The sequence below is a fragment of the Alkalihalobacterium sp. TH-98 genome (assembly GCF_057473385.1).
Window position 1 is genome coordinate 1 of record NZ_JBYCKM010000054.1, and the last position, 57,671, is coordinate 57,671.

A 57,671-nucleotide genomic window follows, 5' to 3' on the forward strand; every position below is an offset into this window, starting at 1 on the left:
AGTGAAGATTTTTGTAACTGTTCTTGAACAAATTCAATTGGTAATAGCGCTGCAACATGAAGAACAATAAATAGAATTAAATACGCTTCTAAGAAACATAGAATTCCGCCAAGCCAACCATTAATCGTTCTTAAAATCGGTAAATGTGCAACAAAATCTAACATTGAACCGATAATATGCAAAGCGATTTTCGTACCGAAAAATAGTATGGCAAAAGCTATACCTGAATAGTATACACTTTCAAAATTAAATGCTTCTATAAACATGGAAAATGCACTATCACTCGAAAATTGTGGATACGGGATCCATAAGCGAATATATGAAGCTAGTTCCCCGTAATAGAGATAAGCAACGATTAATGCCACAAAAAAACTTACGAGATGAATCAGTTGAAGGATGAAGCCCCTCTTTAAGCCAATGAAAAAACTACTAATTAAGATAAAAAATATTAGTAAACTAAACATCTTTTTTGTCCTCTTCCTTTAATTTCGCTTCTAGTTGTTCTAGCCTTTTAGTCATTTTCACATAATCATCAGCGACATTAAGTGCAGTTAAAACTGCTAGTCTAGTTGTATCTAACAATGTATTACGTTTGCGAATTTCTTTCATTTTTTGATCGACATGTTGAGCCACCTGCTTAACATGTGCAGCTCCTTCTTCACTAACAATCGTATATTGCTGGCCGTATATTGATACAGTCGTGCGAGTTCGTTCAGTTTCTCTCTCCTCTGACACCCAAAAAGCCTCCTATCACGATCTATGGCTTCTTACTACTTCCATAATTAGCAATTTGAAAAATCCTAAGTTCTATCATAACACGAAGCGCCGATGTTGAAAATATAAAGCCAAACTATTCATTATTTAAACGATCATTTCTTCTCATTATTTTAAAATAAATGTTAAACAATAAAAAAGCAGATGGAATCAGATACTGATTCCATCTACTTTTTTTGGGGAGCTTATGCTCTTAGCTCTGCTCCGATTTCTGTTTTTAATTGATCTAGAACCTTTTGATGAACTTGGCTAACTTCTTCATCCGTTAACGTGCGCTCTGGATCAAAATATGTTAGTGAAAATGCTAACGATTTTTTACCGGCTTCCATATGCTCGCCTTGATATAGGTCAAATAATTGTACATTTTTTAATAATTGACCACCAGCAGTGACGATTACTTGTTGAACTTTTCCTGCATGAACCGCTTCATCCACAACGAGAGCAATATCACGAGAAATCGAAGGGTACCTTGGAATTGGCTGGTAAGCTACATCGTCTTGCTTGTAGTTGAGCAGTTGCTCTAAATCCATTTGGAACACATAGGTCTCATTCAAGTCTAAATCTTTTTGTAACGTTGGATGAATTTGACCGATAAAGCCAACCTCACTTCCGTCTAGTACGATCGAAGCTGTACGTCCAGGGTGGAGTCCAGGCTTTTTCGTTTGTTCGAAAGCGACCAAGTGACTTAGACCAAGCTCAGAAATTAGTGCTTCAACTACACCTTTCGCTACGAAAAAGTCTACTGCTTTCTTTTCACCTTGCCATAAATGACTATGTGCAATACCCGTAAAGGCTCCAGCGACCATTTCTTTTTCAGTCGGTTGCTTTGTGACTTCTTTTTCTTCTGATAAGAAGATGGAACCTACTTCATAGATCGCCACATTGTTAACTTTTCGGTTTAAATTGTAACTAATAACATCTAATAAATGAGGGATCAGGCTCGTTCTTAACGTACTTCGATCCTCACTCATTGGCATCGAAAGTTTCACCGGTGTTAAATGTTCATTTTCATTACTTAAGCCAGTTGCTTTCTTAGGCGTTGTTAAAGAATACGTAATTGCTTGGTAAAGGCCTGCTGCTTCTAAAGACTGACGGACTTTTCTTCGACCAGCTTGATAATCTGTTAATCCCCCAGGTGTTGTTAATCCGATTGGCAATGTCGTTGGAATATGATCGTAACCGAACAACCTCGCGACTTCCTCAACTAAATCCTCTGTGATCGAAATATCATTTCGTCGTGTAGGTGCCGTTACATCGAACACTTCTCCATTTTGTACATAAGAAAATTGGAGTCGGTCAAAGATTTTTGCAATGTCTTCAGTTGTTAAACTCGTTCCAAGAAGTCGATTTACTTGTTCAGTTGAAATCGTTACTTCTCGCTCCGCTATATTTAATGTATCCACTTCAACAATGCCGTCTGCAACTTCTCCACCTGCTAACTCTGCAATGAGTTGCGCTGCACGTTCAGCTGCTTCACGCACTCGTTTAGGGTCAACACCTTTTTCATAGCGCATGCTTGATTCACTGCGAAGACCTAAATCTCTTGAAGCCCTGCGAACCGTTTGACTATTGAAATATGCTGCCTCTAAAAGAATAGTTGTTGTGTCATCTTGTACTTCTGAAAATGCTCCACCCATTACACCAGCTACTGCCGTTGCTTCTGTGCCGTTTGTAATGACTAGGTGGTCAGCGCTTAGCTTTCGTGTTTCGTCATCCAGCGTCACAATTTCTTCTCCATCACGCGCACGGCGAACAACTATGTCTTTTGATCCAAAACGATCATAGTCAAAAGCATGAAGTGGTTGACCGTATTCAATCAGGACATAGTTTGTTACATCGACTACATTACTGATCGGACGAATTCCAGCAGCTGTTAAACGGTTTTGTAACCATAAAGGGGATGGTCCGATTTTTACATTTTTAATAATTTTAGCTCCGTAATACGGGTTGTCTTCGGATGCTTCCACTTGTACCGTTATATAGTCAGATGCTTTTTCGCTGCTTGAACTTTCAGTGATTGTTGGGTGTTTTACCTCGCGACCTAACAATGCAGCCATCTCATAGGCAACACCTAACATACTTAAACAGTCTGAACGATTTGGCGTTAAATCTAATTCTAAAACCTCATCTGTTAAATTAAGAACTTCAAGTGCATCTTGACCAGGTTCAACATTTGCCGGAAAATTATAAATCCCTTCAGCAAATTCCTTTGGAATTAACTTTCCTTCAATTCCTAACTCTTGAAGTGAACAAATCATCCCTTGTGATAATTCACCACGAAGTTTCGCTTTTTTAATTTTAAAGTTCCCTGGTAATACAGCACCAACTGTTGCTACAGCTACTTTCTGGTCGGCACCGACATTGGCTGCACCACAAACAATTTGTAAATGTTCTTCTGCACCTACATCTACTTTACACACTCGTAATTTATCTGCATTTGGGTGTTGAGTACATTCCACTACATGTCCAACCACCACTCCGCTCATTCCTTTTTTCAGGGAATGAATGATGTCTACTTCAATACCGCCTTTAGTCAACTTATCCGCTATTTCTTTCGGCGTTAAATCAGCCACATCGATATATTCTTGAAGCCACTTATAAGAAACTAACATATTCTCTCCTCCTCTTATACCTGTTTAAACTGTTCTAAGAAACGTAAGTCATTTGTATAGAAATGACGAATATCATCAATACCGTACTTTAACATTGCTAGGCGTTCCACACCCATACCGAATGCAAATCCGCTATACTTTTTCGGATCAAATCCACCCATTTCAAGTACACGGGGGTGAACCATCCCAGCTCCAAGTACTTCAATCCAACCTGTTTGCTTACATACTCGACAGCCTTTTCCACCGCAAATCCCACAAGAGACATCAACTTCAACTGAAGGCTCTGTAAACGGGAAGAAACTCGGTCGAAGACGAATCGTGCGATCTTCACCGAAATATTGTTTTGCAAATGTATCTAGCATCCCCTTTAAATCACTCATACGGACGTTTTCATCGATGTAAAGTCCTTCAATTTGCATGAATTGGTGGGAGTGCGTCGCATCATCGTCATCACGTCTGAATACTTTTCCTGGACAAATGATTTTAACTGGCCCTTGTCCTTTGTACTTTTCCATCGTACGAGCTTGTACAGGAGAAGTATGCGTACGTAGTAAAAGTTCATTTGTAATGTAAAAAGAATCTTGCATATCACGTGCTGGATGGTCTTTCGGTAAGTTCAGCGCTTCAAAGTTATAGTAATCCGTTTCTACTTCAGGACCTTCAGCGACTTCAAACCCCATTCCAATAAACACATCTTCAACATGTTCAACAACGGAAGTTAACGGATGACGAGCTCCTTTTACTACTGGTCGGCCTGGAAGTGTAACATCAATACTTTCCTCTGCTAATTTTCTTTCTACTTCTTGTGCCTCTAATTGCGTTTCTTTTTCTTCTAGCTTTTCAGTAATCGCTGCTCGAACATCATTAGCCATTTGTCCGATGAGAGGGCGTTCTTCAGCTGATAGCTGTCCCATTCCTCGTAATACTTCAGTAATCGGACCTTTCTTTCCTAAGTATGCAACACGAATGTCTTGTAAAGCTTTTAAAGAGTCAGCTTGTACTACTTTTTCAAGCGCTTCATTTTTGAGACCTTCTAAACGATCTTTCATGTATATTTCCTCCCTCTTTTAATTACAAATTGGAATGTTCCCTAAAAATAAATAGAGCCATCGCCCCAAACTAAGGGACGATGGCTCGTGGTACCACCCTTATTAGCAATAGAATATCTACTGCTCACTTCATTAGATAACGGTTTAAACCGATAACACCTTAATAAGACAAGTTAACCATCCTATGTTCCGGTGCTAGCTCAAGAGTGAATTCACCTGTTTCATCCATAGAAATGCTTTCAGTCTAAGACATTTCCTCCCTAGATGGTGATTGACAGCCTACTACTCTCCTTCAACGCTTTTGGCAATATTAAAATATGTAATATCAAACTTATTAAAGTATAGAAAAAAATAACACACAGTGCAAGTCCATTTATTTTTTTCGTAATCCATAAAGTAAAATGGCCGTAGCAATCGCGACATTTAACGACTCCGCCTTGCCATAGATCGGTACATATAAATTAGCATTCGTTTCTTTTAAAAGGTCTTTTGAAACCCCTTCTCCTTCATTCCCAACCATTAAAGCAAATGAAGATGGTGACTCTATTTCATTGTAGTCTTGTCCATTTTCAAGAGCTGTTCCATAAACAGGGATATCCAATGATTTTAGTTTTTCAATCCACTCCAATAAATTACCTTTTACAATCGGCAAATGAAACAAGGAACCTTGGGTGGAACGAATGACTTTTCCATTATAAAGATCGACTGATCCATCTCCTAAAACAATTCCATCAACTCCAGCAGCATCTGCTGTGCGGATGATCGTTCCAACATTTCCTGGGTCTTGAACGGCATCTATTAATAAATATCGCCCTTGACTTGGAACAAAATGATGTTCAAATTGCTGACAGATTGCGATAACTCCTTGTGGAGATTTTGTTTCACTTAACTCCACCATGACACGATCCGTAACGTAAGTAATTGGCACTTGCCAATCCGACCAGTTTTTTGGAACATCGTACTCTTCAGAAATGATCAATTCTATAGGATCAAAACCAGATTTCCGAGCTTCTTCTATTAAATGCCTTCCTTCAATCAAAAATTGATGATCGGTATCGCGCCCTTTTTTTGTATGTAACTTTTTCCACTGTTTTACTTTTGGGTTTTTAGCTGATTCAATACGATTCATTACAAACTCCTCATCTATATCAAAATGCAAACTGCTATATCGTTCAAAAAGGAGGACAAAAAGAACCAAGAAGTTCAAGGCGGTGTAGCTTTGAGGAGCACAGCGTATGCTTTTAATACGTGAGCACAAGCTTGTATCTTCGTAAGCATAATCCGCACGACGGAAAAGTGATCTTATTTTCCAAGGACCGCAGAAGCAAACCAACGAGCTTCCACAGGATGTGGTGACTTCGACGTTCCCACAGGACGTGGGGCCCTTAGTCGAAGATCAACTTTCTCAGTTATTTTTCCCGGACTTTTTGAACTTCCTCTCTTTTTTATAATTATACCCTCCAAATTATACATAATCCCTAAAAAATTTCACAAACTAGGAAAGATTTAATATCTACTTAGTGAAGGAGTGCTTAGCGATGAGCTTTAATTTAAGAGGTGCTATTTTAGCAAATGTTCAAGGGAGCAGTGAAGACCAAGTCGAGGCAACAATTACAGACGCCATGGCTAGCGGCGAGGAAAAAATGCTGCCTGGTTTAGGTGTGTTGTTTGAAGTTTATTGGAGAAATGCAGATGAAAATCAAAAGCAGCAAATGGTTACACAAATTACAAACGGTTTACAAAGATAATCCGGCGAACTTCGCCGGATTTTTTTCTTTGGTTGATGTGTAGCAAAAGCGCCCAGTGAGACGTCGCTGGGCGCTTGCGCTTTTCTTGTCTAGCTGCAGGTGTCATCGGCTGAGGTCGCTTCGGTCTAGCAAATGTGTCCAATAGCGGGACACATCTTGTTAGCCCTCCAGCGCTTGTCGCCGATAAGCAGACACCTTCCGCTTTTCTTGTCTAGCTGCAGGTGTCATCGGCTCGAGGTCGCTTCGGTCTAGCAAATGGGTCCAATAGCGGGACACATCTTGTTAGCCCTCCAGCGCTTGTCGCCGATAAGCAGACACCTTCCGCTTTTCTTGTCTAGCTGCAGCGTCCAGCGTCTAGTGGACTTCGCTCCCCTCCTTACGATAAGTCAACATCTGCTCGTTAGCACTCGCCGTGTATCCTTTATCTCATAAGGGGCGCTCCAGTCCATACGCCGCTTAACGGACGCTTTCACTTTTCTTGTGATCAATCAAATGTAATTTGTTTTACTGTATCTGTATCTAATTTTTTGATGACTTCAACAATTAGTTTTACCGCATTTTCAAAGTCATCACGATGCAAGATGGCTGCGTGTGTGTGGATATAACGAGTTGCAATCGTAATTGACAGTGACGGAACTCCGTTAGCTGTTAAGTGTATAGCACCAGAGTCTGTTCCTCCACCTGCCACATAATCAAATTGGTAAGGGATGTTGTTTTCTTCAGCTGTTGAAGTAACAAAGTCTCTTAATCCTTTATGAGATACCATTGATGCATCATACATGATGATTTGCGGGCCATCACCCATCTTAGCCAATGCATCTTTTTCGCTTACTCCTGGTGTGTCACCAGCGATACCTACATCGACCCCGAAGCCGATATCTGGTTGGATAAGGTGAGCTGACGTTCTAGCCCCGCGCAGACCAACTTCTTCTTGAACCGTTCCTACACCGTAAACAGTGTTAGGGTGATCTACATCTTTTAATTGTCTAAGTACTTCAATTGCAATCGCACAACCGATACGATTATCCCACGCTTTCGCCATTAAATACTTTTCGTTTTTCATTACTGTAAAGTCACAAACTGGGACGACTGCATCTCCAGGACGAACTCCAAACTCCATTGCTTCCTCTTTACTTGACGCACCAATGTCAATAAACATATCTTTTTTATCAACAGGCTTTTTACGTACTTCAGGAGAAAGAATATGCGGCGGCTTCGAACCGATAACACCTGGGACATAACCATTTTTCGTCATAATCGTCACACGTTGTGCGAGCATTACTTGCTCCCACCAACCGCCAACGGTTTGGAAACGCAGATAGCCTTTATCATCAATGCTCGTTATCATGAAACCGATTTCATCAAGATGTCCAGCTACCATAATTTTTGGTCCTTCTTGAGAACCCGTTTTCTTAGCAATTAAGCTTCCTAAGTTATCAGTATAAACTTCAGTCGCATAAGGCTCAATAAAGCGTCTCATCACGTCACGCGGCTCTTTTTCATTACCAGGAATTCCGTTAGCATCTGTTAATTCTTTTAACATTTGTAAAGTTGGATCTAAGTTTGCCATATGTAAATGTCCTCCCTTATATGTATTCTACTCTAGTATAAACGAGAGTGTTTCGATACTCAAACAATCACCTTTTAACGATTAATACCCTTCATCCTGACGACGATGATTTACTTCATTCTTATCATAATAAGCTTGCTCCATTTCGTCAGTCGAAAACCCTAATTTTTCACCGAGAATTAAATAGTCATCAAATAATTCCTTGTAACTCTCAAAGGTTTGCTGCTCATGCAATTTCGTAATTAAATCGTATACTCGCTGGAAAGCTTGAACTAATGTTGTCGTCTTTTCTTCACGTTGCGTATGTAACTGAATACCTTCAAATTTCAGGACAATTCCTAACGATAGGATAAAATGTAGACCATCTACATATTCTTCTAATATGATATGACGTTCAGCCGGCGGTTTATTGCTCCAATATTTAAAGCACCTTGTCTCATTGGCTAGTTCTCCTAGTTCGACTTCAAGAGCTAAAATTTGTTCAGCTAACAAATTCTGTTCCTCAAGTCTATGCTCTTTTATGATACGTTCATTTAATTGACGCTGCATATCAAATAATTTTTTCAAATTCACAATCGTTTCTCTCCTTCTAAATACTTTCATTCTTTTACTTTGTAGTATAAGATAAAATAAAATTGATATAAAAATAATTAGTAATATTATAGCAAATGTGCAACCTTTTTTCGTTTGAATCGTATATAGGAAAAAGAAGGCCTAGAATAGGAGGAGTTATCAATGGTCTTATTATTTCGTTTATTAATCATTATTGCGTTTATTGTCATTATATATAGTGCAATTAAGTACATTACAAACCCTAAACGAAAATTTGAACTCGCTCATGAAAAGAAGCAATTCCACTTTCATGATGAAAAGCAAAACGTACGGAAGAACTTTTTAGTCACCTACAAAGGCGTTTTATTTGAAGGGGAAAAATATCTAGGAACGACGGACAAAGCATTTGAGGTCATTTCGGTTCAAGTATGGGTGAAAAATCCTGAAATACTGCAAGGGTTAGACCGAGAAGATTTTGAAGTGATTGAAAAGGAAATTCTTATTCATTATCCAAATGCAGAAATTGAATGGAAAAGCCCGGTAAAAGAATTCCTAAAGAAAAAGGGAGAATAGTTGCTCTAAGCACTGTTCTCCCTTTTATGATTTTGCTGTAAAAAAATCATTCCATTTGTACGTTACTTCTTTTCTACCGAGAATTGTAAATACTACGAATAAGGCCCCAACTAACGTTAAACTTATTGCGAGCGGCATTTCATGGATCATATGTCCAAAAGCGGTGAAAACAAATGCTGGCGGTATACATGCATAAAAGGAGTATTTCGTATATTCCTTCATGTTTTTAGACATCTCTAACAAATATAAAGAAATTAAATGAAAATGAATAAAGGGCATTAAACGAACAATTAACATTTGCACTAAACTCATCCTATGATACGACCCAAAATATTTCTTTTTTAAGTAGAATAACTTTGTCGTGACTTTAGGAAACCTTTTAGCAATTACATAAAACGCTAGACTAGTAAATGTTAAACCAATTAAGGAATAGATCGTTCCATAAAATACACCAAATAAATATCCGCCTAATAAACAAACAAGAATAACAGGTATAAAGAAAACTTGCCTTAGAACGTGCAGTAAAATAAAGAATAGAGGGGCTAACCATCCACTTTCCTCAATGACAAACTGAATGGAATCTAATGACTGCTCCACTACGTTCCCCCTTTCAGTGAACCCACCTTATTTTATTCTATGAAAACATGGTTCAAGGTAGGATTCAATTTACACACTTATTAATAAAGAAAAAGTAATAGGATGACTTGACCAACGATGATCACAGGTATACCCAAATTAAATTTAGGCTTTTTCGTCTTGTGCCGAAATTGCTTCATTCCAAAATAAATTCCAATAGATCCGCCGATGAAGGCAAACAGTAAAAGTGTCCGTTCCGAAATTCGCTGATTTCCATTCACCGCTCGACGTTTGTCCAAACCCATTAACCAAAATCCTATAATACTTACACCAATAAAATATGAAGCAACATATAACATTGTTCTCACCTTTGATCAAATTATGAAGAATGAGTGCTTTGAGTCCTTTAAAAAAAGGGCAAATAGAAACAAAAAAGGGCCTAGTAAATATACCAGTACCCTTATTGTTTATTTTATATGATCCGTTCACTAATTAGCAAGTCGAAAAGACTGCTAATTCTGTTTAACTTTAACTTATGCGTTTAAGCTTGCTTTTGCTTTTGCAGCTAATTCTGCAAATGCTTGCTCATCGTTTACCGCTAAGTCAGCTAGCATCTTACGGTTAACGTTGATATCAGCAACTTTTAAACCGTGCATTAAACGGCTGTATGATAATCCGTTCATACGAGCAGCCGCGTTAATACGAGTGATCCATAATTTACGGAAGTCACGCTTCTTTTGACGACGGTCACGGTAAGCGTATAAGAATGATTTCATTACTTGTACTTGTGCTGATTTAAATAAACGGTGTTTGGAACCGTGGTAACCTTTTGCTAACTTTAATACCTTTTTACGACGACGACGAGCTACATATCCGCCTTTTACTCTTGGCATAGTAGTTCCCTCCTTGTTTCTTTAGCTTTTGCGATTATTTTTTGTATGTTAACATTTCTCTAATACGTTTGAAGTCACCAGAATGAACCATTCCTGCTTTACGAAGCTTACGCTTTTGTTTTTGTGACTTGTTACCGAATAAGTGGCTTGTAAATGCGTGCGAACGCTTTAACTTACCAGAACCAGTTTTCTTAAAACGCTTAGCAGCGCCTCTATGAGTTTTCATTTTAGGCATTTGTTTATTCCTCCCTTAATCGTTCTTCGTTGACGTACTATTACTTATCACTTTTAGGAGCAAGTACTAAGAACATGCTTCGGCCTTCCATTTTAGGCTTTGCCTCAACAATCGCAATGTCCTCACACTCTGTCGCTAATCGCTCTAATACTTTACGGCCGATTTCAGAGTGAGTAATTGCACGACCACGGAAACGGATAGCAGCTTTAACTTTGTCACCTTTTTCAAGGAACTTTCTCGCATTACGAAGTTTTGTATTAAAGTCATGATCTTCAATCGTCGGACTGAGACGTACTTCTTTAATATTAATAACTTTTTGGTTTTTACGAGCTTCTTTGTCTTTCTTTTGCTGCTCATACTTAAACTTACCAAAATCCATGATACGGCACACTGGTGGTTTTGCATTAGCAGCAACCATAACCAAATCAAGGTTTGCCTTTTGTGCCATTTCTAAAGCTTCTTGTTTCGACTTAACTCCAATTTGATCGCCATTTGGACCGATGAGACGTACTTCACGGGCGCGAATGGCCTCATTGATCAACATGTCCTTACTAATAATGAGCCACCTCCAAGTGAGTTTAACACGGACAAAGCATTCATGCGCTAGTTCTCAAAAGACTTCATTTAAAAAGGTATGTGTCTATGTTGGTATACCGATTTTACATTGAAGTCTTGCTGATATTCAGCGTTCTTTTCAATAAAAAAAGTGCGAACGCATACTACGCCCACACTGATCCTTTAAAAACTAATCAAAACCTGTTAACAGCACATGCGTCAATCAGGTGAGAAGCGGGCGCTCCTGCTTGTAAATGTCCTTAATTAAATTACTTACCTAATTTATCACAGCTTAGACACGATGTCAAACATTTAATAAAAGATCTTCTGTTTTCGACCTTGTCGTTCTTTCCTTTACGCTATTTACTTATAGCTAGCTAATAAATTCAACGAATTGATCAGCGGGTAATGGTTTACTATAAAAATACCCTTGCATGACATCACATTGTTCACTTTTTAAAAACGTCAGTGCCTCTTCTGTTTCTACTCCTTCCGCAACCACTTCGAGCTTTAAATTTTTAGCTAAATTAATTATCGTAGTCACAATCGCTCGGTCCTCGCCGTTATTCATAATATCTCTAATAAATGATTGATCTATTTTTAAAGTCGTAATCGGAAACGATTTTAAATACCCTAGTGATGAATACCCTGTTCCGAAATCATCAATCGAGATGCCGACATTATGTTCTCTTAATTTTTGTAATGTAAGAGCCGTATCCTCAGTATTTTCCATCAAACTGCTTTCATTAATTTCTAATTCAATTTTATTTCCATCTACATTTGCGGTATTTAATATCTGTAAAACATTCTCAGAGAAGTCACGTCGTTTAAAGTGGCTTGTCGCTATATTAACCGACATTTTAATATGATTAATTCCTGCAGCTTTCCACTCATTTAAGTAGTCGCAAGCCTTTTTTAACACCCAATCACCAATTGGTATAATAAGCCCTGTTTCCTCTGCAACCGGGATAAACTCAGCTGGTGAAACTAACCCTTTTATCGGATGAATCCAACGAATCAGTGCCTCCACACCAATCATTTGATTGGATTCTAAGTTTAATTGAGGTTGAAAAAATAACACAAACTCATCCCGCTCTAACGCTTTACGAATATCGCTTTCAATTTCAATTTTTCTCATAAGCTCTTCATTCATTTGCGGTGTATAAATTCTGCATGAGTTACGTCCCCCATCTTTAGCTTTTAAGAGTGCTAAGTCTGCTTGCTTAAGTAACTCCTCTTCATCATCTGTTTCCTTAGTTAAAGGATATAATCCGACACCTGCACTTAATGTTAAATAAAAATCAATATTCTTATAAGCAAAAGGTTGCTCTAATGTTTGATATAAGCGTGAAATCATCTTACTTACATTTTCTTTATCGAAACCTTTTATTAGAAAAACAAATTCGTCTCCACCTAAATGATACAGTTTTACTTCCTCTACTAAGTCCAAAAAGTATAGATCGAAAAACCTTTTTCCAACTTCAACGATAACGGAGTCGCCAACAAAATGACCAGCGGTATCATTAATGTGTTTAAATCGGTCAAGGTCCACTAATATTACACCTAAGTTACCGTGTTTTCCTTTTCTCGCTTTCTCTAATTCACTTTTTAAGTCTTCAATCAGTTTCATACGATTCGGAAGGTCAGTAATATGGTTATGGTAGGCCATATGCTTTATCTTTAACTCTGATTGCTTCAGCTCTGTCAATTCACTGACAGACCCGACAATAGCAGTTACCTCGCCATCTTTAAGTATAGGTGATAACGTAACATGATAATATCTGTTATTGTCAAAGAATTCGAACGAAGTGTTTTCACCTGTCTCAAAAGTTGTAACGAAGTACCCTTCTGCCAACTCACGTATATGCTCTGAAAAAACTTCAATTATCGATTTATTGATAATATCTTTACTTTGTATTCCTAAAATACTTACTAATTGACCATCAAATAATGTAAAAACAAACTCTCCGTTTACCTTTACAACTTTAAATACTAAATTATGAAGGTTTTTGACTACATGCTTAAAGTCATTTTTTAGTCGTTCCCGTAGATGCTGTTCATATTTTTTTCCCATCGTAATATCTGTTCTTGCTGATATAAATTTATAAGGTTTTCCCTGATCATCTAAGAAGGGATAGATCGCGGTCTTTACCCAATAAAAAGTTCCATCTTTTCTGCGGTTTTTGATTTCCCCTTCCCAGACTGAACCGCTCTTTATCGTGTCCCATAAGTCTTTATAAAACGCTTTGCTATGATAGCCGGATTTTAAGACATTATGGTTTTTTCCAATTAATTCAGACCGAGTATATTGCGAGATTTTACAGAATGTATCGTTAACATCAATAATGGTCCCATCTCCATCTGTCACCGCTAAAATAGAAGAATCATTCAAGACCATTGCATAGTCTTCCAACTGCTGTAAATACCTCAAAGTTTCACAGTTAAGCTCTAATTTCTCTATGTTTTGTTTTACTTTTTCAAAAATTGTGAGTAAACCTTGTTCACACCCGATATTATTACTCACAGATCCTCCCCCTCAAAGCCGCATGGGATGCTTAGCTTACACCTAATTCTAAATACCTATAAAAGTAAAATGTTAACATTGGTGAAAGCTACATTTACCCTATAGGCTATCATCATTAAACCCAGGCTACTATTCTATTGTAATTGACTTCTCTTGATAATAACAGCGATTTTTTGTCATTGATACTCAACAAGTATTAAAATTGTTAGTAGTTGTTCGCTATTAACCTTTATCGTACTATAGTACCATTTCATTTTTAAATAAAAAACATTTTCCCTTTTCTTTAAAGGATTAAACCTAAATATTAAAAATAATAAAAAAGGCTGACTCCATCTTGAGCCAGCCTTCACTTTAACTTATTTCCCACGTTGTTCAACGATTTGTTTTAGTTCACTTACAAAATCAACTAGTGGAACGGAAGTAGACTTCTGTTCACCGTATTTACGTACATTTACAGCTTCATTCTCAATTTCTTGATCACCTAGAACGAGCATGTAAGGAATTTTTTGAATTTGAGCTTCACGGATTTTATATCCGATTTTTTCATCACGTTCATCGATTTCTACACGGATACCTTCTGCCTGCAAGGCTTCAGTTACACGCTTTGCATACTCTAAGTGAACGTCAGGAGATACTGGGATCACTTGAACTTGAACTGGAGCAAGCCAAGTCGGGAACGCTCCTTTATACTCTTCAATTAAAAAGGCAACAAAACGTTCCATCGTTGAAACGACGCCACGGTGAATAACGACAGGGCGATGAGGTTTACCATCTTCACCGACATATGTTAGATCAAAACGCTCCGGAAGCAAGAAATCCAGTTGAACCGTAGATAACGTCTCATCTTTCCCTAATGCTGTTCTCACTTGAACATCTAACTTCGGTCCGTAAAACGCTGCTTCTCCTTCAGCCTCAAAGTACTCCACATCTAATTCATCCATCGCATCTTTTAACATTCCTTGAGCTTTGTTCCACATTTCATCATCGTCAAAGTATTTTTCTTTATCTTCAGGATCTCTGTACGATAATCGGAATGAATAATTGTTCAGTCCGAAATCTTTATAAACCTCTTGGATTAGGCGAACAACTCGAATGAATTCGTCTTTTATTTGATCTGGACGACAGAAAATATGCGCATCGTTTAACGTCATTCCACGAACTCGTTGCAGCCCTGTAACCGCACCGCTCATCTCATAACGATGCATCGTTCCAAGCTCAGCAATTCGAATAGGCAATTTGCGATAACTATGAATATCGTGCTTATACACCATCATATGGTGAGGACAGTTCATTGGACGAAGCACAAGCTCTTCATTATCCATTTCCATCACAGGGAACATACTGTCGCGATAATGATCCCAGTGACCTGAAGTTTTATATAGTTCTGAACTACCGAGTACTGGTGTATAAACGTGGTCATAACCTAAGCGAACTTCCTTGTCGACGATATATCTTTCAATCAGACGACGAATTGTCGCGCCTTTCGGAAGCCATAACGGCAAGCCTTGTCCTACTTTTTGTGAGTTCGTAAATAAACTTAGCTCTTTACCTAATTTACGATGATCACGTTCTTTTGCTTCTTCTAGCAAGCGTAAGTGTTCGTCTAGATCTGCTTTTTTGAAGAACGCTGTACCGTAAATACGTTGAAGCATTTTGTTTTTACTATCACCGCGCCAGTATGCACCGGCAATGCTTAACAATTTAAACTCTTTTATTTTCCCAGTCGATGGAACGTGAACCCCACGACAAAGGTCAAAGAATTCACCTTGCTCATAAATCGTTACTTTTTCTTCCGCAGGAATTGCTTCGATCAGTTCAAGTTTCAGCTGGTCGTCAATTTCTTTATAACGAGCTACAGCTTCATCTCGGCTCACTTCTACACGATTAATGTCTAGGTTCTCATTGACGATTTTCTTCATTTCTTTCTCGATTTTCGGCAAGTCTTCAGCCGTAATCGGTGTTTCGCTGTCAATATCATAATAAAATCCGTTTTCAATAACAGGACCTACACCAAGCTTCACGTTACCGAAGAGCCGCTTAACAGCTTGAGCTAATAAGTGAGCAGTACTATGGCGCATGACTTCTAATGCGTCGACCGAGTCTTGAGTCACGATTTCTATTTTTCCATCTGTATGAAGAGTTGTACGTAAATCGACTAACTCACCATTAAATTTACCTGCAATTGATTTTTTCTTTAGTCCTGGACTAATGGAAGCTGCAATATCTTCTGTTGATGTTCCCGCAGGAAACTCCTTTACAGCACCATCAGGAAATGTAATTTGCAATACATCAGACATCTTACTCACTCCTATTTTTTCTTTTTGAAAACATAAAAAAACACCCATCCCAAAAAGGGACGAGTGTTAGTCTCGTGGTTCCACCCTTGTTTCTATAATTGCAAAAATCAAATTCACTAAACACTTATGGCCAACATAAGGTGCAATTATAGCTCAATTCTACAGAATAACGGTCTGGAGCCGTTAGCAGATACTTCAATTTCCCTGCTAATGTTCAAAGGTGGTAAGTCGACATTCCGTGTTAGGTAGTTCTCAGCAATTCTACCTTCTCTGGAAACCGTAAACGAAGACTCATGTCCTTATCATTACATCACACATCATTAAATTTGATATGTAAGTAATTATATGAATTGCTTAAAAGAAAATCAAGCTTTCGTTTAAAATACTATGAACTTTTTTACGTTACTCGATGAAATACACCTAAAGGATAAATGACAGCTCTTTCTTCAAAGATGGTTTGTAGTGTATAAATAATTCCCTGGTCTACGTCATCAGTGTAAATATGGAGTGATTCCGGATTAATACTAACGAGTGGCGATATTACCATCTCGTCGATGTCTAAGTCTCCCTCAAAAACTAAGGTCTCTTCAAGGAACAGCTCTTTTTCCTCTCTGCTAATCTCTTTAAATGCACCATCGTAAAAAGAAAATTCTCCATCATGTACAAGATGAATCTCTTTCATTTTCTTTGGAGCAGTCTTTAGGAAATAGCGAAGGCTTTCCACAATGTTTTGATACTCTTGTTCTAGTAAGTACTCATCTATGGCAATTTCAACACAATCAATTAAAATTTCACCATAATCTTTCAAACGAAATGTTAAAAATGGTTCATAGTAGAATGTAGTATGTTTGTCAATGCCTTTTGCAAAGGCTTCATATAAATAATTTTCGCGCTCATAGAAACAATGAATAGCTGGTATATCTTCTCGATCTCCGTTTATGATTTCACAAGCTATACTTAGTATTTGTTCTTGCTCTTCGGGATCATTAAAATAAAACATTTGATCAATAATTTCTAGTAACCAATCTTCTTCTTTCGTTTCAATCACATGCTGAGCAAGAACAGATGCTAATAAAGGATGAAACGAATCATAGAAGTTGATTTCATCGTCTTCATATTGGATGTATATCGTCGTACCTTCTTCACCCTCTTCTATGTCTAACGTTACTTGTAAACCTAACTGAGTATATTTAGACATATACCGGGTAAGTTGATTATAGACTTGTTGGCAATCTTGCTGAGATTCAAATTGAATAGCAATCAATGGTAAATCCCCCTTAACCGATGAATTAACAATTTATTGTACCGTCTCCCGGTTGTAAGCCTTCGTGCATGACAAATCATTCTAATTCATTCCTATGACAAGCTATAAAAAAAAGAACTAAAAAATACGCTTATTTGTTATAAAAACAAATAAGCGTACGATATATGTTCTTTATCTGTCATAACTGCTGACAATCATTTGTGCTAAAGATTTATAAAACTCTTTGGATTCCTCATCAACTGAATCGTCATCATGTTCAGTAAGTTCAATTAAACAATGGTCACATTCAAAGGTTGCATACGTTCGATGCCCATCCATCTCCAATGGAACATTCTCCTCCTTTCAATTTTATTATTAATATAATTCTCTTATTAGTCTATTTTTATTTTGTTACTGCATACGCCTCGGGCATTTTAGATACAGTAAGGTTAAGACGCCGTAGATGTTTTCGGATTCCACTACGTTCCCACGTTTTAAAAATAGGTACTTTTAGTACTTCCTTCGGATAAAATATCCCAATGTTTGTTAATTCTTCAAAGCTTAATCCTTGCCGAGCATAATAATCGATCATTTCATCGCGCTTATCAATCACTTCTAAAAATCGCTGCATTTCAACTTGGAATTCTTGTTTCGTAAATAAGCCTTTTTGGTGCCCGGTTATAAAGGTATCTACATCAAGAGTCAACAGGCGTTTTCCAGACTCAATAAAGTCCTCAATACTTCCATCGGTACCGTTATACCATGGCCCAAATGTTGTCATATCATAATCGCCAACATAGACTACCCCCAAGTCTGGGAAATAAGGCGAAGATAAACCAGCTGTGTGTCCTGGTGTGTGTAAGAGGACCGTTTTCACTCCCCCAAAGGAATATTCGACTTCATATTGATACGTTCCCGAAATTTGCTGTAAATTGTTTACCCATTCCTGAGGCAGTTGTTTTTTCCACTGCTCAATTCCAGCCTCTCCCCATTCTTCATATATCCCATTAGCTTTTGCAATCCCTTCAATTGATCTTGCTGTGTTAAACTCAAGTGGATTTATCCACTTTTGGGCTTTTGGGAAAAGATGATTATATTGAGTATGATCTGGATGATAATGAGTATTTACTATTAATTCAATACCAAACTGGTCGTTAATCTCTAAAAGAGTTTTAGGATCTGCTCCACAATCGATTAACACTTTTTCAGGACAATCAATAAATATATTTCTAGAATAAGGTACTTTGCTGTTATTTTTACCTTCTAAGATCATCAGTGGCCCAATACGCTTCATTTCTTTCACCTCTTAGAGTGTTATGTTATTAGTTCCAGTACAAGTAAGCATTTTTAAAGGCTTTTCTTGTAAACTATGAGAAAACGTGTCATTTCGAGTGAATGTTCATTCATTATATCACATTATTTTGAAATTTTTAACTAATCTGCAATCATTATAAGAAAAGTGCAAGTGCCTGATGTTGACTTATCATAAGGAGGTGAGCGAAGTCTCGCTAGTCGCTGAATTTAGACATCTTCGAAATGTTTGAATCTGCTTAAAAAAAAGGAGCTGGCCTCTTAAGCCACCCCCTCTCTTATCATCGTTTTCAATTAGTTTTGCATTACAAAATCTTTTTCTGTTTTTTCATCGTTATCAAATACGCGTAAAATATTATATTTAGTATTACGTTGCGCTGGGATTTTACCCGCTTCTCGTATTAATTCTAAAATCTGATTTGTATTGACTTTATGGGTTGTCCCTGCAGCAGATACAACATTTTCTTCCATCATCGTACTGCCGAAGTCATTACAACCGTAAGATAACGACTGTTTTCCTACTTCCGGCCCCATCGTTACCCATGACGATTGGAAGTTCGCAATATTATCTAAGAAGATACGCGAGATTGCGACATTTTTTAAATATCCACGCGGTGAAATTTTTTCACCTTTTAAATTGGTGTTATCGGGTTGGAATGTCCAGGAAATAAACGCTAGGAAACAATCTGCTTCATCTTGTGCATCACGGACCCGTTGAAGGTGAAGTGCACGTTCTTCAATCGTTTCCCCTAAACCGATAACCATTGTTGCGGTACCGTGCATGCCAACTTTCTTAACGGTTTTCATACATTCGATCCACTCTTGCCACGTATCTTTAATTCTGCTTACACGTCTGCGAGTCTCCTCAGTTAAAATCTCAGCACCGCCACCCGGTACGGAATCTAAGCCAGCTTCTTTTAATTGAATAAGAACTTCTTCTAAAGAAAGGCCCGAAACTTCAGCCATTTTGTAAATTTCAGCAGGTGAAAAAGAGTGCATTGTAATATCAAAACGCTCTTTTATCTTCTTTAATAGATCTGTGTAATATGAAAAAGGTAGATCCGGATTCGTCCCACCTTGCATTAAAATTTCCGTTCCACCGACATCAACAGTTTCTTGAATTTTCTTTAGCACTTCCTCATCTTCAAGAACATAGCCTTCTGCATGCCCAGGTGGTCTGTAAAATGCACAAAAACGACAATACGTATCACAGAAATTTGTATAATTCACGTTCCTACCGATAACAAAAGTCGTCACTGGTTCTGGGTGCCATTTTTTCATAATGGTATTTGCTGCTTCACCCATCTTTTCTACTTCATCACTTTTATAAAGCTCTATGCAGTCTTCTAATGAAATTCGTTCCCCGTTCACTGCACGCTCTAGAATGTGGTCAATGCTCATTTGTTTTATAACCCCCAACTTTATCAACTAGTATTATACTATCATAGATTATTAAAAAATGCCCATTCCAATAAAGACTAATTCTGTCCTCTTCTATTGGAGCCATCAACATAAACCGGTCTAGTATAATGACGAATCCTCTCCATAATTCGTTTCGCCTTTAACTGTTCAAATCCACCACGATCCGAGTAAGATAGGTGTTCTTCCAATTCTTCAAAATCGAAATTTGATGTGAATAAGGTTGGGAGCTTTTCAAGCATTCGATATTGGAGGATAACGCCTAAAACATCATCACGTATCCAGCTGGACAGACTTTCTGCACCGATATCATCTAAAATAAGCACCCCGGCATTTTTTACTCGTTCTAGCTTTTCATTTAATGTGCCGTCACCAATTGATTGCTTCATTTCCCTAAAGAAGTCCGGAGTATAAACGAGCATCGTTTCAATTCCGCGGTCTGCTAAGGCATTTGCCACAGCACCCATAATATACGTTTTACCGACACCAAATTTCCCATATAAATAAAGACCCATTGTATGGTTGCCTGGGTCAGCTTCCATGACAAATTCTAATGCTGCAGCAGTCGCAGCCATTCGCAACTCTTCTTTTTGGTCAATGTTTTCAAACCTTGCTTCAAGGATATCTTTAGGTATATATAAACTTTTTATAAGAGATTGTTGTTGTTTTTGTCGATCTTTTTTAAGTTTAACTTCACAAATCTCAAAGCGAATATCCACATAATTTCTTTCTATCGCTAGGCGAGGTTTGTATCCTTGCATTAAGTTAGAACATTTTTCAAGTCCCGGACAGTTATTACACGTATTCAGCTCTTTTCTATATTGATCTAACTTTGGCAAACTCCTCTCAAGCATTTCAAGAGAAACTTGAGGGTTCTTTTTAATAAACTCATTAATAATTGGATCGGTAAAAATCTCATGCTTCATCTTTTCGTATTGCTTTAAAAACTTTTCCCCGCTCATCATTTTTTGAAGGGAGGATTGAATGGATTCCATCTAATCTTCCTCCTTTAGCGCTCTATTTTGCTTTAGTTGCTCCATCATTTTATTAAACCTTTCTTTTTCCTGAGCAACTTTAGGGTCTTGACTATTATGATCTGAAGTCGCCGCTGCAGACTTTTCTTCTTGTTCTTTTAAAAGCCATTTCGGTAATTTCTCTTTGCGTACAGACGATTTTTTCGGTCGGCCTTTAGCAACTGGGGTTTCATTTTTACCTTGTTGGTACGCTGTATTTTTTTGATACTCAACTCTGGCTAATTCCATTGCTTCTTTTACGGTTTTTATATTTTTTCTGGACCAATGCCCAGCAATTTTATCAATTAAAGCTTTGGTCAGCTTCATATCATTACGAATTAAAACAGAATCAATCAGTACGTTTACAACACCAGGCATTAACTGATAGTCGAGAAGTAAGCTTTCGATAATTTTTGCATCAGCTAAAGGAACTTTCGCACCATCTGATCGGCTCTCAAGTAAATCTAACGGCGATGTTGTTTCATACAGTGATATCATTTTTTCCTCTTCAGTTTGTGGAACTTTGCCACTCATTTCACGATGTTCTAATGGATGTGTCTTTAATCCCAGGGTAGGAGGCTCATTTCCATACTCTATTTTATACCATTCTTGCGCTCGTTTTCTTAATTCCTCTACACTCAATTCATCATCATGAAGAAGAGCTTGCTGAATTAACCGACTCATCTCTAACGGTTCAATTCGATAAACGAAAGCAAGACGAATAATGACTTTTTTAACCTCTACTGTCAGTAACTTTTTTGCATTACTAAACGACCCTAAGTCAGATTCTAACAATTGAAAGTCGAATGAGCGATCCGCAAACAACAGGTCTTGCTCTTGTCCTCTTTGAACGACTTCTTTGTTTGGGTCTATTTCTAAGGCCTCAATCAACTCTGTTTGGTGATGAGTAGCAATTTCTGAATGTGATAAAGAAGTGAATACTTCATCAAACGCGTACGTTACTTCTTCGTACCCTTCTTCATCTAATTTGTCGATTAAAAACCGCTCCCTAATTTGTCGATATTTCGTCTTCCCTAATCGATTATATAGATAAACACTTAAAACGTCATTTGTAAAAAATGCCTGTGGTGACATCGGGGGCTGAAGCTCATATAGATAAGTGGAGTAATCATCCTTTTTTTTCTTGTACGTTTTTAGTAAACCGATCGCTTCTAACTTTTTTCTTTCTTGAAAAAGTTGCGGTAACGGCAAATCCATACTAATCATTAACTGACGATGTGTAGTCTCTTCACTCCAGTAAATATCATCTTCCAGCTCACTCCACAATGTCATGTACAAGCTGTATGCTACTGCACCAATTAGAGGTTGATATAATAATATGAGTACTCTTTGATCTTGAACCGTTAATTGGTCTTTCGCTCGAATCATTAAACGGTCAACTGGCAAAAGCTCTTTCCAATGCCATTCCATCTATACCACCTATCCTTACTTCAATCTAATCTATAAAGTGAAACTTTTTCAGTGTTTCTTCATCCTCCACTGAAAATTAGTTGAACCAATCGGGTTGTTACTGGCGCTCGCTTGTCTCCCACTTAGCCTTTTTCGCTTCCTCAAAGGCTTGAAGTGGGCGTCTTAGCGCCAGTTAAACGGGATAAAAGTGAAAAAGAGCTCTCAGCAGACTGCTTAAAGCTCATTTATTTCTTAGTCGTATTTCGATCAATTAGATCTTTTAGTTCATCAATAAAAACATTTATATCCTTAAATTGACGGTAAACGGATGCGAAGCGGACATAGGCAACATCATCTACACCTGCTAATATTTCCATTACTAACTCACCGACAACTCGGCTCTCAACTTCATTCATCCCTTTGCTTCGAAGCTCACGTTCAACCTTCGTCACAATTTCATTGAGCTGTTCAAGCGAAACTGGTCGTTTTTCACAGGCGCGAATAAGCCCTCTTAAAATCTTTTCACGGCTAAACTCTTGTCTTGTACCATCTTTTTTAACAATAATAATTGGATGCTCTTCAACAGTTTCAAACGTAGTAAACCGATAATTGCAAGATTCACACTCTCTTCGCCTACGTATCGATTTCCCTTCATGACTAGGTCTCGAATCCAGAACTTTAGTTCCATTGTATTCACATGCTGGACAACGCATTCAGTATCAACTCCACTTTGTCTTGCATTTGGCGTAACGAACAAAATATACTACTTTAATAATAAATAAAAACTCGAAAAATGACAAGAAATCGTTCACTGATCCGATTAGAAAAAAACTCTCTATAGGGAAATGGAGAAAATCAATGGGAATTAATAATGTTTTTTTACTATTCAGTAGAGCTAGAGCAACATCTTTAAGCACTCTTCAGTGCCTTGTCAAAAAATCAAAAAGAGATGGTTTTTCCACCACCTCTTTTTTACGCATCACAATGCTTTACTTTTCAATTTCTCAACTTTGATAGGACCCATTCCTCTTGGCACTTCAATAATTTCACTTGTTGTTGCCTGCAGTGCTTTAGATATATAATCTGAAGCTACATTCGGGTCAATTCGATCACCGCATGTGTAAACATCAATACTAGCATATCCATGTTCCGGAAAGCTGTGGATTGTTAAATGTGATTCTGAAATAATTACAACTCCACTAACACCGTGTGGGGCAAACTTGTGAAAGGCAACTTCACGGACCTCTGCTCCCGACTCCAATGCAGCGTCAACGAATACTCTCTCAATAAAATTCATATCATTCAACTTCTCTACGTTACATCCCCATAATTCAGCAATTATGTGACGACCCATAGTATCCATAAGTTGAATCCCCCTTTTCAAAAAAATGTCATGCCTTCTCAAGCATGTAGGAATGTTAAGGTACCACAGGGGAAGTATCACTTTATTGTTAACCCACTTTCATTCGTATATACCCTTCCGGAAAGAAACAAAATAAGCTGACCTGAGGAAACACAGGTCAGCCAAAATTTTTACCTACTAATTAGATTAGATTAAACGTGAAGTTTTGCATCGTTTACAATTTTCTCGGCAACAAGGTTAACAAGGTCTACAACACGACAAGAGTAACCCCACTCATTATCATACCAAGCTAAAACTTTTAACTGGCGGTCTCCTAATACCATTGTCGATAAGCCATCAATAATAGATGAATTTTCATTACCGTTAAAGTCTATAGAAACAAGCGGCTCATCAGTGAAACCTAAGATACCTTTTAACTCATTGTTCGCAGCATTTCTTAATACTTCATTTACTTCTTCTACCGTTACATCTTTCTTAACTTGAACAACAAAGTCAACTAAAGAAACGTTAGGTGTTGGTACTCGTAATGCCATACCGTTTAATTTTCCGTTCAGGTTTGGTAAAACTTTCGCAATTGCTTTAGCTGCTCCAGTAGATGTTGGAATAATCGATTGAGCGCATGCACGAGCTCTTCGTAAATCTTTGTGTGGATTGTCAATATTCTTTTGGTCGTTTGTATAAGAATGAACAGTTGTCATCATTCCTGTTTCAATTCCAAATGCTTCATCTATAACTTTAGCAACAGGTGCAAGACAGTTTGTTGTACAAGATGCATTTGAAATCACATCGTGCTTTTCATGAATGTAATCGTCATCATTTACACCTACAACTACTGTAACATCCTCATCTTTACCTGGTGCAGTAATTACTACTTTCTTTGCTCCAGCTTCAATGTGGTAACCAGCCGTCTCTTTTGATTTGAATTTACCCGTTGCTTCAACAACGATATCTACATTCATTTCTTTCCATGGTAATTGTTTTGGATCACGTGATTGTAAAAGCTTAACGACTTTACCGTTTACGATTAGTTCGTTATCCCCCGCTTCTACTTCCGCTTGGAATGGTCCGTGGATACTGTCATATTTTACTAAATGAGCTAATGTTTCCGCAGGGTAACTTGCATTTACCGCTACAACATCTAATTTATCGTCAAGAATTGCTTTTCTGAACACCATTCTCCCAATTCTTCCAAACCCATTAATCGCCACTTTAACCTTCATCATAATTAGATCCTCCCCATTTATATATGCTATACTAAATGTCCTCTGATATGAAATAGTATAACATATAATATGCATTAAGAACTAATAATTTTATAAAAAGATAATAAATAAAAATAATTAGGCAATTCAATTAATTCATTGAATATCGCTTCTGATTTGTCATTGATTACTGTATAGCGTTAATACCTTTACTTGCGACTACTCCACTTTGGTCAAGGCGCTGTTAATATAAATGAAAAAACACTAGGATATTAAGATATCTTAGTGTTTTCCTATTCACTCATCTTTTCTTAGATCACCAAAATTGATGAAAAAGTATAACTCAATGGTTTATTATTTGCCATTTCGTTAATATTTGTGTCAATTGCTCTTTTGTATCTTCGATGGTTCCGTTATTATTGATGACTTCATCCGCTAACTTGATTTTATCCTTTAACGGCATTTGGGATTGGATACGACTCAGTGCTTCTTTTCTAGAAGACTGATCTCGCGCCATCAACCTCTCTAACTGAACTTGTTCTTCCACATAGACCAACAATACTTTGTCGACCATATGACGTAAATCACTTTCAAATAGTAAGGGTAAGTCATAAACAACAACAGGATGGCCATCTTTAAAAAACCGTTCTTTCGTTTCAATCATCCGCTTTCGAATTGCGGGGTGAACGATGGAATTTAATATCTTCCGTTCTTTCTCATCATTAAAAATGATCTCACCCAGTTGTTTTCGAGCAATTGTACCTTCCTCATTGAGTACCCGAGTGCCAAAATGAGAAACGATTTGTTTAAAAGCGTCTTCTCCAGGTTCGACAACTTCCCTTGCTATTACATCTGCATCAATAATGGGTATTCCTAATTTCGAAATGAAATGAGATACTGTACTTTTACCACTAGCAATTCCACCTGTTAAGCCAATAATCATCCTTTATACTCCTTTATTTATTCCCGCAGGCTTTTAATACACGAGCAACACAGAAGCTAGCCAACGCCGAGCTTCGACTGCTATTTTTCCCGGACTTTTTGAACTTCCCTTCTATCTCGCTTCAAAAAGGAGGACAAAAAGAGCCGAGAAGATCAAGGCGGCGTAGCTTTGAGTAGCACAGTGTATGCTTTTAATACACGAGCAACACAGAAGCTAGCCAACGCCGAGCTTCGACCGCTATTTTTCCCGGACTTTTTGAACTTCCTCTAAATGAGACTCCATACACCTAGTATAATCAGTAATAACCCAGGAATAAATGAAAACTTCTTCATTAGATACGAATCAGAAAACCTGAATCCACTTTTCATCCCAAACGTAACAAAGGAAGCACTCATAATCGCAACTGTAAGTGCCATCAACCAAGGTGAAAACCCAATGAGGGCTGCGCCAATTCCCGCTCCAAACGCATCTAGTGATAAAGCGACCCCTAATAAAATCGCTTCTCTTCCTGTAATTGTTCCTGATTTATCAATGTCAGCTTCCATCGGCTTTCTCAGTATTCGTATCACCAAGCCAAGCATTTTAATCTCTAAGTTGATAAGGACTTTATCATCATCCTTTTTTGGAACCTCTTCCTCTTCTTCACCTGCATTTTTTGTTGGTCGAAATACTTGATAAAGCGCCCATGCACCAATCAAGATTAAGATAATCCCCCCGAGAGCTTCTGCAAACTGAGGAGATAAGTAGCGTTGGATCCAATTCCCGAATGTCATGGCTAAAAGGATAGAAGCTGCTGAACAAAACGCAATAAATAATAAGGACTTAAACGGCAATTTCATCTTCCTAAGTCCATACGTTAGACCCACACCAAAACTATCTAAACTAACAGCTAATGCTAATAGTAGTAATGAGAAGATTTCTACCATGTAAAAAGCTCCTTCCATGACTGATACGATAGTATATGGCAGGAGCCTATCCAATGTACTTTATTTTTGGCAATTCGGACAGAAGTGCGTCCCACGTCCCCCGACTACCGTTTTTTCAATCATTGTTCCACATTTTCTACACGGCTCACCTTTTCGACCGTAAACAAACAAAAATTGCTGAAACATTCCCATTTCCCCTTGACCATTGACATATGATTTTATCGAACTTCCTCCTTGTTCAATGGCTTTTCCTAATGTTTCAATAATTTTTTCATGGAGTAATGGCAATTCTTCTTCCTTAACATCTTTGGCTAAACGCTCAGGGAGAATGCCTGCGTGAAAAAGAGCTTCATCAACGTAAATGTTTCCTAAGCCGACCACAATCTTTTGATCTAATAACGCCGTTTTTACTTTCCTGTTTGTTTTAGCCAGACCCTCTTTCAAATGTTCAATTGTAAATTCTTTAGCAAAAGGCTCTAACCCTAAGTCCATTAAAGGTAAAGAACGTTCTTCCTCTCCCTTAACGAATAAGTGCATGGTACCGAACTTACGAACATCTTGATAACGCAGCTGTGTTCCATCAGAAAAGTAGAAGATCACATGAACATGCTTATTAACCTCTTCATCTGCCTGATACATTCCGTATCGACCTTCCATTCGTAAATGGGAGACTAAGACATAATCATCTAAGACAAACTTTAGAAATTTGCCGCGTCGCCCCATTTCACGAATCGTTTGGTTTTGTAAAAGTGCTTTAAAATGTTCGGCATCATCTGGTTTCTTTATCATTTTGGGCCATCGAATTTCAATATCCGCTATCGTTTTACCAATGACTAATCGTTCTAATGTTCGTTTTACCGTTTCCACTTCTGGTAATTCTGGCATCGTTCTTACTCCTTATTTTGCGTCGTACCAACTGTCTCCGTAGGAAGAATCTACTTTTAAAGGTACATCGAGTTCAATAGCATTCTCCATCACGTCTTTGACCATTTTTTCAACCATTTCAAGTTCATCTTTTGGGACTTCTAAGATCAATTCATCATGAACCTGAAGTAATAAGCGGGTATTTAAATTTGCTTCTTCTAATTGTTCCCCTAATTGTACCATCGCCTGCTTGATAATATCTGCAGCTGTTCCTTGTATAGGAGTATTCATTGCAGTTCTTTCCGCAAAACTGCGCAAGTTAAAGTTTCGACTTGTAATTTCAGGCAGGTATCTTCGACGATGTAATAATGTCGTTACATAGCCATTTTCCCTTGCTTTTTCAATAATGCGATCCATGTAATCTTTAACTCCAGGAAAACTTTCAAAGTAGCGTTCAATAAATTGAGCTGCCTCTTTTCTCGTAATTCCTAAATTCTGTGACAAACCGTAATCACTAATGCCATAAACAATTCCGAAGTTAACAGCTTTTGCACTTCTTCTCATATTGGAGGTTACTTCATCTTCTTTAACATGAAACACATCCATTGCGGTTTTTGTATGAATGTCCATATCTTCTTTAAAAGCCGTGATTAATCCTTGATCCTGAGCAATATGAGCCAGTACCCTTAATTCAATCTGTGAGTAGTCTGCAGCAAAAATGACCCAGTCTTTCTCAGAAGCAATAAATGCTTTACGAATTTTTCTTCCTTCCTCTAAGCGAATCGGGATATTTTGTAAATTTGGTTCCGTTGAACTTAAGCGACCGGTCTGGGTTAACGCTTGATTAAAAATCGTATGGATTTTGCTCGTATCGTGATGGACGACTTTTAGTAAACCTTCAATATACGTTGAGTTCAGTTTTCCTAATTGACGGTAGTGCAATATTTTACCGATAATCTCATGTTGATCTTGTAGTTTTTCAAGAACATCGGCTGAGGTGGAGTAACCCGTCTTTGTTTTTTTTATCGGCGGGAGGTTTAGCTTCTCAAACAGAATTTCACCTAATTGCTTGGGCGAATTAATATTAAATGAAACTCCGGCTAATTCATGAATTTCCTTTTCTAATAAAGCTAGTTGCTCTCCTAATTCTTGCCCCATCGCTTTTAACTGTTGTTCATCGACTTTTACACCGGTAATTTCCATCTTTGCTAAAACAAGAGTTAATGGCATTTCTAATTCACTAAACAATTCATATTGCTCATTCTTCTTTAATTCATTTTCAAGCTCTTCTTTTAATGTATATACAACGTGTGCTTTTTTAATGAGATGCTTCTCTAAAATGTCTCTTTCAGGAACTTTACGTTTTGCTCCTTTTCCATAAACGGTTTCATCAAACTCAACTAGTTGTTTGCCCCGCTCTTTTGTGACATCAGCTAACTCGTACGAAGAGCTTGAAGGATTCAGTAAGTATGATGCTAAAAGGATATCAAAGGCCACACCATTCAGCTCAATACCTTTCCACCCTAAAGCAACAACAGCTCGTTTCGTATCAGCTAACCATTTTTTCTTGGTTGAGTCTTTAGCCCAATCAATAAAGACATCCGATTGGCTTGCCACTTCTGTTGGAATGAAGTATTTACCACTTTCATTAACAATCGTAAAACCGAGTACATCTGCTTGGTGATAGTTTTCCGAAATGACTTCGACAATGAGTGCAGACGGACTTTGAAGGATTTCCTCTGTTACTTCATCTATGACACCATACTCAATGTCCTCATCTTTTAGGGTAGTTTCTTCCGTTTCCCCGATATCTAATTTATTTAATAATGTATTAAAGTCTAGCTCTTTAAATAGCGCAACTACTTTCTCTTTATCATATTCTTCAAATGTAAAAGAATTTAAACTGCGATCAATAGGGACATCACTAAAAATGGTTGCTAGCTTTTTACTCATAAGAGCCTGCTCTTTATTTTCCTCGAGTCGTTCTTTCATTTTCTTACCGGATATTTTATCGATAGAATCAAGAACGTTCTCAACCGTTTCGTACTCTTTCAAAAGTTTTAACGCTGTTTTTTCTCCGATCCCAGGAACACCAGGTATGTTATCGGAACTATCTCCCATGAGGCCTTTCATATCAATAATTTGTAACGGCGTAATTCCATATTTATCTGCTATCGCTTGTTCATCATATGTATCTACATTAGTAATCCCTTTTCGAGATAACGTCACCTTTACTTTAGGGGATACTAATTGAAGTAAATCTTTATCTCCCGAATAAACACTTACCGTCCAGTCTTCTTTTTCAGCTTGTTTAGCAAGTGTACCGATAATATCATCTGCTTCATAATTCTCAATTTCATATCTTGAAATTTGAAATGCATCTAACACCTCTCGTATGAGCGGGAATTGTTCCGACAATTCTCCAGGTGTTTTTTGACGGCCGCTTTTATACTCTCCATAGGTTTCATGCCGGAACGTCGTTTTGCCTGCATCAAACGCAACGACCATATGAGTTGGTTTTTCTTCTTCGATAATTTTAAGCAACATCATCGTAAAGCCATAGACGGCATTCGTATAAACTCCTTTATCATTGTTCAATAAAGGAAGTGCAAAAAACGCGCGGTAAGCAATACTGTTTCCATCTACAAGAACTAATTTATTCATAAGAGCACTCCTCTCAATTTCCATACTTAATTTTCATTTTAGCACAACCGTCTGGCGTTTAGAAAATATCGGGAATTACGTCAGTTCGTATGTATGTAAGACAAATAAAGACACTTTACAGAAGCAAAGTGTCTTTACCATTTATTAATTAGTATAGCCCATCAAAATACGAGCATATGGCGAGTCAGCCGGAAGGACAATAACAGTTTCATCTTGAATAGTTTTTTCATACGATTGAAGGGTGCGATATAAGTTATAGAATTCTGTGTCACGTCCAAAAGATTCATTGTAGATACGGGCAGCTTCAGCTTCACCTTCACCAATGATTTCATTCGCATCAGCTGTTGCCTTCGCTACGATTTCTTGTACTTCACGGTCAGTATTTGCACGAATACGGTTCGCTTCTGCATCACCTTGCGATAAATAATCTTGAGCTGTTGATTGACGCTCAGAGATCATTCGACGGAAGATCGCCTGCTCGTTCTCTTCAGGTAAATCTGTACGTTTCATACGAATATCCGTTAATTGAATTCCGTAATTATCTCTTGCTAATAACTCATTTACACGGTCGCGGACACGTTCATTAAAACTTCCACGGTTAGATGCTTCGTCATTAATGATTTCGTCATAATCGAGTTGCCCTAATTCTGCACGGATAACAGAGAAAATAAAGTTACCCATAATCGACTCAGCATTTTGAATGGACCTCGCATTAGAAATCATATCTCGCGGGTCGTCAACACTCCATACCGCATACGTATCGACAAGCATACGTTTTTTATCTCTTGTATTAATTTCTGCTGGTGTAATGTCATAAACCATTTGATATTTCGGTAATGTTGTCACCGACTGAATGAATGGGATTTTATAACTTAAACCTGGTTCACTTTCAATTCTTACAACTTCACCAAATTGACGTACAACCTTATATTCGCCTTGTTCAACGATGAATAGGTTAGAAAGGATGGTTGCAACTACGGCGACAACGATAACTAATGAAACTCCGACACGTGTATATTTTTTCCACTCTTCGGTTGGGCGGCGTTCCTCTAAATCTACAATATTATTATCACTCATTAGTTGTTCCCCCCTTCACTAGATTGATTTGCACGGCGTTCAATAGGTCGGATCGGCAGGTAACTTACCGTATCATTGTTATTATCCATAATGTAAATATCTGTTCCTGGTAATACTTCTTCTAGTGTTTCTAGAACTAGACGCTGTCTTGTAACTTCTGGATTAATTAAATACTCCTCATAAAGAGCGTTAAATCTTGCAACATCCCCGCGGGCACGTTCCATACGTTCTGCTTTTGTACCTTCTGCTCGGGAAATGATTGCATCTTGCTCCCCTTTTGCTTCATTAATTAACTGGTTACGATATTTATTGGCTTCATTAATTTTTGTTAATCGTTCCTCACGAGCATCTGTAACTTCTGTAAATGCACGTCTTACTTCCTCGTTTGGTAATTCAACGTTTTGAAGTTTAACATCCATTACAGTAATTCCTACTTTATAAGTCTCCATATAAGACAGTAGATTTTCTCTAACTTTTGCTTCGATTTCTGGTCGTTCGTCTGTCAAGATAGCATCGATTCTCGAACTTCCAATTACCCCTCTTAATGAAGCGGATGCCGCATTAAATAAGATTTGTTCAGGATTATCTGCATTAAATAAATACTCTTCTGGATCGGTAATTCTCCACTGAACGATCAGATCAGCTAAAACGATGTTTTCATCACCCGTAATCATCTTGGCTTCATCTGTATAGTTTAGTTCTCCATTTCGTTCTTCAAAGCCTACACGAAGGTTATTTGTCGTTCTTGATAAGATCTCAACTCGCTGAATAGGCCAAGGCATTTTAAATTTTAGACCTGGTTCAGCTATTGTTTCTTCAACTTTACCAAACGTAATTAATGCTGCTTGGTCTGTCTCGTCTACAATATACCAACCTGTCGCTATAAATAAAGCTAAAATTCCTATTCCGACTGCAGATAAAAAACCTACAATCAATTGCTTAATTGTGACCATTTCATCCCCTCTTTCTATTTCACATCATATTTTAGAAAGTTACACTTTCTTTCTCTTAACTATTACGAAACACTTAAGAAAAAGTTTCATACTATTATTATAGTATATAAGCTTACAAGAATATAGGATAAATAACATACTCCCATTGATTTAACAAAGTTACAATTTATGGAGTTAGAAATGGCAAGGCAGAAGGTACTTGTTTATCGGCGACAAGCGCTGGAGGCTAACATTGGCAGTTTCGGTTGATATTTATGAAGGTTCTCTGTTAAGCGGACTGAGAGGACGCTATTTTAACAAAAATCACCTTATTTATGTATTTAGGGGACTGAGAGGCCCCTATTTTCTTAGATTTATTAAAAAACAACACGAAAAATTGTAAACAAGAGCCTCTGAGTCCTTTAAATTAAAAAAGGAGCAATTTTTACAGAAATAAGGGCCTGTGAGTCCGCTAATTTCTTGACATAAATACACTGAAGCTATACATACAAAAATGGATGCGATCGCTTAAAGTGTATAGGCTGGAGCCCTCTTCTTATGAGGTAAAGGGTATACGGCAACCATAGTTACAGGCACCCGCTTTGAAAAAGAGGGATATCTGCGCAAAAAAAAGGACAAAAGCTAAGGGGAAGCTTTTGTCCTAACAAGGGGATGTAAAACAACTTCCGTAAACTGCATGAAGGGATGAGCTAAACATCCAGTTTACAGGCATTGATGAAACCGTTCGAGTTAATTATATCTTTCAACCGTAAATTTGGAATGAAGGAAATGTTAATCTTTTGTAAATATTTCTACTTAACATCTCCATCTATTTCATTTTTTATGGCTTGACTTTATGGTCTAAAAAAAGCCATGTTCAGCTTTCACTTCTTTATTAAATGTAATCAAAAATAGTGTACCTTTACCTACATGACTTTCCACATCAATTTTACCATGGTGTGCTTCTACTAAATGTTTTACAATTGCAAGCCCTAATCCTGTTCCACCTGAGTTACGACTCCTTGCGCGATCCACTCGATAAAATCGCTCAAAAATACGAGGTAATTCACTTTCACTAATCCCGATCCCTGTATCTTTTACCTTCAAGACAACTTCTTCACCTTGTTGCTCCACTTCAACGAACACTTCACCGCTTGCTGGAGTATACGTAATACTGTTGCTAACAAGATTTATAACGATCTGCTTTATTCGTACAGGGTCGCCATCTATAACCGTGTCCCCACTACTTTTAATATTCAATTGAATATCTTTTTCTGCAGCTTTTCGACTTAATAGAGTATGAACATCTTCTACAATATCCGATATGTTCGTTTTCTGCCAATTTAATTTGAAATATTGCTGCTCAATTCTCGAGAGCTCTAGGAGATCATGAATTAAGTTTTGCAACCTCTCACTCTCTTTCCAAATAATCGTTAAGAATTGTTCGCGCAGCTTTTGTTCTTCCATCGCTCCATCTAAAAGCGTTTCAGTAAATCCTCGAATAGAGGTCACTGGTGTCTTCAATTCATGAGAGACATTGGCAACAAAGTCTTTCCTCACTTGCTCTAATTTCTTTAATTCAGTGATATCATGGAAGACAAGAGCAATCCCGCGGAGCTTTTCATCCTCTCCAATAATAGGCGCTCCATATACATCGAAGTGCCGTACTTCTAAGTGAATGGGTAATTTAATTTGTTTTCTTTGTTTTTGTTCCGTCATAAAAATATCTTGTACAATTTTGATAATTTCCTTATGCAATATTGCTTCATGATACAAGCGGTTTAACCATAAATCCGTATCTTCTTGGAAAATATCTTTACACGACCGATTAATAAGCGAAATATCTCCTCGTGGATTAATAAAGATCAAACCACTTCCCATATTCTCGATCAATGTTTCCATTCTCTCTTGTTGAATTTGATGTCTTCTAGTAATTTGGTCCAAGTTATAAGCTAATACATTAATAGAACGGCTTAGTTGACCAACTTCATCATGACTACCTTCTATTGTTCGAGCCTTATAATTTCCTTCAGCAAGAGAGTTTGCCACTTTCGTCGCTGCTTCAATTGGACGAATCATTTGGTTTGCTATTCGATACGAAACGGAAACAATAACAAAAAACGCTAAAGAGAAACTAAAAATTAGAAGACCCCAGATTTTTTGGTTCATGTTATTAAGTTCTTCAAAAGGGATGCCAAGTCGCAAAAAGCCTATCGTTTCCCCCGCTTCTTCAACTGGAACTGCATAGTATAGCAGTTCTTTACCGACAGTATCACTATAGCGAATTTCATATTGAGCTTTTCCCTCAATCACAGATTGAATTTCAGGACGATAAATGTGATTATCCATTAGTTGCGGATCTGTCGCCGATTCACCAACGACTGTACCATCTGCCAAAATAATCGTTACCCTCGTGTCAAGCTTCTCACTTATTCTTAATGCTAGTTCCTGAGACTCCTCATTTTCGTTAAATCCTACTTCTAAAACACTTAATCCTGCTAATTCAGCTTCTTTCTTTAAGCGATCGGTAAGACTTTCGAAATAAAATTCCTTAAATAATTGACCAATGATTAGTCCAAGACTTGCGAGCACAATAAGCGTGACTGCAAGTAAAGAAAACACTAATCGAAAACGAAACTTACCCATTTAATTGAGGCTCCTCTAATTTATAACCTAATCCACGAATGGTCTTAATATAAATCGGTTTCTTCGTATTTGGCTCAATCTTCTCTCTTAAGTGGCTAATATGAACGTCCACGATTCGTGTGTCTCCCACAAATTCATAGTTCCAAACTGCATTTAGTAATTGGTCTCGAGTCAATACTCTTCCTTTATTACTTGCTAAATATAAAAGCAGCTCAAATTCTTTCGGTGTTAATTCCATCGGCTGACCTCTATACTGAACCTCGTAGTTTTCTGGATAGATATCGACTTCACCAACACTAATAACTGTACCTTCAGTACTGGATACCTCTTGATCACTTTGATTTTGGCCGACCCTTCTTAATATGGCCCGTACCCTTGCAACAACCTCTCTCGGACTAAAAGGCTTTGTCATGTAGTCATCGGCACCAAGCTCTAAACCTAAAACCTTATCGAACTCATCATCTTTTGCAGTTAACATCAAAATCGGTGTCATTAATTTATTTAATCGCATTTGTTTACATACATCCAATCCGTCCATTTCGGGAATCATTAAATCTAAAACGATTAAATCAAATGGCTGTGATTGAGCTAATTCAAATGCAGATGCCCCATCCATAGCTGTCACTACTTCATACCCAGCTTGTTCTAAGTTAAATTGAAGTAACGTTACAATAGACTCTTCATCATCTACAACTAATAATCTTTGTGTCATAGCGTCCTCCGATATTAAGGTTATTTAAAATTGTAATCTTTCTTTTGATTATAGCAAACGAATGTAAATTTCATGTAAATTTGATTGAGAATTTTTTTCATTTACTCACCTAATGATGTTTTATTAACTATGTTTATCTTAATATAGTTCTTTTATAAAGGAAACACGGTGAACGCTAGTGACCAGATGTCGACTTATTAGCGAAGTCTCGCTACGTACTGGAGCTAGAAATCTTTGATCTTATACAACTTATAAAGCTAAAAAAAATGACACACGCAGCAAGACTACGTGTGTCATTCGTTAAATTCTTTTTAAGTTTAATTATTTATGCTTTCGGTAAAGCTGACATAACGTTACGAACAGACTCAACAGATTGGTCTAAAGCAGTTTTCTCTTCAGCTGTTAACTCTAATTCAATCACTTTTTCGATACCGTCTCCACCGATAATTGTGGGAACTCCTACATATAGATCGCTATATCCATATTCGCCTTCTAAGTACGCAATTGTAGGGATAATTCGTTTTTTATCTTTCAGGATGGCTTCAACCATTTGAGCTAATGAAGCTGCTGGTGCGTAGTACGCACTTCCATTTCCTAGAAGACCAACGATTTCACCGCCACCTTTACGTGTGCGTTCAACAATTGCTTCAAGACGATCTTTTGAGATAAGTTTTTCTAATGGAATTCCACCAGCATAGGAATAACGAATAAGTGGTACCATATCGTCTCCATGTCCACCTAGAACAAAACCAGTTACATCTTCCACTGATACGTTCAATTCTTGAGCAACAAATGTACGGAAACGAGCAGTATCAAGAACACCTGATTGACCTAATACGCGATTTTTCGGGAATCCTGACTCTTTGTATACTGTGTAAGTCATAGCATCAGCAGGATTAGTTAATACGATAATGTAGCATTCTGGTGAGTATTTTACAACTTCTTTAGTAACAGCCTTCATGATACCAGCGTTTGTGTTCACTAGGTCATCTCGGCTCATACCTGGCTTACGTGCAATACCTGCAGTGATAACTACAACATCAGAACCAGCAGTATCTTCATAGTTAGAAGTACCAATAATGTTAGAGTCAAGACCTTGAACTGGTGTAGACTCAAGCATGTCTAATGCTTTTCCTTTAGTTGGTCCTTCCATCTGTGGAATATCTAGAAGTACTACATCTCCTAATTCTTTTTGCGCTACCATAAGTGCAGTTGTTGCACCCGTAAAACCTCCGCCAATTACAGAAATCTTTCTGCGTTTGATTGCCATTATTCACACTCCCTTTGCGTTATTAGTGGTTGTTTGAAAAATCCAGATATTTAATCTTTCATCTCAAACAACCAGATTAAAGGTTGTTCAATAGTGTTGAACACTTTCCTTGATAAAAATCTAAACTTAAAGGGTATTAAAGGTTTTTAATAAGTTCATTTGCAAATTCAGAACACTTAACTTCAGTTGCACCTTCCATAAGGCGTGCGAAGTCATATGTTACAACTTTACTTGCAATTGTTTTTTCCATTGAACCCATGATTAAATCAGCAGCTTCAGTCCATCCAAGGTGACGAAGCATTAATTCACCAGATAGTAATACTGAAGATGGGTTAACTTTATCTAAACCTGCATATTTAGGAGCTGTACCGTGAGTAGCTTCAAAAATAGCGTGACCAGTGTCATAGTTAATGTTGGCACCTGGTGCGATACCGATACCACCAACTTGTGCAGCTAGTGCATCTGAAATGTAATCACCATTTAAGTTCATTGTTGCAACTACATCAAACTCAGCTGGTCGAGTTAAAATTTGTTGTAAGAAGATATCAGCAATTGCATCTTTAATGATGATTTTGCCTTCAGCTTCTGCTTTTGCTTGTGCTTCATTTGCAGCATCTTTACCATCACGCTCTACGATTGCATCGTATTGAGCCCAAGTAAATACTTTATCTCCAAACTCTGCTTCAGCAAGCTCATAACCCCAGTTCTTAAATGCGCCTTCAGTAAATTTCATGATGTTACCTTTATGAACTAGTGTAACACTCTTACGTCCTTCAGTAATTGCATATTGAATAGCAGCACGCACTAGACGTGAAGTACCTTCTTGAGATACTGGCTTAATACCAATACCTGAAGTTTCTGGGAAACGGATTTTGTCAACACCTAATTCATTTTGTAAGAAGCTGATTAATTTCTTAACTTCTTCAGAACCAGATTGATACTCAATACCCGCATAAATATCTTCAGTATTTTCACGGAAGATCACCATATCAGTATCTTCAGGACGTTTTACTGGTGATGGAACACCTGTAAAGTAACGTACAGGACGTAAACAAGTGAATAGATCTAATTCTTGACGAAGTGCAACGTTTAATGAACGGAATCCTCCACCAATTGGAGTAGTTAACGGTCCTTTAATCGCAATTATGTATTCACGTACAGCCTCAAGAGTCTCCTCTGGTAACCAGTTACCTGTTTCATTAAATGCTTTCTCACCAGCCAGGATTTCTTTCCACTCAATTTTCTTTTCACCGTTGTATGCTTTTTCAACTGCAGCATCTAATACTCTTGAAGCAGCTGCCCAAATATCTGGTCCAATTCCATCTCCCTCAATAAACGGAATGACTGGATTATTTGGTACTTCTAAAACCCCATTATTTACCTTAATTGCTTCTCCATTTGCCATAATCACAATTACCTCCCTAACTAAGATTAGTTAAAAACATAGAATTCATTCTATGTTTTTAACAATAAAATATGTACAAGGAGGAGTTTCCTCCTCCTGACATTATACACTAATAATCTTATTAACGTTGGTCAATTGGAACGTAAACTTGTTTGTCTGGACCAACATATTCTGCACGTGGACGAATTAGACGGTTGTTGCTGTATTGTTCTAAGATATGAGCTAACCATCCAGAAGTACGACTCACTGCAAAGATCGGAGTGAACAAGTCATATTTAATTCCAAGACTATGGTATACGCTTGCTGAATAGAAATCAACATTTGGTAATAAACCTTTTTCACCAGTTACCATTTCGTCAATTTTAATTGACATCTCATACCATTTAGGCTCACCAGTAATAGAAGTTAATTTCTTAGACATTTCACGTAAGTGTTTTGCACGTGGATCACCATTTTTGTATACACGGTGTCCAAAGCCCATAATTTTTTCTTTATTATCTAAAGCTCGGCGAATGTATGGCTCAACATTTTCTACTTCACCGATTTCATGTAACATTTTCATAACAGCTTCATTGGCGCCACCATGTAAAGGTCCTTTTAATGCACCAATTGCAGCTGTGACCCCAGAATACACATCAGATAAAGTAGCAACACAGACACGAGCAGTAAACGTTGAAGCATTTAACTCGTGATCAGCGTGGAGAACTAGCGCTTTATCAAATGCATTTATCGCGATTTCATCTGGCTCTTCTCCAGTTAATGTATAAAGGAAATTTGCAGCAAATCCTAAATCTTTACGTGGAGTGATTGGATCCTTACCTTCACGAATACGTGAAAAAGCTGTTACAAGCGTTGGAATTTTTGCTTGTAAACGAATAGCTTTAAGGCGGTTAGCTTGCTCGTCCATTACATCAGCTTGATCATCATACAATGCTAAACTAGAAATCGCTGTACGAAGAGCTGCCATAGGATGAACATCCTTATTTGGATAAGCTTTCATAAAATCTAAAATTTCTTGAGGAATGTCAGCGTTGTCCGCTAAATCCTTCGTTAATTGATCAAGCTCATCTTGTTTCGGTAATCTACCGTTCCAAAGTAAATAAATAACTTCTTCAAATGTTGCGTTATCAGCTAGATCATCAATATCATATCCTTGATAAGTTAAAACGCTATCAATGATAGAACTCACACTGGAAGTTGTTGCTACAACTCCTTCAAGACCCTTTGTAGTACTCATTTCTCAACCTCTCCTTTTACCCTGTTATATTCATACAGATATTACACGAGGAAAAGTAAATGCTTACATTTCCATCTAAAAACTATGTAGGAAGGAAGTTTCAATCAACTTACATTATAAACATTTTTTAAGATTTTGTGAACGTTTAATCAACATATTCATCGCATATCATTAAAAGTTTTACTAATCTGAGTTTTCTGACAATAGTAAACGAGGCAAAATTAGCCTCCATTAGTTGTAAAAATTGATATAAGTTGGATAATTAAGTATGCGATTCCTGCGGCAATTAAAGGTCCTACAGCAATACCTTTGAACAAAACAACGGCCAAAATGGTGCCTAATACTAACGCTGTTGTAATGTGCGGGTCGTCCTTCAAAAGATCGACTCCGCTCGCTGCAATTAACGCGACAGCTATACCAGAAAATAACGCGATCCATGCATACGACGATTTTAGTGATTCTGTCAGTTACTTAAACCCTATTTCACCAGTTGCAATGGGTACTAAAACGGCAATCGTAAGTATTGTTACTCCCCAATTGATCCCCTTTGCTTGTATAATCGGAAAGAGTTTGTCACCCAGCCCAGTCCACTTTAATAATAGGAGTGCAACCACAGCTACTAGTAAAGACTGGTTTTTCCCTAACCAGCTAATGACTAGTAGAATCAGTAAAAACAATGATGATTGAGACAACAAATTAACTGTTCATCCTTCCTCCATAGACAATCCTCAAAACTCATCATATCATAATTTCTCAATATTCGCTATGTTTCATAATAGAAGATTATTTTTAGCTTCTATTATAGTACACAGCACTACCTGAAGGGCTTATATTGGAAAAATAATAAAGTTATTCTCGTAACCTTACAAAAACCTTCATATATTTTCGCCAGTCTCCTCATTTTTTTTACACCAAGTTCATATGATGTACAAGCAGAGCATTAGGGGGCGATTTTTTGAACAAAGAGCAATTATCTTTGGCTTTGCGTATTCTTTTTGTTATCTTTATTATCTTTCTTGTATTTATTAGTTCATATTATGTTACATCGGTAACCTACCCCTTTCTATTTGGATTTATACTAGCATTTATCATGAACCCACTCGTCAATTTCTTAGAATTTCGCTGGAAACTGAACCGAGCAATAGCCGTCCTATTTTCACTGTTACTAATACTGATTATTTTTTCTGCACTTATCACTTTCTTTATCGCTGAAATCATCTCTGGGTCTAACCACTTAGCGAACGTACTTCCTTATCATATTAATACATTAGTTCTTTATATGGAGCGATTTTTCTTTACGACCTTACTTCCTATTTATGAACAAATTATTCGTTCGATCAACTCATTAGAGACAGAGCAGCAGTCGACGATTATGAATTATATCCAAACGTTCAGTTCAGAAATTGCAACGACTGCAGGAACAACAGTTCAGAAAATTTTCAATGGCTTATCAGAATTTCTTATTTCATTGCCAAATTTAGCAACTGTATTTATTTTTACTATCATGGCCACTTTTTTTATTAGTAAAGATTGGTATAAAATAACTCGTTTCATTCGAAAAACATTACCACCCAAAGTAACTGAAAGTACGATCAAGGTCCTGAATGATTTAAAACAAGCTCTTTTCGGCTATATGGTGGGCCAGCTTACATTAATTTCAATTACATTTATATTCGTACTTTCCGGCTTGCTGATCCTTAAGGTGGATTACCCGTTTACAATAGCTGTGGTGATTGCCATTGTTGATTTAATACCATACTTAGGAACAGGTCTTATCTTTATTCCGTGGATTATATATACTTTTTTTGCTGGGCAACTTTCGTTAACGATCGGTCTTTGTGTACTTTATGGAATTATATTAGTCCAGCGTCAATTATTAGAGCCGAAAGTATTATCCAGTAGTATTGGTGTTGATCCTTTAGCAATGTTAATCGCTTTGTTTGTCGGCTTTCAATTATTTGGATTTCTTGGGCTAATGATTGGACCAGCCAGCTTAGTTTTTCTTAATACGCTTTATAAAGCAAATGTTTTTCATGATATTCGCGATTTTGTTTTCCAAAAAAAGGTGTGACTACAGCCAAAAATAAGGAGCGACGAGATCGGGGAGAAACTTTAAAATCACTGACAGAAATTAACAACACAATTAATAATATAAAAGCACAAAAAAAGGTTGGGTTTTCTTGATACCCCAACCTTTTTGATTTAAATGTGTATGGCGCTTTATTGAGTAAAAACACACGGTTCGTCAGTTCGTCATCGAAGACCATTTTCCTTGTAGTTCTTCCTTACTTTGTCCTTCATCGCCTCCATGAAGGACAATTCTCTTGCAGTGCTGCGTTGTTTTGTCCTTCATTGCCTCTATGAAGGACACTTCCCTTGCAGTTCTGCCTTGTTTTGGCCTTCATCACCTCTATGAAAGACACTTCCCTGCAGTTCTGCCTTGTTTTGGCCTTCATTGCCTCTATGAAAGACACTTCTCTTGCAGTGCTGCCTTGTTTTGGCCTTCATGGAACCGTAAATTACTTTCTAGAAATAAAAATAAAGTTACCACTATTGATCATTCGTTGTGAAATCTTCAATAAGAAGGCCTTTGCTGTTGCTCGAGTAAATGGAATTAATAAATAAAAACCAATAAAGTCCGTAATAAACCCTGGAGTGAGTAGAACAACTCCTCCAACTAAAATACAAATGCCATCTAAGATTACACCACTTGGCAACTGGCCCTGTTGCATTTGCATTTGGGCCAGACGTAAGGTTTGAAGCCCTTCTCGCTTAGCTAACCAAGCTCCTATTACCCCTGTTAACACAATAAGAAAAATAGTAGGCCATACACCTAAATAATTGCCGGATAATATTAATACACCGATTTCTAACGCCGGAACAATGATAATTAACAATAGTAACAATCGAAACATACTAAAACCTACTTTCTAACTACCTTAAAGTATAGACTGGCAGGTGAATTTTCAATTATAAAATATAGGACTTTGCCGTTCATACTGACTTTGAGTCTTTAACCAACCGAAAATCACTCCATCATCTTGAAAGTAATCATAATCTAAAAAAAGAAGGGAAAACCCCTTCTTTTCTAATTATAAAACACTAGCATGTCCTCTGTAAATATCGCCTCTTGCACTGTCGACTGTCACTTCTTCCCCATCTTTAAATCGTTCAGAAGCTAACTCAACACCAACAATTACTGGTTTCCCTAAATTTAAACCAACAACGGCTGCATGTGAAGTTAAACCACCTTCTTCTGTAATAACTGCAGCTGCTTTTTCAAAAGCAGGGATCATATCTTTATCAGTACTTAGTGTAACTAGAACATCGCCAACATTTACTTTTTCGTTCGCTTCTTCAGCTGTTGATGCCACAACGACTTTTCCTGTCGCCGTTCTGCGGCCAATACCTTGTCCCTTTGCAACAACTTCACCAATTACGTGTACTTTCAGTAAGTTTGTCGTACCCGTTTCTCCAACCGGTACTCCTGCTGTTATAACGACTAAATCACCGTGCTTAACATAACCTGAACCCATAGCAGCTTGTACAGTAATATCAAGCATTTCATCTGTTGTTGAAGCTTCTCTTCCTAGTTGTGGTACAACGCCCCAAACTAGCGCTAAACGACGTAATACTTTTTCGCTGCTTGTTACTGCAATAACTGGCGCTTTTGGACGATATTTCGCCGTTACTTTAGCTGTATATCCACTTTCAGTTGCAGTTAGGATTGCTGATGCATTTAAGTTATACGCTGTATGAGAAACCGACTGACTAATTGCACTTGTAATCGTTACTCGAGTATCTTTAATTCGTTTAGACAGCATTTCTTTATAGTTTAATGCTTCTTCTGTACGTTGCGCAATCGTGTGCATTGTTTGTACAGACTCAACCGGATAATCCCCAGCCGCCGTCTCTCCAGACAACATAATCGCATCTGTGCCATCAAAAATAGCGTTAGCTACGTCACTTGCTTCTGCTCGAGTTGGACGAGGGTTACGTTGCATTGAGTCAAGCATTTGTGTTGCTGTAATAACAGGTTTAGCAACCGCATTACACTTTTTGATTAATTCTTTTTGCACAAGCGGCACTTCTTCGGCAGGAATTTCAACTCCTAAATCACCACGAGCTACCATTAAGCCATCAGCGATTTGTAGGATTTCATCGATGTTATCCACACCTTCTTGGTTTTCAATTTTAGGAATAATATGGATGTCAGATGCATTATACTTTTCTAACAGCTCTTTCATTTCAAGAACGTCAGATGCTCTTCTTACAAATGAAGCAGCAATAAAGTCAACGCCTTGCTCGACTCCAAATTTAATATCTTCAGCATCTTTTTCAGTTATTGCCGGTAAATTAACACTTACATTTGGTACATTAACACCTTTTTTATTTTTTAAAATACCTGTATTTAGCACTTTTGTTCGAATATCGTTTGTTCCTACTTCAATAACTTCTAAGCCGATTAAGCCATCATCTAACAAAATCTTAGATCCGGGATGAACGTCATTAATAAGACCAGGATATGTAATTGAAATTTTTGATTCATTGCCAACTACTTCTTCCATGGAGATGACTAATTCTTGGCCTTGCTTAAGTTCGACTGCTCCACCTTCAACCGTTTGTGTTCGAATTTCTGGACCTTTTGTATCTAATAAGATTGCTACATTTTTTCCTGTGATCTCAGCAGCTTCACGGATATTTTTGATTCTAGCACCGTGCTCTTCGAAATCACCGTGAGAAAAGTTTAATCGCGCTACATTCATACCAGCTTCCATTAAAGAGACTAATTTTTCAACCGTTTCACTAGCAGGACCAATCGTACATACTATTTTTGTTTTACGCATCGTTATAGTATTCCTCCCAATCTAATTGTTTAACTATTCACAAGTTGTGTTTTTATTCGTTTCAAGAACTAAATCGTTTTATATTGACAGTTCCTGCGAAAGTTTATACATTTCATTATCAATACTATGTTTTACTTGAAGAATTTCATTTATGTCGTGATGAACAAGTTTATTGTTTTCGATCCCAACTGTTCTTCCAGCTTGGCCTTCAAGTAACAATTCTACAGCTTTTGCCCCTAGACGACTTGCAAGTACACGGTCAGCTGCAGTTGGAGAACCACCGCGTTGAATATGACCTAATACTGTTACACGTGTTTCTAGGCTCGTTTCCTCTTGAATTTTTTGACCAATATCAATTCCGCTTCCTACACCTTCAGCAACAATAATAATACTATGTTTTTTACCACGCTGATGCCCTCTTTTTAGACGACTTACAATTTGCTCCATTTCGTAAGGAGCTTCAGGAATAATAATCGATTCTGCACCGCCTGATAGTCCAGCGCACAATGCTAAATCACCTGCATCTCGTCCCATTACTTCTACAACGTATGTTCGTTCATGAGAGGTAGCTGTATCTCGAATTTTATCGATCGCATCAATAATTGTATTTAATGCTGTATCAAAGCCAATCGTGAAGTCTGTCCCTGGAATATCATTATCAATCGTACCAGGTACCCCTATAGTAGGAAATCCATGTTCCGTTAATTTTTGCGCACCACGGTAGGAACCATCACCACCGATAACGACTAACCCTTCAATACCAAATTTATTTAACTGCTCAATTGCTTTTTTCTGGCCGGCTTCTGTTTTAAATTCTTCACAGCGTGCTGTATGTAACATCGTTCCTCCACGATGAATAATATCACCAACGGATCCAATTTCTAACTTTTTAATTTCTCCTGTAATTAGACCGGAATAACCACCATAAACACCGTACACTTCTAACCCATGAAAAATTGCCTTACGGACAACTGCACGTATGGCAGCATTCATTCCTGGTGAATCGCCACCACTAGTTAACACACCAATTTTTTTCATTTCATTTTCCTCCTTACGTGTGTATCTGCATTATTCAATCTACCATGTTGAAATAAGGAAAACAATAGCTCTATTTTGAAAAGAAAAGTGCTTTCTATAGTTGATAGAAAGCACTTTTCCTTATCTTATGCCAATGGTATCGTTTACAAACGTATATTGTCCAATATTTTTGTATTTTTTATGTCGCTCCTCAACGAGTTCTTCTGGAGAAAGAGACGACATTTCATTTAATGCCTTTTGGATGATATTGTCAATCAGTTTTGCTTGTTCTTTCACATCACGGTGAGCTCCGCCTCTGACTTCAGGAACAATATCATCAATAACCCCTAACTCTTTTAGATCCGGAGCCGTAATTTTCATCGTATCTGCTGCACGTTGGGCTTGGCCTGCATCTTTCCAAAGTAAAGCAGCTGCACCTTCAGGAGAAATAACTGAAAACCACGTATTTTCTAACATATAGATTCGGTTCCCTACCCCAATTGCTAGAGCTCCGCCACTTGCTCCTTCACCGATGACAACACAAATAATAGGAACGGTAAACCCTGACATTTCCAGTAAATTACGAGCAATAGCTTCACTTTGGCCTCGCTCTTCAGCTGACATTCCAGGATACGCACCTTTTGTATCTAAGAAACAGATAATCGGTCGTCCAAATTTATTGGCTTGTTTCATTAATCTTAGAGCTTTTCGATACCCTTCAGGATGCGGCATACCAAAGTTTCTGCGAATGTTTTCTTTCGTATCTTTACCGCGCTGGTGTCCAATAATTGTTACGGGATTTCCTTTATACTTGGCAATTCCACCGACAATTGCTGCATCATCGCCATATAAGCGATCTCCATGCATTTCAATAAAGTCAGTGAATAGGTTTTCAATATAGTCTAGTGTTGTCGGCCTGTCTCCTAAACGGGCAATTTGTACACGTTCCCAAGGTTTTAAATTTCCGTATATTTCCGTTTCTAACTGTTCAAGTCTAGATTCTAGCTTTACAATTTCAGCGGAAAGATCAATATCCTTTTCTTGTGTAAAGGATTTAAGTTCTTTAATTTTCTCTTTAAGTTCTACAATCGGTTTTTCAAAACTCAACTCAGACATCTATTCCACCTCCTTACTTATTGATGCATTGAAATAACTTTTACAAGCGTGTCTTTCATATCTTGACGATGAACAACTCTATCAAGTTGCCCATGCTTTAGTAGAAATTCAGCGGTTTGAAAATCTTCTGGAAGCTCTTGACGAATAGTTTGTTCAATGATTCTTCGACCTGCAAAGCCAATTAAAGCTTTTGGTTCTGCAAAGTTATAATCACCAAGAGAGGCAAAACTAGCAGAAACTCCCCCTGTAGTAGGGTGGGTCATAATTGATATAAATAAGCCACCTTGTTTATCTAGCTTCTGAAGTGCAGAGCTTGTTTTTGCCATTTGCATCAAGCTTAATACACCTTCTTGCATTCTCGCTCCACCTGAAGCAGAAAATAGGATAAAAGGTTCTTTTCTATTAATAGCTTGTTCAATCGCACGTGTAATCTTTTCACCGACGACTGAGCCCATACTTCCCATGCGGAAGCGTGCATCCATGACTCCAATCACTGCAGGATATCCGTCCATTTCCCCGCGTCCAGTTACAACAGCTTCATTTAGTTCTGTTTTCTTACGGTCCTGCTCTAACTTTTCTTCATATGTAGGAAAGTTTAACGGGTCCTTCGCTATCATATTTTTATCAAACTCTTCAAAAGTTCCTGTATCGACTAAACTGTCAATTCTCTCATAAGCAGTCATTCTATGGTGATGTCCGCAAGAAGAGCAGACAAATAAATTCTTTTTTAATTCTTTCGTGTACATGATCGTTCGGCACACTGGACATTTGGTCATTAACCCTTCTGGCACCTCTTGTTTAGCACGCTCAGATGGGATTGTTGCATACTTTTTCTTTTTTGAAAAAAAGTCTCTTAACACAATGACACCTCTCTCTAACTAGAGATAATTTTCTATCAAAATTTTACATTATCATATCATACTAATTTCTTTAATCGCAATAAATCGCCCAATTAATCGTTCGTGAAAAAACGATTAAAATCGACTGTTTTTCAAGTGTTTTTCTAAAGCTTTGACAGCGTCTTCTTCGTTTTTTCTCGACAAAGCTTCAAAAATTTCTTCGTGTTCAGCAATTGATGCTTCAGGTCTTCCCTCACGAGCCAGCGATTCCCGAATAGACACTTTGTTATACTCTACTAACGGCATCCATAAATTCAACATGAGAACGTTATGACAAGCTTCTACAATTGTTTTATGGAATAAGTAGTCTTCTTCAACAGGAAAATCACCATGACTCCATTCACTTTTTGATTTCTCAATTAGTTCTTTTAATCTAACAAGTTGTTCATCTGTAATACGTTGGCACGCTAAGCGCAACGCTTCAACTTCAACGATCTTCCTTGTCTCAGCCAAATCTTCTCTAGCACTATCATCATTTAATATAAAAGATAAGATAATTTCTACTAATCGATGACTTCCTACTTTTTTAATAAACGTTCCTTCGCCGCGACGTGTTTCAATCAACTCCAGTAATTCAAGTGCTCGAAAAGCTTCTCTTACAGAAGAACGTCCCACCTGAAGACGTTCACTTAACTCACGCTCAGATGGGAGGCGATCTCCGCTTTTTAATTGGTCGTTACGAATAATTTGGTTTAATTGTTTAATGATCTCTATATACACTTTCGGATGGTCGTTAGCCACTATACTCACATCCTTTTTCTTAAACTATTCAATAACCGCAAGTTTTCGCGTTTTTTCTGCAACTTGCTCTGGGTCGACCTTTTTCCGTGCCACCCCTGTTTCCATTGCTGCTTTTGCTACAGCTGCAGCTACAGCCGGTGCTACTCTCGGATCAAACGGGGCTGGAATGACATAATCTTCATTTAACTCTTCATCACTTACTAAGCTTGCAATCGCTTCGACTGCAGCTACTTTCATTTCTTCATTAATGTGAGTTGCACGAACATCTAAAGCACCACGGAAAATACCTGGGAACGCTAAAACATTATTCACCTGATTTGGAAAGTCTGATCGACCTGTACCAATTACTTTTGCTCCAGCTGCTTTTGCATCTTCTGGCATAATCTCCGGAACTGGGTTCGCCATGGCAAAAATGGTAGGCTCATCATTCATACTTTCAATCATTTCTTTCGTAAGTGCACCTGCAACCGATACACCGATGAAAACATCAGTACCTTTGATCACATCTTCTAAGTTGCCTTCTTTTTGTTCACGGTTTGTAAACTTAGCTACTTCGGCTTTCACGTCATTCATACCGTATGGTCGTCCTTCATAAATTGCACCTTTTGAGTCACACATAATAATGTCTCGAACACCCATGCTATGCATTAATTTAATGATGGCAATTCCAGCTGCTCCTGCACCATTGGCAACTACTTTTATCTGAGACATTTTCTTCCCTGTTAGTTTTAACGCGTTAATTAAACCTGCTAACGTAACAATCGCTGTTCCATGTTGGTCATCATGAAATATTGGAATATTTGTCTCTCTCTTTAAACGTTCTTCAATAACGAAACAATTTGGTGCTGCAATATCTTCTAGGTTGACCCCGCCAAACGTCGGTTCAAGTAACTTAACGGTTTCGATGATTTTCTCTACATCATTGGTCTTTAAGCAGATGGGAAAAGCATCTACTCCAGCAAAAGACTTAAATAAAACAGCTTTTCCCTCCATTACAGGTAAGGCTGCTTCAGGTCCGATATTTCCTAGCCCTAAAACGGCTGTACCATCTGAAACAACAGCAACCATATTACCTTTCATCGTGTATTCATAAACGTTCTCCACGTTATCAAAAATTTCTTTACACGGCTCAGCTACTCCAGGGGAATAAGCAAGACTTAAATCTTCCGCATTTCGAACGGCAACCTTTGATTTTGATTCTAACTTTCCTTGATTTATTCGATGCATATGTAGGGCTTCTTCTCTGAGTGTCGACATGTGCATTCTCTCCCTTCTCTCTCTACCTATTGGCAATCCAGCAAATATTTCCAATGTTTTTACTGGTCTGACCACTAACAAACTGACTATATTATACCAGAACCAATAAACCGTTACACTACTTATTCGCTTTTTATAACAACATTTTTGGTACCTAAAATTTCCTGTAGCTGTCCAATCGCTTCACCTGTACTACTAATCGAATACTGGGCGGCTAGAATCACTTTTTTATTTGTTTTCTCGTAAAATAGAATGACTTGCGCTTCACCTTGGTGAGTTAAGAGAATATTTTTCACCTTTTCCAAGACTGCCTTATTCTCATACTTTTCTTGAATGCGCAGAAAAATTCTCGTTTCTTTCGGTTTTTCTTTTAGCTCTTTTATTAGGACTAGGTGTTGGGCAATAAACGATCTTCTTTCTTGTCGTTCTTCTACTAGCACCTCGACAAGAATTAATTCTTTTTCTTTCATAATTTGTTTATAGTGTTGCCAAACTTGAGGGAATATAACGATTTCTACTTCACCTTCTTCATCCTGAAGACGAATAAATCCCATTTCCTCTCCTTTCTTCGTTTTTACTATTCTTACACTTTGCAAAAAGCCTGCCAAAATATGCTTCGTTCCCTTTTCTTTCACTACGATTTGTCTGCTCGTTATACGGTTATATGATTTCAACACCTTACTATAATTTTCGATTGGATGACCTGAAAGATACAATCCCGTCATTTCTTTTTCAAAGCGGAGCAGCTCTTCTTCGCTAAATGGCGGAACCGAATAATAATTAGGTTGATCGAGTTGCATAGAAAACAATTGTCCATCCGCCGTTTCGCTTTTCCTGATTTCGTCTCCATACTCCATCGCATCATCTAATGTTGCTAATAGTTGTGCGCGGTGATAGCCAAATTCATCAAAGCATCCAGCAACAATTAGAGCCTCTAACGCTCGTTTCGTAACAATTCGAGTATCAACTCGGGCACAAAAATCAAATAAGTCTTTGAACTCACTTCTCGCCCTTTGCTTAACAATTTCTAATGCTGCTTTTTGTCCAACGTGCCGAATAGGTGCAAATCCAAAGCGAATCCCCAGTTCTTCTAAGGAAAACGGATAAAAACTATAATTAATATGAGGAGCTAAAATAGAAATCCCATGATTTTTGGCTTCTGCGATATATTGGCTGAGCTTTTCTTGGTGAAAAATAACACTCGAAAACAAAGCAGCATAAAACGGTTTCGGGAAGTTAGCCTTTAAATAAGCCAACTGATAAGCAATCATACTATAGGCCACCGCATGACTGCGGTTAAACCCATAATTAGCAAATCGAACAATCATGTTATAGACGTCATTGGCACTCGCTTCTTCATATCCTTGTTCTTTTGCTCCACTCACGAAATGAAACCGTTGTTCTTCTAACACTTCCCGCTTTTTCTTACTTACCGCTCTTCTTAATAAATCCGCTTCTCCTAGAGAAAAACCTGCCATTGTTGCGGCAATCTGCATAATTTGCTCCTGATAAACGATTACTCCATACGTCGGCTTTAAGACAGGTTCTAAATCTGGGTGCGAATAAGTCACTTTACGCTTTTGATGCTTACCATCAATATACGTCCCGATAAATTCCATCGGACCCGGACGATAAAGTGCATTAACAGCAACGATATCTTCAAATTCAGTAGGCAGGAGTTGTTGTAAAACCCTTCGCATGCCTTGAGACTCTAGCTGGAATATTCCCGTCGTTTCTCCTCTAGACAGAAGCTCAAACGTCTTTGGATCATCTAAAGGCAATGCATCTAAATCTACGTGTTCACCTGTACTTTTATGAATTGCCTGAACAATTTGTTCTAAAAGCGTTAAATTTCTAAGACCGAGAAAATCCATTTTTAATAACCCGATTTCCTCTAAAATATCCATTGGATATTGTGTCAATGATGCCCGGTCTTCCTCAATTAGGAGCGGTACATGATCCGTTAGCGGCGTTGAACTCATCACTACACCTGCAGCATGAGTTGACGTGTGACGAGGTAAACCTTCCACTAATAATGCAGCATCGTATAATTTTTTGGCTTCAGGTGTTTCTTCCAGTATCGTTTGTAATCTCTTACTGTCTGTTACTGCTTGTTCTAACTTAATTCCAGGTGTATTAGGAATTAGTTTTGCGACTTTATCAACGACTCTAGTATCAATGCCTAGCACCCGACCAACATCACGAATGGCTGCCCGAGCAGCCAATGTACCGAATGTAATAATTTGTGCTACATGCTTTTCACCATATTTTTGCCGGACATATTCGATGACTTCATCGCGACGATGATCCGGAAAATCGATATCAATATCAGGCATTGTGACTCGTTCTGGATTTAAAAACCGTTCAAATAATAAACCATATTGAATGGGATCTATTTTTGTAATATTTAAAAGGTAAGCGACTAATGAACCAGCAGCAGATCCACGCCCTGGACCTGTAATCATTCCTTCTTCTCTAGCAAACTTCATAAAGTCCCAAACGATTAAGAAATAGTCACTAAAGCCCATCGTAGAGATGACTTGAAGTTCGTATCTTAATCTTTCTACTATTGTTTCTGTCACCTCTTGATATTTTAGTCTCAACTGGTTATGGCAAATATCAGATAAGTAATTATCACTCGTAACGTCAGAACTTAACGGAAACTTAGGAAGATGGATTTTTCCTAAGGTAAGCGAAAGTGAACACTGTTCAGCTATTTTTAATGTATTCGCTAGAAAACTTGGATATTTGTTGAAGATCTGTTTCATTTCTGATTCTGTTTTAAAATAATATTGTTCATGGCGACTTTCTTCATCTAGCCATTGTCCATTTCGAATACTATTAACAATTTGAAAACCTAATAGCTGATCTTTACTTGTAAAATAAACATGGTTTGAAGCGACGATCTCAATTTTTAATGAGTTAGCAAGTTGAACTAGTCTATTCAGCGTGAGTAGGTCTTCCCGATGGTGGATTTGCAGTTCAATATACAAATCATCCAAACTCACCTTGGATGTTATCTTTGAAATATAACTTTTTATTCGCTCGTAATGATTCGAATGAATCGCATCTAATACCAATCCACCTTCGTAACCAATAACGATGATTAAATCATCACTAAACTTTAAGACCGTTTCCAAGTCTACTATAGCTGTATCGGATTGGTTCGCTATGGTGGAAAGGGAAATCAGTTGTCGATACCCTGCTTCATTTTTGGCATATAACAAGAAAGGAAATACATTGGTTCCCCCATCTTTCGTTACTTTCAATTCTAAGCCTATGATTGGTTTAATCCCTTCTTCAAGACAAGCCTTATAAAAAGGAATGACACCAAAAAGAACATTCTCGTCAGTGATCGCAAGTGCTGTAAAACCACTTTCCTTAGCACGTTGAACCACTTCACGGATACGGCAAGTTCCTTTCAACAAGCTGTACTCAGTATGTAAATGCAGATGTACAAAACTCATCTGTTTTCTCTCCCTTTTATATAGGATGTATCCATTCGTATGCTTTTGTCCCTTTTACTAACAGCATCTTGTGAATCATCCACTTACTGTATGGCAATCCATTATCATTCTCTTTTTCTTTTCTCCATTTTTATTATACTACGCATAAATATAAAGTGCGTGTTCAAAAAGGAGGACAAAAAGAGCCGAGAAAATTGAGGAAGCGTAGCCTCCGAGCACCGGAACGTATGGTGTTAATACGTGAGGAGTGAAGGAGCAAGCTGACGAAGAGTTTCGACAGCTATTTTTCCCGGACTTATTGAACATCCTCATAAAGGAAAAAACAAGCATATTATTCGTTCAGACTAGCTATACATGTAAAAAGGAAATTAACTAGTATAGATAAAGGAGAGGTTCTTTATGGACCGAAATTTTGCTGCTACTCTCGTCGTTGACTTCTTTGTCGCTTTCGGTGTAATCATTGGAGGAGCAATTATTGGAGGCATAAGCGCCTTTCTAATTGGAGAACCTCCGTTACAAAAAATTAGTGAACTAGCTGCAAGCTTAAAAATTTGGGCGATCGTTGCCGCAATCGGTGGAACTTTTGATGCGTTTACGAGTTTAGAGCGCGGGTTGTTTCAAGGCACACACGATGATATTTTTAAAACGTTATTTATGATTTTTGCTGCCTTATGTGGGGCCCAAGCTGGGACAACGATTATTCATTGGCTGACCCAGGAGTAGCGCTTCATGAGAGTCCCTCCTTATTATAAAAGACCAGGCTGGCAGCGATTTTTTGCAGGTGTAATAATTGGTATGATTATCGGTTGGGTGTTTTTTGTTTATGAATTCGGTGCTATAAATGAAACGCTAGTAAGTGAAATTAAAAAGCAACAAATCACGATTGATAACCTAAACAAAGACATTGAGACGTTACGGAGTGTGGAAAAAAAGCTGAATGAAGAAAATGAGAAAAGACTGACGATCCAAGAATTAGAAATGTATTTTACAAATGAAAAACAAGTAAAGTTGAGTGAGCTGACTTTATATGAGCTAAAACAAAAAGGATTGAATGAACTTCGTTTTCTAAAAGGAAAAGATATCGCTACGGTTGCCTCGACAAATGAACTGATGATCAAAACGCTAGAAAATACTGAATTTCAAATTGGTGACGGTCGTTACAAGCTAAAAGTCGAACAAGTCTACTTATACACAACCTTGAAGCTTTATGTGAAGATAGAGCGCGTGCTTTGATTTTTCAACTGCGTATCGTTTATAGCAATATTGAATTCTCTTGTTTGAACGATTTGCAAAAAATACTTCAAAACACTCTCATTTCCGAGCTTTTTCCGTTATAATATAATTAGCATATTTGTCTCATCGTACAAATTACTCCAATGCCTAGGAGGTGCTTTACCATGGATGTTACGGGAAAAGAAATGGTGATTAACCGAAAAGAAATGGCTTTAAAGAAAGTCGAAAAGTTGAAAGCTGGCTATTCTGCGTTCGCAGAATCTAAAGAAGTAACCGAAATGATAAAAAAACAACTTGCTAAAGAAGGTATTGATGTTTACGAAGACGTTACTGAAATGGGTTCATGGTTTATTCCAGCCAACAAAAAAGATTAATTTCTAGGAGAGGCTATCCTAAAGTGTTCACTGGCATAGTGAATTTTTGGATAGCCTCTCTTCTATTAGGAAGCATTTTCTCTCATGTTTTGTATGATTTGTTTTAACTTCCGTGTGCATTTCTTAGTGTGCTCGCACCTTAACCCCGCTTTAGGTTACATTTAATCCATTTATAGGAAAATCTACGCCCTAAAAGTTAATTTAGGTCGTACAATTACCATTTAGAGGAAATTTTTTAATCTAAACTATGGTTTAGATTAATAAAGTTCCAGTTAAAGGGAAATTTTAGCTCTAAACTACGCTTTAGAGTATAAATATTCCAATTTTAGGAAGAAACTGACCCTAAACTTACCTTTAGATTATGTATTTTCTATTTATTGGTAGAAACATATACTAAACAATACTTTAGGTTGTTATTTTTACAGTAAAAGGAAAGTCCAAACTCTAAATCTGCCTCATCAAAAATAAACTCTATTGATAGCTTTTACAAACCTCATGTAAATCTGCAACAATGCTCTTCGTCTCTTCCCAATCTTTCGCTTTTGCTCCGGATGCCATTGGGTGACCACCCCCACGATACTTTTGTGCAATTTGATTAATATGCGGTCCTTTAGATCGTAAGCGCACCCGAATGTTTTCGCTATCTTCATCTTCTACGAAAAATACCCAGGCTTTCAGTCCTTCCACATCACTGAAGCAGTTTACTAGTTGCGAGGATTCATTAGCCGTAACATTAAATTTTTTAAGAATGTCAGCTGTTAAGTTCATGACCCCCAGACCGTCTTCATGCACTTCAAAATGCTGAAAAATGTACCCTTCTAGCCGAGTCATTTTTAAATCCTTCTTATAAAATCTCGAATAAAAATCACTTTGATCAATGTTAAACTTCAACAGTTCACCCGTGTACTGATGGGTTTTCGTTGTTGTATTAGAATAACGGAAGCGCCCTGTATCCCCCACCAGTCCAGCATATAATACAAGAGCTCCCTTATCTGAAAGGCTAAATCCTCTTTTCTTGCCTTCCAAGTATAAGTCGACAATCATTTCACTAACTGAGCTTGCTTCGGTATCCACCCAAACGATATCGCCATAAGGGTCCTCATTTGGATGATGATCGATCTTTATAAGAAAGTCGCCCTTACTATAACGTTGATCGCTAATTCTTTCTGTGTTCGCCGTATCACAAACAATGACGAGAGCTCCTTCATATGTAGAGTCTGAAATTTCATCCATCGTTGAAAGAAAACGTAATGATGGTTCTTCTTCACCGACAACATAAACATCTTTCATCGAATAGGTAGATTTTATCAACTCTGCTAAACCCGCTTGTGAGCCAATCGCATCCGGATCTGGTCGTTCATGGCGATGGATAATAATCGTTTCGTATTCCTCGATCTTATTTAAAATTGTTTCAATCACTTGTCATTCTCCTTTGATAACTAGATTTCTTAGACTTTTCACGATAAAATATGTAATGTGCTTGTCCACTCATGGACACAAAGCTTAAGGAGGTCCTTACTACATGACACAATCACTGCTTATATTAATTGTTATTTCGCTCGCATTCTTTATTTATTTTAAAATAAAGTTTTGGCGCACGTCAGCTGCAATTGAGAAAAAGTGGCAACAAACTCGAGCCAATATCGCACTAGGTTCATTTCTCATTTTCTTCGGTCTAAATCTACTTGTCTTTCCTAGAAGTACAGTAGATATTATTATTGGTATTATCTTTGCTTTATTAGGTGTTGCTAATGCGTACTTTGGATTGCAAAACTATAAACATTATCTTCCCCAAGTCATTGAAGAGCGAAAAGCAAAATAAGAAAAAAAGGCGGACTCTATTACCTGACCGACCCTCAACTATCCTATATAATTACTTTGTACTTTTCGTACGTTCTGTAACTATATATTCATAAGAGGAGCGAAGACACTTTGGAGTCTGCCTCTTTTTCTTTTAGTCAAGAAGCTGTGCCATCATTAACGCTTTCCCGACAATTTCACCATTATGATAAAGCTCTACATCAATTTTTCCATTCTTCCTTCCAATTTCAAGCACTTTCGGTTGAATATCAATGGTCGTATCAATTTGAACGGGTTTAATAAAGTAAAGGGTGACATTTTCAACGACAAGATCGCCCTTTTTATATTTTCGTAAAGCTCGACTGCCTGCTTCTGTTACAATCGTTGTAACCACTCCATATGATAACGTTCCGAGGTGGTTTGTCATTTGGGGTGTTACTTCACATTGAAACAGTAAAAAGTCTGAAGTCGAATGATCCGAAAAACGACTTGTGACAACGTCCTCAATCGTTTCTCCCACATGGGGCTGACGTTGAATCATTTGAAGGGCTTTTAGAACATCCTGACGACTAATAACCCCCATTAATTTTCGTTGTTGATCGACTACAGGAAGCTGCTCGATACCTTCCCATACCATTACGTGAGCGACTGAAGCGACAGACGTTCGCTCATTCACTGTTATAGGGTTTTTCGTCATCACTTTTTCAATAGGCGTTAACCGGTTTACCCCTAAAACATCTTTAGACGTGACCATTCCTTGAACTCTAAACCCCTCGTCTACTACAGGATAACGGCTATGGCCTGTTTTTTGATTGAGCTCATGCCATTTCTCAACTGAATTATTTATCGTCATATAGTATGTATCTTGTAATGGGATTAAAATATCATCAACAAGAACAATTTCCTTTTTAATCAGCTGATCATAAATGGCGCGATTAATCATTGTTGCAACCGTAAATGTATCATAGCTTGTAGAAATAATCGGAAGCTCTAACTCGTCTGCTAATTTAATAACTTCATCACTTGTATCAAAGCCACCTGTAATCAAAACAGCAGCTCCAGCCTCTAAAGCAATTTTATGAACTTGGTATCTGTTCCCTACAATTAATAAGTTACCCGGGTCTACATACCGCATCATCGCATCGAGTTTCATTGCACCGATTACAAAACGATTTAACGTTTTGTATAGACCTTGTCGTCCACCTAGAACTGATCCATCGACAATATTGACGACTTCTGCAAACGTTAGCTTTTCAATATTTTCTTTCTTTTTCTTTTCAATTCGTATCGTCCCGACGCGTTCAATCGTCGAAACAAATCCTTGA

51 protein-coding genes, 1 pseudogene and 3 other annotated features (1 of these 55 running past the window's edge) are annotated in these 57,671 nt (G+C 37.7%); of the genes and pseudogenes, 7 read left to right on the forward strand and 45 right to left on the reverse strand.

Annotated elements, in window-relative coordinates:
- From AC2VNP_RS20665 to AC2VNP_RS20685, 5 genes are all read right to left on the reverse strand, one after another.
- Nucleotides 1-464, reverse strand: a 464-nt coding sequence (locus AC2VNP_RS20665) for a CvpA family protein (RefSeq protein ID WP_486919158.1), incomplete at its 3' end; no start/stop codon positions are given.
- Complete coding sequence (zapA, locus tag AC2VNP_RS20670) at nucleotides 457-735, reverse strand: cell division protein ZapA (RefSeq protein WP_486919159.1); 279 nt, start codon at nucleotides 733-735, stop codon at nucleotides 457-459. The genes AC2VNP_RS20665 and zapA, both read right to left, overlap by 8 nt.
- Before the next feature lie 224 nt (nucleotides 736-959).
- Nucleotides 960-3,386, reverse strand: a complete 2,427-nt coding sequence (pheT, locus tag AC2VNP_RS20675; protein ID WP_486919160.1) for a phenylalanine--tRNA ligase subunit beta — start codon at nucleotides 3,384-3,386, stop codon at nucleotides 960-962.
- A 14-nt stretch (nucleotides 3,387-3,400) separates the two neighbouring features.
- Nucleotides 3,401-4,435, reverse strand: a complete 1,035-nt coding sequence (gene pheS / locus AC2VNP_RS20680) for a phenylalanine--tRNA ligase subunit alpha (protein ID WP_486919161.1) — start codon at nucleotides 4,433-4,435, stop codon at nucleotides 3,401-3,403.
- 70 nt (nucleotides 4,436-4,505) lie between these two features.
- Nucleotides 4,506-4,740 (reverse strand) — a binding site (T-box leader).
- A 68-nt stretch (nucleotides 4,741-4,808) separates the two neighbouring features.
- Nucleotides 4,809-5,564, reverse strand: coding sequence for a TrmH family RNA methyltransferase (locus tag AC2VNP_RS20685; RefSeq protein WP_486919162.1), 756 nt, complete (start codon nucleotides 5,562-5,564; stop codon nucleotides 4,809-4,811).
- Between the two features lie 409 nt (nucleotides 5,565-5,973).
- On the opposite strand from AC2VNP_RS20685, the gene sspI reads away from it, so the two are divergent.
- Entirely contained in the window at nucleotides 5,974-6,183 is a 210-nt protein-coding gene (gene sspI / locus AC2VNP_RS20690; RefSeq protein ID WP_275116996.1) for a small acid-soluble spore protein SspI, read from the forward strand.
- A 484-nt stretch (nucleotides 6,184-6,667) separates the two neighbouring features.
- Here sspI and AC2VNP_RS20695 read toward each other — a convergent pair whose 3' ends face one another.
- On the reverse strand, nucleotides 6,668-7,753 hold the full coding sequence (locus AC2VNP_RS20695) for a M42 family metallopeptidase (RefSeq protein ID WP_486919164.1): 1,086 nt from the start codon (nucleotides 7,751-7,753) through the stop codon (nucleotides 6,668-6,670).
- Between the two features lie 81 nt (nucleotides 7,754-7,834).
- Nucleotides 7,835-8,326: a dUTP diphosphatase gene (locus tag AC2VNP_RS20700; protein WP_486919166.1), complete on the reverse strand. Its 492-nt coding sequence runs from the start codon at nucleotides 8,324-8,326 to the stop codon at nucleotides 7,835-7,837.
- 162 nt (nucleotides 8,327-8,488) lie between these two features.
- Between AC2VNP_RS20700 and AC2VNP_RS20705 the strand changes: the two genes are divergently transcribed.
- Complete coding sequence (locus AC2VNP_RS20705; protein ID WP_486919167.1) at nucleotides 8,489-8,878, forward strand: sigma-w pathway protein ysdB; 390 nt, start codon at nucleotides 8,489-8,491, stop codon at nucleotides 8,876-8,878.
- 24 nt (nucleotides 8,879-8,902) lie between these two features.
- Here the strand turns inward: AC2VNP_RS20705 and AC2VNP_RS20710 are convergent, their stop codons facing one another.
- The 28 genes and pseudogenes from AC2VNP_RS20710 to AC2VNP_RS20845 form a co-directional block, all read right to left on the reverse strand.
- Nucleotides 8,903-9,475 carry a TVP38/TMEM64 family protein gene (locus AC2VNP_RS20710; RefSeq protein ID WP_486919168.1) on the reverse strand — a complete coding sequence of 191 codons (573 nt, stop codon included), beginning with the start codon at nucleotides 9,473-9,475 and terminating at the stop codon, nucleotides 8,903-8,905.
- A gap of 80 nt (nucleotides 9,476-9,555) precedes the next feature.
- Entirely contained in the window at nucleotides 9,556-9,813 is a 258-nt protein-coding gene (locus AC2VNP_RS20715) for a DUF1294 domain-containing protein (protein ID WP_486919229.1), read from the reverse strand.
- 174 nt (nucleotides 9,814-9,987) lie between these two features.
- Nucleotides 9,988-10,347: a 50S ribosomal protein L20 gene (rplT, locus tag AC2VNP_RS20720; protein WP_486919170.1), complete on the reverse strand. Its 360-nt coding sequence runs from the start codon at nucleotides 10,345-10,347 to the stop codon at nucleotides 9,988-9,990.
- Between the two features lie 34 nt (nucleotides 10,348-10,381).
- The gene (gene rpmI, locus AC2VNP_RS20725; protein WP_034627113.1) at nucleotides 10,382-10,582 is read right to left on the reverse strand and encodes a 50S ribosomal protein L35; all 201 of its coding nucleotides are present in this window, start codon (nucleotides 10,580-10,582) and stop codon (nucleotides 10,382-10,384) included.
- A gap of 40 nt (nucleotides 10,583-10,622) precedes the next feature.
- Nucleotides 10,623-11,126, reverse strand: a complete 504-nt coding sequence (gene infC, locus AC2VNP_RS20730; RefSeq protein WP_236034958.1) for a translation initiation factor IF-3 — start codon at nucleotides 11,124-11,126, stop codon at nucleotides 10,623-10,625.
- Nucleotides 11,127-11,276: 150 nt separating this feature from the next.
- Nucleotides 11,277-11,393: a sequence feature (ribosomal protein L20 leader region), on the reverse strand.
- A 117-nt stretch (nucleotides 11,394-11,510) separates the two neighbouring features.
- Nucleotides 11,511-13,661, reverse strand: a complete 2,151-nt coding sequence (locus AC2VNP_RS20735) for a sensor domain-containing protein (RefSeq protein WP_486919172.1) — start codon at nucleotides 13,659-13,661, stop codon at nucleotides 11,511-11,513.
- Nucleotides 13,662-14,017: 356 nt separating this feature from the next.
- Nucleotides 14,018-15,958 carry a threonine--tRNA ligase gene (gene thrS / locus AC2VNP_RS20740; RefSeq protein ID WP_486919174.1) on the reverse strand — a complete coding sequence of 647 codons (1,941 nt, stop codon included), beginning with the start codon at nucleotides 15,956-15,958 and terminating at the stop codon, nucleotides 14,018-14,020.
- Between the two features lie 52 nt (nucleotides 15,959-16,010).
- Nucleotides 16,011-16,273 (reverse strand) — a binding site (T-box leader).
- Nucleotides 16,274-16,355: 82 nt separating this feature from the next.
- Nucleotides 16,356-17,222: a putative sporulation protein YtxC gene (gene ytxC / locus AC2VNP_RS20745; protein ID WP_486919175.1), complete on the reverse strand. Its 867-nt coding sequence runs from the start codon at nucleotides 17,220-17,222 to the stop codon at nucleotides 16,356-16,358.
- Nucleotides 17,223-17,393: 171 nt separating this feature from the next.
- Nucleotides 17,394-17,546, reverse strand: coding sequence for a hypothetical protein (locus AC2VNP_RS20750; RefSeq protein WP_486919177.1), 153 nt, complete (start codon nucleotides 17,544-17,546; stop codon nucleotides 17,394-17,396).
- Nucleotides 17,547-17,604: 58 nt separating this feature from the next.
- Nucleotides 17,605-18,495 carry an MBL fold metallo-hydrolase gene (locus tag AC2VNP_RS20755; RefSeq protein WP_486919178.1) on the reverse strand — a complete coding sequence of 297 codons (891 nt, stop codon included), beginning with the start codon at nucleotides 18,493-18,495 and terminating at the stop codon, nucleotides 17,605-17,607.
- A gap of 311 nt (nucleotides 18,496-18,806) precedes the next feature.
- Complete coding sequence (gene mqnC, locus AC2VNP_RS20760) at nucleotides 18,807-19,913, reverse strand: cyclic dehypoxanthinyl futalosine synthase (RefSeq protein ID WP_486919179.1); 1,107 nt, start codon at nucleotides 19,911-19,913, stop codon at nucleotides 18,807-18,809.
- Nucleotides 19,914-19,990: 77 nt separating this feature from the next.
- Complete coding sequence (gene dnaI, locus AC2VNP_RS20765; RefSeq protein WP_486919181.1) at nucleotides 19,991-20,926, reverse strand: primosomal protein DnaI; 936 nt, start codon at nucleotides 20,924-20,926, stop codon at nucleotides 19,991-19,993.
- The gene (locus AC2VNP_RS20770) at nucleotides 20,927-22,375 is read right to left on the reverse strand and encodes a replication initiation and membrane attachment family protein (protein WP_486919183.1); all 1,449 of its coding nucleotides are present in this window, start codon (nucleotides 22,373-22,375) and stop codon (nucleotides 20,927-20,929) included. It lies immediately after the preceding gene.
- A gap of 224 nt (nucleotides 22,376-22,599) precedes the next feature.
- Nucleotides 22,600-23,067, reverse strand: a complete 468-nt coding sequence (gene nrdR, locus AC2VNP_RS20775) for a transcriptional regulator NrdR (protein ID WP_275116980.1) — start codon at nucleotides 23,065-23,067, stop codon at nucleotides 22,600-22,602.
- A gap of 266 nt (nucleotides 23,068-23,333) precedes the next feature.
- Nucleotides 23,334-23,717, reverse strand: a complete 384-nt coding sequence (gene speD / locus AC2VNP_RS20780; RefSeq protein ID WP_486919184.1) for an adenosylmethionine decarboxylase — start codon at nucleotides 23,715-23,717, stop codon at nucleotides 23,334-23,336.
- A gap of 191 nt (nucleotides 23,718-23,908) precedes the next feature.
- Nucleotides 23,909-24,937, reverse strand: coding sequence for a glyceraldehyde-3-phosphate dehydrogenase (locus AC2VNP_RS20785; RefSeq protein WP_486919231.1), 1,029 nt, complete (start codon nucleotides 24,935-24,937; stop codon nucleotides 23,909-23,911).
- A gap of 325 nt (nucleotides 24,938-25,262) precedes the next feature.
- Nucleotides 25,263-25,862, reverse strand: coding sequence for a dephospho-CoA kinase (coaE, locus tag AC2VNP_RS20790; RefSeq protein ID WP_486919186.1), 600 nt, complete (start codon nucleotides 25,860-25,862; stop codon nucleotides 25,263-25,265).
- 266 nt (nucleotides 25,863-26,128) lie between these two features.
- Nucleotides 26,129-26,788, reverse strand: a complete 660-nt coding sequence (gene ytaF / locus AC2VNP_RS20795) for a sporulation membrane protein YtaF (protein WP_486919188.1) — start codon at nucleotides 26,786-26,788, stop codon at nucleotides 26,129-26,131.
- 60 nt (nucleotides 26,789-26,848) lie between these two features.
- The gene (gene mutM, locus AC2VNP_RS20800) at nucleotides 26,849-27,673 is read right to left on the reverse strand and encodes a DNA-formamidopyrimidine glycosylase (protein WP_486919190.1); all 825 of its coding nucleotides are present in this window, start codon (nucleotides 27,671-27,673) and stop codon (nucleotides 26,849-26,851) included.
- 12 nt (nucleotides 27,674-27,685) lie between these two features.
- Nucleotides 27,686-30,316 carry a DNA polymerase I gene (gene polA / locus AC2VNP_RS20805; protein ID WP_486919192.1) on the reverse strand — a complete coding sequence of 877 codons (2,631 nt, stop codon included), beginning with the start codon at nucleotides 30,314-30,316 and terminating at the stop codon, nucleotides 27,686-27,688.
- A 144-nt stretch (nucleotides 30,317-30,460) separates the two neighbouring features.
- The gene (gene hflC / locus AC2VNP_RS20810) at nucleotides 30,461-31,393 is read right to left on the reverse strand and encodes a protease modulator HflC (RefSeq protein ID WP_486919194.1); all 933 of its coding nucleotides are present in this window, start codon (nucleotides 31,391-31,393) and stop codon (nucleotides 30,461-30,463) included.
- Nucleotides 31,393-32,346: an FtsH protease activity modulator HflK gene (gene hflK, locus AC2VNP_RS20815; protein ID WP_486919196.1), complete on the reverse strand. Its 954-nt coding sequence runs from the start codon at nucleotides 32,344-32,346 to the stop codon at nucleotides 31,393-31,395. The genes hflC and hflK overlap by 1 nt, the downstream gene beginning before the upstream one ends.
- An 840-nt stretch (nucleotides 32,347-33,186) precedes the next feature.
- A complete protein-coding gene (gene pnpS, locus AC2VNP_RS20820; RefSeq protein ID WP_486919198.1) occupies nucleotides 33,187-34,971 on the reverse strand; it encodes a two-component system histidine kinase PnpS in 1,785 nt (594 codons plus the stop codon).
- Nucleotides 34,964-35,683 (reverse strand): response regulator transcription factor, encoded by a 720-nt coding sequence (locus tag AC2VNP_RS20825; RefSeq protein WP_486919199.1) that lies wholly within the window; start codon nucleotides 35,681-35,683, stop codon nucleotides 34,964-34,966. The genes pnpS and AC2VNP_RS20825 overlap by 8 nt, the downstream gene beginning before the upstream one ends.
- A 325-nt stretch (nucleotides 35,684-36,008) precedes the next feature.
- Nucleotides 36,009-36,953: a malate dehydrogenase gene (mdh, locus tag AC2VNP_RS20830; RefSeq protein ID WP_486919200.1), complete on the reverse strand. Its 945-nt coding sequence runs from the start codon at nucleotides 36,951-36,953 to the stop codon at nucleotides 36,009-36,011.
- Between the two features lie 136 nt (nucleotides 36,954-37,089).
- Nucleotides 37,090-38,358 carry an NADP-dependent isocitrate dehydrogenase gene (gene icd, locus AC2VNP_RS20835; protein WP_275116969.1) on the reverse strand — a complete coding sequence of 423 codons (1,269 nt, stop codon included), beginning with the start codon at nucleotides 38,356-38,358 and terminating at the stop codon, nucleotides 37,090-37,092.
- Between the two features lie 121 nt (nucleotides 38,359-38,479).
- Nucleotides 38,480-39,595, reverse strand: coding sequence for a citrate synthase (gene citZ, locus AC2VNP_RS20840; RefSeq protein ID WP_486919202.1), 1,116 nt, complete (start codon nucleotides 39,593-39,595; stop codon nucleotides 38,480-38,482).
- 221 nt (nucleotides 39,596-39,816) lie between these two features.
- Nucleotides 39,817-40,290, reverse strand: a pseudogene (locus AC2VNP_RS20845) (DUF441 domain-containing protein).
- A 260-nt stretch (nucleotides 40,291-40,550) separates the two neighbouring features.
- Here AC2VNP_RS20845 and ytvI point away from each other — a divergent pair.
- Entirely contained in the window at nucleotides 40,551-41,666 is a 1,116-nt protein-coding gene (gene ytvI, locus AC2VNP_RS20850; RefSeq protein WP_486919203.1) for a sporulation integral membrane protein YtvI, read from the forward strand.
- 448 nt (nucleotides 41,667-42,114) lie between these two features.
- Here the strand turns inward: ytvI and AC2VNP_RS20855 are convergent, their stop codons facing one another.
- From AC2VNP_RS20855 to dnaE, 8 genes are all read right to left on the reverse strand, one after another.
- Complete coding sequence (locus AC2VNP_RS20855; protein ID WP_486919204.1) at nucleotides 42,115-42,510, reverse strand: FxsA family protein; 396 nt, start codon at nucleotides 42,508-42,510, stop codon at nucleotides 42,115-42,117.
- Between the two features lie 177 nt (nucleotides 42,511-42,687).
- A complete protein-coding gene (gene pyk, locus AC2VNP_RS20860; protein WP_486919205.1) occupies nucleotides 42,688-44,442 on the reverse strand; it encodes a pyruvate kinase in 1,755 nt (584 codons plus the stop codon).
- Between the two features lie 78 nt (nucleotides 44,443-44,520).
- Nucleotides 44,521-45,480: a 6-phosphofructokinase gene (gene pfkA / locus AC2VNP_RS20865; RefSeq protein ID WP_486919207.1), complete on the reverse strand. Its 960-nt coding sequence runs from the start codon at nucleotides 45,478-45,480 to the stop codon at nucleotides 44,521-44,523.
- 120 nt (nucleotides 45,481-45,600) lie between these two features.
- Entirely contained in the window at nucleotides 45,601-46,575 is a 975-nt protein-coding gene (accA, locus tag AC2VNP_RS20870) for an acetyl-CoA carboxylase carboxyl transferase subunit alpha (protein WP_486919209.1), read from the reverse strand.
- Between the two features lie 17 nt (nucleotides 46,576-46,592).
- Nucleotides 46,593-47,435, reverse strand: a complete 843-nt coding sequence (gene accD / locus AC2VNP_RS20875; RefSeq protein WP_486919211.1) for an acetyl-CoA carboxylase, carboxyltransferase subunit beta — start codon at nucleotides 47,433-47,435, stop codon at nucleotides 46,593-46,595.
- Between the two features lie 114 nt (nucleotides 47,436-47,549).
- Nucleotides 47,550-48,215: a FadR/GntR family transcriptional regulator gene (locus tag AC2VNP_RS20880; RefSeq protein ID WP_486919213.1), complete on the reverse strand. Its 666-nt coding sequence runs from the start codon at nucleotides 48,213-48,215 to the stop codon at nucleotides 47,550-47,552.
- Nucleotides 48,216-48,239: 24 nt separating this feature from the next.
- Entirely contained in the window at nucleotides 48,240-49,472 is a 1,233-nt protein-coding gene (gene ystJ / locus AC2VNP_RS20885; RefSeq protein WP_486919214.1) for an NADP-dependent malic enzyme, read from the reverse strand.
- 122 nt (nucleotides 49,473-49,594) lie between these two features.
- Entirely contained in the window at nucleotides 49,595-52,939 is a 3,345-nt protein-coding gene (gene dnaE / locus AC2VNP_RS20890; protein ID WP_486919216.1) for a DNA polymerase III subunit alpha, read from the reverse strand.
- 399 nt (nucleotides 52,940-53,338) lie between these two features.
- On the opposite strand from dnaE, the gene ytrH reads away from it, so the two are divergent.
- The 3 genes from ytrH to AC2VNP_RS20905 all read left to right on the forward strand — a co-directional run bounded on the left by ytrH (nucleotide 53,339) and on the right by AC2VNP_RS20905 (nucleotide 54,546).
- Entirely contained in the window at nucleotides 53,339-53,662 is a 324-nt protein-coding gene (ytrH, locus tag AC2VNP_RS20895; protein WP_216828919.1) for a sporulation membrane protein YtrH, read from the forward strand.
- Between the two features lie 6 nt (nucleotides 53,663-53,668).
- Nucleotides 53,669-54,172 carry a sporulation membrane protein YtrI gene (ytrI, locus tag AC2VNP_RS20900; RefSeq protein ID WP_486919218.1) on the forward strand — a complete coding sequence of 168 codons (504 nt, stop codon included), beginning with the start codon at nucleotides 53,669-53,671 and terminating at the stop codon, nucleotides 54,170-54,172.
- A gap of 164 nt (nucleotides 54,173-54,336) precedes the next feature.
- Nucleotides 54,337-54,546: a YtzJ family protein gene (locus AC2VNP_RS20905; RefSeq protein ID WP_275116955.1), complete on the forward strand. Its 210-nt coding sequence runs from the start codon at nucleotides 54,337-54,339 to the stop codon at nucleotides 54,544-54,546.
- A 471-nt stretch (nucleotides 54,547-55,017) separates the two neighbouring features.
- Here the strand turns inward: AC2VNP_RS20905 and AC2VNP_RS20910 are convergent, their stop codons facing one another.
- Nucleotides 55,018-55,965: a DHH family phosphoesterase gene (locus AC2VNP_RS20910; RefSeq protein WP_486919219.1), complete on the reverse strand. Its 948-nt coding sequence runs from the start codon at nucleotides 55,963-55,965 to the stop codon at nucleotides 55,018-55,020.
- Between the two features lie 103 nt (nucleotides 55,966-56,068).
- Here AC2VNP_RS20910 and AC2VNP_RS20915 point away from each other — a divergent pair, with 103 nt between their 5' ends.
- Nucleotides 56,069-56,368: a YtpI family protein gene (locus AC2VNP_RS20915; protein WP_486919221.1), complete on the forward strand. Its 300-nt coding sequence runs from the start codon at nucleotides 56,069-56,071 to the stop codon at nucleotides 56,366-56,368.
- Between the two features lie 132 nt (nucleotides 56,369-56,500).
- Here the strand turns inward: AC2VNP_RS20915 and AC2VNP_RS20920 are convergent, their stop codons facing one another.
- Nucleotides 56,501-57,671, reverse strand: partial view of a DRTGG domain-containing protein gene (locus tag AC2VNP_RS20920; RefSeq protein WP_486919223.1) — the 3' portion only. Its footprint extends 137 nt past the window's final position; the window shows 1,171 of its 1,308 coding nt (coding positions 138-1,308); the start codon falls outside the window, past its right edge; it ends in the stop codon at nucleotides 56,501-56,503.

Excerpts from the sequence above, each read along its gene's own strand:
- pheT (WP_486919160.1), bottom strand. The coding sequence starts at position 3,386 with ATGTTAGTTTCTTATAAGTGGCTTCAAGAATATATCGATGTGGCTGAT.
- pheS (WP_486919161.1), bottom strand. The coding sequence starts at position 4,435 with ATGAAAGATCGTTTAGAAGGTCTCAAAAATGAAGCGCTTGAAAAAGTA.
- AC2VNP_RS20685 (WP_486919162.1), bottom strand. The coding sequence starts at position 5,564 with ATGAATCGTATTGAATCAGCTAAAAACCCAAAAGTAAAACAGTGGAAA.
- sspI (WP_275116996.1), top strand. The coding sequence starts at position 5,974 with ATGAGCTTTAATTTAAGAGGTGCTATTTTAGCAAATGTTCAAGGGAGC.
- AC2VNP_RS20695 (WP_486919164.1), bottom strand. The coding sequence starts at position 7,753 with ATGGCAAACTTAGATCCAACTTTACAAATGTTAAAAGAATTAACAGAT.
- AC2VNP_RS20705 (WP_486919167.1), top strand. The coding sequence starts at position 8,489 with ATGGTCTTATTATTTCGTTTATTAATCATTATTGCGTTTATTGTCATT.
- AC2VNP_RS20715 (WP_486919229.1), bottom strand. The coding sequence starts at position 9,813 with ATGTTATATGTTGCTTCATATTTTATTGGTGTAAGTATTATAGGATTT.
- rplT (WP_486919170.1), bottom strand. The coding sequence starts at position 10,347 with ATGCCAAGAGTAAAAGGCGGATATGTAGCTCGTCGTCGTCGTAAAAAG.
- rpmI (WP_034627113.1), bottom strand. The coding sequence starts at position 10,582 with ATGCCTAAAATGAAAACTCATAGAGGCGCTGCTAAGCGTTTTAAGAAA.
- infC (WP_236034958.1), bottom strand. The coding sequence starts at position 11,126 with ATGTTGATCAATGAGGCCATTCGCGCCCGTGAAGTACGTCTCATCGGT.
- thrS (WP_486919174.1), bottom strand. The coding sequence starts at position 15,958 with ATGTCTGATGTATTGCAAATTACATTTCCTGATGGTGCTGTAAAGGAG.
- AC2VNP_RS20755 (WP_486919178.1), bottom strand. The coding sequence starts at position 18,495 with ATGAAGCGTATTGGGCCACTGATGATCTTAGAAGGTAAAAATAACAGC.
- mqnC (WP_486919179.1), bottom strand. The coding sequence starts at position 19,913 with ATGAGCATTGACCACATTCTAGAGCGTGCAGTGAACGGGGAACGAATT.
- dnaI (WP_486919181.1), bottom strand. The coding sequence starts at position 20,926 with ATGGAATCCATTCAATCCTCCCTTCAAAAAATGATGAGCGGGGAAAAG.
- AC2VNP_RS20770 (WP_486919183.1), bottom strand. The coding sequence starts at position 22,375 with ATGGAATGGCATTGGAAAGAGCTTTTGCCAGTTGACCGTTTAATGATT.
- nrdR (WP_275116980.1), bottom strand. The coding sequence starts at position 23,067 with ATGCGTTGTCCAGCATGTGAATACAATGGAACTAAAGTTCTGGATTCG.
- speD (WP_486919184.1), bottom strand. The coding sequence starts at position 23,717 with ATGGATACTATGGGTCGTCACATAATTGCTGAATTATGGGGATGTAAC.
- AC2VNP_RS20785 (WP_486919231.1), bottom strand. The coding sequence starts at position 24,937 with ATGAAGGTTAAAGTGGCGATTAATGGGTTTGGAAGAATTGGGAGAATG.
- coaE (WP_486919186.1), bottom strand. The coding sequence starts at position 25,862 with ATGATTATTGGCTTAACAGGTGGAATTGCTAGTGGTAAAAGTACAGTA.
- ytaF (WP_486919188.1), bottom strand. The coding sequence starts at position 26,788 with ATGGTAGAAATCTTCTCATTACTACTATTAGCATTAGCTGTTAGTTTA.
- mutM (WP_486919190.1), bottom strand. The coding sequence starts at position 27,673 with ATGCCAGAATTACCAGAAGTGGAAACGGTAAAACGAACATTAGAACGA.
- polA (WP_486919192.1), bottom strand. The coding sequence starts at position 30,316 with ATGAATAAATTAGTTCTTGTAGATGGAAACAGTATTGCTTACCGCGCG.
- hflC (WP_486919194.1), bottom strand. The coding sequence starts at position 31,393 with ATGAGTGATAATAATATTGTAGATTTAGAGGAACGCCGCCCAACCGAA.
- hflK (WP_486919196.1), bottom strand. The coding sequence starts at position 32,346 with ATGGTCACAATTAAGCAATTGATTGTAGGTTTTTTATCTGCAGTCGGA.
- pnpS (WP_486919198.1), bottom strand. The coding sequence starts at position 34,971 with ATGGGTAAGTTTCGTTTTCGATTAGTGTTTTCTTTACTTGCAGTCACG.
- AC2VNP_RS20825 (WP_486919199.1), bottom strand. The coding sequence starts at position 35,683 with ATGACACAAAGATTATTAGTTGTAGATGATGAAGAGTCTATTGTAACG.
- mdh (WP_486919200.1), bottom strand. The coding sequence starts at position 36,953 with ATGGCAATCAAACGCAGAAAGATTTCTGTAATTGGCGGAGGTTTTACG.
- icd (WP_275116969.1), bottom strand. The coding sequence starts at position 38,358 with ATGGCAAATGGAGAAGCAATTAAGGTAAATAATGGGGTTTTAGAAGTA.
- citZ (WP_486919202.1), bottom strand. The coding sequence starts at position 39,595 with ATGAGTACTACAAAGGGTCTTGAAGGAGTTGTAGCAACAACTTCCAGT.
- AC2VNP_RS20855 (WP_486919204.1), bottom strand. The coding sequence starts at position 42,510 with ATGTTTCGATTGTTACTATTGTTAATTATCATTGTTCCGGCGTTAGAA.
- pyk (WP_486919205.1), bottom strand. The coding sequence starts at position 44,442 with ATGCGTAAAACAAAAATAGTATGTACGATTGGTCCTGCTAGTGAAACG.
- pfkA (WP_486919207.1), bottom strand. The coding sequence starts at position 45,480 with ATGAAAAAAATTGGTGTGTTAACTAGTGGTGGCGATTCACCAGGAATG.
- accA (WP_486919209.1), bottom strand. The coding sequence starts at position 46,575 with ATGTCTGAGTTGAGTTTTGAAAAACCGATTGTAGAACTTAAAGAGAAA.
- ystJ (WP_486919214.1), bottom strand. The coding sequence starts at position 49,472 with ATGTCGACACTCAGAGAAGAAGCCCTACATATGCATCGAATAAATCAA.
- dnaE (WP_486919216.1), bottom strand. The coding sequence starts at position 52,939 with ATGAGTTTTGTACATCTGCATTTACATACTGAGTACAGCTTGTTGAAA.
- ytrH (WP_216828919.1), top strand. The coding sequence starts at position 53,339 with ATGGACCGAAATTTTGCTGCTACTCTCGTCGTTGACTTCTTTGTCGCT.
- ytrI (WP_486919218.1), top strand. The coding sequence starts at position 53,669 with ATGAGAGTCCCTCCTTATTATAAAAGACCAGGCTGGCAGCGATTTTTT.
- AC2VNP_RS20905 (WP_275116955.1), top strand. The coding sequence starts at position 54,337 with ATGGATGTTACGGGAAAAGAAATGGTGATTAACCGAAAAGAAATGGCT.
- AC2VNP_RS20915 (WP_486919221.1), top strand. The coding sequence starts at position 56,069 with ATGACACAATCACTGCTTATATTAATTGTTATTTCGCTCGCATTCTTT.